At 63.2% G+C, this 53,236-nt stretch carries 62 protein-coding genes, 2 tRNA genes and 1 pseudogene (1 of these 65 cut by a window edge); 28 read left to right on the top strand and 37 right to left on the bottom strand.

Features of this window, described 5'->3' with window-relative positions; genetic code table 11:
* The 4 genes from BX591_RS07120 to BX591_RS07105 all read right to left on the bottom strand — a co-directional run.
* On the bottom strand, positions 1-260 hold the 5' end (the start) of the coding sequence (locus tag BX591_RS07120; protein WP_111929976.1) for a sulfate/molybdate ABC transporter ATP-binding protein. The gene continues 799 nt to the left of window position 1, outside the view; 260 of the gene's 1,059 nt are visible here — the first part of the coding sequence; its start codon is at positions 258-260; its stop codon lies off the left edge, out of view.
* Positions 260-1,291, bottom strand: coding sequence for a sulfate ABC transporter permease subunit CysW (cysW, locus tag BX591_RS07115; protein ID WP_176343025.1), 1,032 nt, complete (start codon positions 1,289-1,291; stop codon positions 260-262). The genes BX591_RS07120 and cysW overlap by 1 nt, the downstream gene beginning before the upstream one ends.
* Positions 1,288-2,202: a sulfate ABC transporter permease subunit CysT gene (cysT, locus tag BX591_RS07110; RefSeq protein ID WP_111929975.1), complete on the bottom strand. Its 915-nt coding sequence runs from the start codon at positions 2,200-2,202 to the stop codon at positions 1,288-1,290. The genes cysW and cysT overlap by 4 nt, the downstream gene beginning before the upstream one ends.
* A gap of 154 nt (positions 2,203-2,356) precedes the next feature.
* Complete coding sequence (locus tag BX591_RS07105) at positions 2,357-3,397, bottom strand: sulfate ABC transporter substrate-binding protein (RefSeq protein ID WP_111929974.1); 1,041 nt, start codon at positions 3,395-3,397, stop codon at positions 2,357-2,359.
* A 313-nt stretch (positions 3,398-3,710) separates the two neighbouring features.
* Here BX591_RS07105 and lexA point away from each other — a divergent pair, with 313 nt between their 5' ends.
* The 3 genes from lexA (at position 3,711) to BX591_RS07090 (ending at position 5,633) form a co-directional block, all read left to right on the top strand.
* Positions 3,711-4,361 carry a transcriptional repressor LexA gene (lexA, locus tag BX591_RS07100; protein WP_105508381.1) on the top strand — a complete coding sequence of 217 codons (651 nt, stop codon included), beginning with the start codon at positions 3,711-3,713 and terminating at the stop codon, positions 4,359-4,361.
* A 114-nt stretch (positions 4,362-4,475) separates the two neighbouring features.
* Positions 4,476-4,835 carry a hypothetical protein gene (locus BX591_RS07095; RefSeq protein ID WP_111929973.1) on the top strand — a complete coding sequence of 120 codons (360 nt, stop codon included), beginning with the start codon at positions 4,476-4,478 and terminating at the stop codon, positions 4,833-4,835.
* A 126-nt stretch (positions 4,836-4,961) separates the two neighbouring features.
* Entirely contained in the window at positions 4,962-5,633 is a 672-nt protein-coding gene (locus BX591_RS07090) for a DUF2939 domain-containing protein (RefSeq protein ID WP_111929972.1), read from the top strand.
* Between the two features lie 136 nt (positions 5,634-5,769).
* Here the strand turns inward: BX591_RS07090 and BX591_RS07085 are convergent, their stop codons facing one another.
* The gene (locus tag BX591_RS07085; protein WP_105508384.1) at positions 5,770-6,234 is read right to left on the bottom strand and encodes a universal stress protein; all 465 of its coding nucleotides are present in this window, start codon (positions 6,232-6,234) and stop codon (positions 5,770-5,772) included.
* Between the two features lie 281 nt (positions 6,235-6,515).
* Between BX591_RS07085 and nodI the strand changes: the two genes are divergently transcribed.
* Positions 6,516-7,430, top strand: a complete 915-nt coding sequence (gene nodI / locus BX591_RS07080) for a nodulation factor ABC transporter ATP-binding protein NodI (protein ID WP_111929971.1) — start codon at positions 6,516-6,518, stop codon at positions 7,428-7,430.
* A 147-nt stretch (positions 7,431-7,577) separates the two neighbouring features.
* Positions 7,578-8,417: an ABC transporter permease gene (locus tag BX591_RS07075; protein ID WP_111929970.1), complete on the top strand. Its 840-nt coding sequence runs from the start codon at positions 7,578-7,580 to the stop codon at positions 8,415-8,417.
* Between the two features lie 31 nt (positions 8,418-8,448).
* On the opposite strand, the gene BX591_RS07070 is transcribed toward BX591_RS07075, so the two are convergent.
* Together BX591_RS07070 and BX591_RS07065 are read right to left on the bottom strand one after the other, a co-directional pair.
* Entirely contained in the window at positions 8,449-8,871 is a 423-nt protein-coding gene (locus tag BX591_RS07070) for a hypothetical protein (protein ID WP_105508387.1), read from the bottom strand.
* Between the two features lie 252 nt (positions 8,872-9,123).
* Positions 9,124-10,113 carry a LysR family transcriptional regulator gene (locus tag BX591_RS07065; protein WP_111929969.1) on the bottom strand — a complete coding sequence of 330 codons (990 nt, stop codon included), beginning with the start codon at positions 10,111-10,113 and terminating at the stop codon, positions 9,124-9,126.
* A gap of 139 nt (positions 10,114-10,252) precedes the next feature.
* On the opposite strand from BX591_RS07065, the gene BX591_RS07060 reads away from it, so the two are divergent.
* A complete protein-coding gene (locus BX591_RS07060) occupies positions 10,253-11,650 on the top strand; it encodes a M20 family metallopeptidase (protein WP_111929968.1) in 1,398 nt (465 codons plus the stop codon).
* A 102-nt stretch (positions 11,651-11,752) separates the two neighbouring features.
* Positions 11,753-13,036, top strand: coding sequence for an MFS transporter (locus BX591_RS07055; RefSeq protein WP_111929967.1), 1,284 nt, complete (start codon positions 11,753-11,755; stop codon positions 13,034-13,036).
* A gap of 38 nt (positions 13,037-13,074) precedes the next feature.
* Here the strand turns inward: BX591_RS07055 and BX591_RS07050 are convergent, their stop codons facing one another.
* Positions 13,075-14,127, bottom strand: coding sequence for an NADP(H)-dependent aldo-keto reductase (locus tag BX591_RS07050; protein WP_111929966.1), 1,053 nt, complete (start codon positions 14,125-14,127; stop codon positions 13,075-13,077).
* A 169-nt stretch (positions 14,128-14,296) separates the two neighbouring features.
* On the opposite strand from BX591_RS07050, the gene BX591_RS07045 reads away from it, so the two are divergent.
* Both BX591_RS07045 and BX591_RS07040 read left to right on the top strand, forming a co-directional pair.
* Entirely contained in the window at positions 14,297-14,509 is a 213-nt protein-coding gene (locus BX591_RS07045; RefSeq protein ID WP_111929965.1) for a DUF3820 family protein, read from the top strand.
* Between the two features lie 271 nt (positions 14,510-14,780).
* Positions 14,781-15,023, top strand: a complete 243-nt coding sequence (locus BX591_RS07040; RefSeq protein WP_035550623.1) for a hypothetical protein — start codon at positions 14,781-14,783, stop codon at positions 15,021-15,023.
* A gap of 123 nt (positions 15,024-15,146) precedes the next feature.
* On the opposite strand, the gene cysC is transcribed toward BX591_RS07040, so the two are convergent.
* Together cysC and BX591_RS07030 are read right to left on the bottom strand one after the other, a co-directional pair.
* Positions 15,147-15,683, bottom strand: coding sequence for an adenylyl-sulfate kinase (gene cysC, locus BX591_RS07035; RefSeq protein ID WP_111929964.1), 537 nt, complete (start codon positions 15,681-15,683; stop codon positions 15,147-15,149).
* A complete protein-coding gene (locus tag BX591_RS07030) occupies positions 15,680-17,278 on the bottom strand; it encodes a tetratricopeptide repeat-containing sulfotransferase family protein (protein ID WP_111930256.1) in 1,599 nt (532 codons plus the stop codon). Before BX591_RS07030 ends, cysC begins: the two co-directional genes overlap by 4 nt.
* A gap of 369 nt (positions 17,279-17,647) precedes the next feature.
* Between BX591_RS07030 and BX591_RS07025 the strand changes: the two genes are divergently transcribed.
* The 5 genes from BX591_RS07025 to BX591_RS07005 all read left to right on the top strand — a co-directional run bounded on the left by BX591_RS07025 (position 17,648) and on the right by BX591_RS07005 (position 20,089).
* Positions 17,648-17,998: a hypothetical protein gene (locus BX591_RS07025; protein ID WP_111930254.1), complete on the top strand. Its 351-nt coding sequence runs from the start codon at positions 17,648-17,650 to the stop codon at positions 17,996-17,998.
* Between the two features lie 147 nt (positions 17,999-18,145).
* On the top strand, positions 18,146-19,147 hold the full coding sequence (dusA, locus tag BX591_RS07020; RefSeq protein WP_111930252.1) for a tRNA dihydrouridine(20/20a) synthase DusA: 1,002 nt from the start codon (positions 18,146-18,148) through the stop codon (positions 19,145-19,147).
* 89 nt (positions 19,148-19,236) lie between these two features.
* Positions 19,237-19,312: transfer RNA gene (locus tag BX591_RS07015), tRNA-His, on the top strand.
* A gap of 110 nt (positions 19,313-19,422) precedes the next feature.
* Positions 19,423-19,659, top strand: coding sequence for a hypothetical protein (locus BX591_RS07010; RefSeq protein WP_111929963.1), 237 nt, complete (start codon positions 19,423-19,425; stop codon positions 19,657-19,659).
* Positions 19,660-19,795: 136 nt separating this feature from the next.
* A complete protein-coding gene (locus tag BX591_RS07005) occupies positions 19,796-20,089 on the top strand; it encodes a hypothetical protein (RefSeq protein ID WP_111929962.1) in 294 nt (97 codons plus the stop codon).
* A 272-nt stretch (positions 20,090-20,361) separates the two neighbouring features.
* Here the strand turns inward: BX591_RS07005 and BX591_RS36025 are convergent, their stop codons facing one another.
* The 3 genes from BX591_RS36025 to BX591_RS06995 form a co-directional block, all read right to left on the bottom strand.
* A complete protein-coding gene (locus BX591_RS36025) occupies positions 20,362-20,967 on the bottom strand; it encodes a hypothetical protein (RefSeq protein WP_146749738.1) in 606 nt (201 codons plus the stop codon).
* A gap of 181 nt (positions 20,968-21,148) precedes the next feature.
* A complete protein-coding gene (locus tag BX591_RS07000) occupies positions 21,149-21,568 on the bottom strand; it encodes a type II toxin-antitoxin system HicB family antitoxin (protein ID WP_111929961.1) in 420 nt (139 codons plus the stop codon).
* A 74-nt stretch (positions 21,569-21,642) separates the two neighbouring features.
* Positions 21,643-21,828, bottom strand: a complete 186-nt coding sequence (locus BX591_RS06995) for a type II toxin-antitoxin system HicA family toxin (RefSeq protein WP_111929960.1) — start codon at positions 21,826-21,828, stop codon at positions 21,643-21,645.
* Positions 21,829-22,265: 437 nt separating this feature from the next.
* Between BX591_RS06995 and BX591_RS06990 the strand changes: the two genes are divergently transcribed.
* Positions 22,266-22,532 carry a hypothetical protein gene (locus tag BX591_RS06990; RefSeq protein WP_111929959.1) on the top strand — a complete coding sequence of 89 codons (267 nt, stop codon included), beginning with the start codon at positions 22,266-22,268 and terminating at the stop codon, positions 22,530-22,532.
* Positions 22,533-22,681: 149 nt separating this feature from the next.
* On the opposite strand, the gene BX591_RS06985 is transcribed toward BX591_RS06990, so the two are convergent.
* A complete protein-coding gene (locus BX591_RS06985) occupies positions 22,682-22,924 on the bottom strand; it encodes a hypothetical protein (protein ID WP_111929958.1) in 243 nt (80 codons plus the stop codon).
* A 127-nt stretch (positions 22,925-23,051) separates the two neighbouring features.
* Positions 23,052-23,249 (bottom strand): hypothetical protein, encoded by a 198-nt coding sequence (locus tag BX591_RS06980; RefSeq protein ID WP_111929957.1) that lies wholly within the window; start codon positions 23,247-23,249, stop codon positions 23,052-23,054.
* Positions 23,250-23,419: 170 nt separating this feature from the next.
* Between BX591_RS06980 and BX591_RS06975 the strand changes: the two genes are divergently transcribed.
* Entirely contained in the window at positions 23,420-23,839 is a 420-nt protein-coding gene (locus BX591_RS06975) for a hypothetical protein (RefSeq protein ID WP_244146864.1), read from the top strand.
* Positions 23,840-23,865: 26 nt separating this feature from the next.
* Here BX591_RS06975 and BX591_RS06970 read toward each other — a convergent pair whose 3' ends face one another.
* Genes BX591_RS06970 through ssuD form a run of 4 tightly spaced genes read right to left on the bottom strand, consistent with a single transcriptional unit; the run spans position 23,866 to position 27,300 of the window.
* Positions 23,866-24,081 (bottom strand): TOBE domain-containing protein, encoded by a 216-nt coding sequence (locus BX591_RS06970; RefSeq protein WP_111929956.1) that lies wholly within the window; start codon positions 24,079-24,081, stop codon positions 23,866-23,868.
* 58 nt (positions 24,082-24,139) lie between these two features.
* Positions 24,140-25,246 carry an ATP-binding cassette domain-containing protein gene (locus BX591_RS06965; protein ID WP_111930248.1) on the bottom strand — a complete coding sequence of 369 codons (1,107 nt, stop codon included), beginning with the start codon at positions 25,244-25,246 and terminating at the stop codon, positions 24,140-24,142.
* Positions 25,246-26,079 (bottom strand): aliphatic sulfonate ABC transporter permease SsuC, encoded by an 834-nt coding sequence (gene ssuC / locus BX591_RS06960; protein ID WP_111929955.1) that lies wholly within the window; start codon positions 26,077-26,079, stop codon positions 25,246-25,248. The genes BX591_RS06965 and ssuC overlap by 1 nt, the downstream gene beginning before the upstream one ends.
* Positions 26,080-26,139: 60 nt before the next feature.
* Entirely contained in the window at positions 26,140-27,300 is a 1,161-nt protein-coding gene (ssuD, locus tag BX591_RS06955; RefSeq protein ID WP_111929954.1) for an FMNH2-dependent alkanesulfonate monooxygenase, read from the bottom strand.
* A gap of 512 nt (positions 27,301-27,812) precedes the next feature.
* On the opposite strand from ssuD, the gene BX591_RS06950 reads away from it, so the two are divergent.
* A complete protein-coding gene (locus tag BX591_RS06950) occupies positions 27,813-28,238 on the top strand; it encodes a hypothetical protein (RefSeq protein ID WP_111929953.1) in 426 nt (141 codons plus the stop codon).
* Positions 28,239-28,274: 36 nt separating this feature from the next.
* On the opposite strand, the gene BX591_RS06945 is transcribed toward BX591_RS06950, so the two are convergent.
* A complete protein-coding gene (locus tag BX591_RS06945; protein ID WP_111929952.1) occupies positions 28,275-29,405 on the bottom strand; it encodes an enoyl-CoA hydratase/isomerase family protein in 1,131 nt (376 codons plus the stop codon).
* 46 nt (positions 29,406-29,451) lie between these two features.
* On the bottom strand, positions 29,452-30,237 hold the full coding sequence (locus BX591_RS06940) for a TetR/AcrR family transcriptional regulator (RefSeq protein WP_111929951.1): 786 nt from the start codon (positions 30,235-30,237) through the stop codon (positions 29,452-29,454).
* Between the two features lie 135 nt (positions 30,238-30,372).
* Here BX591_RS06940 and BX591_RS06935 point away from each other — a divergent pair, with 135 nt between their 5' ends.
* Positions 30,373-31,374: an NAD-dependent epimerase/dehydratase family protein gene (locus BX591_RS06935; protein ID WP_111929950.1), complete on the top strand. Its 1,002-nt coding sequence runs from the start codon at positions 30,373-30,375 to the stop codon at positions 31,372-31,374.
* A gap of 44 nt (positions 31,375-31,418) precedes the next feature.
* Here BX591_RS06935 and BX591_RS06930 read toward each other — a convergent pair whose 3' ends face one another.
* Positions 31,419-31,703 carry a DUF1488 family protein gene (locus BX591_RS06930; protein WP_111929949.1) on the bottom strand — a complete coding sequence of 95 codons (285 nt, stop codon included), beginning with the start codon at positions 31,701-31,703 and terminating at the stop codon, positions 31,419-31,421.
* Positions 31,704-31,840: 137 nt separating this feature from the next.
* Positions 31,841-32,113, bottom strand: coding sequence for a hypothetical protein (locus tag BX591_RS06925; protein WP_111929948.1), 273 nt, complete (start codon positions 32,111-32,113; stop codon positions 31,841-31,843).
* 265 nt (positions 32,114-32,378) lie between these two features.
* Here BX591_RS06925 and BX591_RS06920 point away from each other — a divergent pair, with 265 nt between their 5' ends.
* The gene (locus tag BX591_RS06920) at positions 32,379-32,570 is read left to right on the top strand and encodes a hypothetical protein (RefSeq protein ID WP_111929947.1); all 192 of its coding nucleotides are present in this window, start codon (positions 32,379-32,381) and stop codon (positions 32,568-32,570) included.
* Between the two features lie 90 nt (positions 32,571-32,660).
* On the top strand, positions 32,661-33,041 hold the full coding sequence (locus BX591_RS06915) for a hypothetical protein (protein WP_111929946.1): 381 nt from the start codon (positions 32,661-32,663) through the stop codon (positions 33,039-33,041).
* Positions 33,042-33,084: 43 nt separating this feature from the next.
* Here the strand turns inward: BX591_RS06915 and BX591_RS06910 are convergent, their stop codons facing one another.
* Both BX591_RS06910 and BX591_RS06905 read right to left on the bottom strand, forming a co-directional pair.
* Positions 33,085-33,417 carry a DMT family transporter gene (locus BX591_RS06910; RefSeq protein WP_420849354.1) on the bottom strand — a complete coding sequence of 111 codons (333 nt, stop codon included), beginning with the start codon at positions 33,415-33,417 and terminating at the stop codon, positions 33,085-33,087.
* A gap of 10 nt (positions 33,418-33,427) precedes the next feature.
* Positions 33,428-33,925 (bottom strand): heme-degrading domain-containing protein, encoded by a 498-nt coding sequence (locus BX591_RS06905; protein ID WP_111929944.1) that lies wholly within the window; start codon positions 33,923-33,925, stop codon positions 33,428-33,430.
* A 240-nt stretch (positions 33,926-34,165) separates the two neighbouring features.
* Here BX591_RS06905 and BX591_RS06900 point away from each other — a divergent pair.
* Positions 34,166-34,242: transfer RNA gene (locus BX591_RS06900), tRNA-Met, on the top strand.
* Positions 34,243-34,435: 193 nt separating this feature from the next.
* Here BX591_RS06900 and BX591_RS06895 read toward each other — a convergent pair.
* Positions 34,436-35,470, bottom strand: a complete 1,035-nt coding sequence (locus tag BX591_RS06895) for an iron-containing redox enzyme family protein (protein WP_244146862.1) — start codon at positions 35,468-35,470, stop codon at positions 34,436-34,438.
* A 224-nt stretch (positions 35,471-35,694) separates the two neighbouring features.
* On the opposite strand from BX591_RS06895, the gene BX591_RS06890 reads away from it, so the two are divergent.
* From BX591_RS06890 to BX591_RS06865, 6 genes are all read left to right on the top strand, one after another.
* On the top strand, positions 35,695-36,240 hold the full coding sequence (locus BX591_RS06890) for an NUDIX hydrolase (protein WP_035550671.1): 546 nt from the start codon (positions 35,695-35,697) through the stop codon (positions 36,238-36,240).
* Positions 36,241-36,249: 9 nt separating this feature from the next.
* A complete protein-coding gene (gene aat / locus BX591_RS06885; RefSeq protein WP_111929942.1) occupies positions 36,250-37,002 on the top strand; it encodes a leucyl/phenylalanyl-tRNA--protein transferase in 753 nt (250 codons plus the stop codon).
* A 325-nt stretch (positions 37,003-37,327) separates the two neighbouring features.
* Entirely contained in the window at positions 37,328-38,149 is an 822-nt protein-coding gene (locus tag BX591_RS06880; RefSeq protein WP_111929941.1) for an arginyltransferase, read from the top strand.
* Positions 38,150-38,360: 211 nt separating this feature from the next.
* Positions 38,361-39,338 carry a quinone-dependent dihydroorotate dehydrogenase gene (locus tag BX591_RS06875; RefSeq protein WP_244146882.1) on the top strand — a complete coding sequence of 326 codons (978 nt, stop codon included), beginning with the start codon at positions 38,361-38,363 and terminating at the stop codon, positions 39,336-39,338.
* Positions 39,339-39,511: 173 nt separating this feature from the next.
* The gene (locus BX591_RS06870; RefSeq protein ID WP_111929940.1) at positions 39,512-40,306 is read left to right on the top strand and encodes a cystine ABC transporter substrate-binding protein; all 795 of its coding nucleotides are present in this window, start codon (positions 39,512-39,514) and stop codon (positions 40,304-40,306) included.
* A gap of 169 nt (positions 40,307-40,475) precedes the next feature.
* Positions 40,476-41,135, top strand: coding sequence for an amino acid ABC transporter permease (locus tag BX591_RS06865; RefSeq protein ID WP_111930246.1), 660 nt, complete (start codon positions 40,476-40,478; stop codon positions 41,133-41,135).
* Positions 41,136-41,215: 80 nt separating this feature from the next.
* Here the strand turns inward: BX591_RS06865 and lepB are convergent, their stop codons facing one another.
* From lepB to BX591_RS06835, 6 genes are all read right to left on the bottom strand, one after another.
* Entirely contained in the window at positions 41,216-41,917 is a 702-nt protein-coding gene (gene lepB / locus BX591_RS06860) for a signal peptidase I (protein ID WP_111929939.1), read from the bottom strand.
* A gap of 237 nt (positions 41,918-42,154) precedes the next feature.
* On the bottom strand, positions 42,155-43,171 hold the full coding sequence (locus BX591_RS06855; protein ID WP_111930244.1) for a Gfo/Idh/MocA family protein: 1,017 nt from the start codon (positions 43,169-43,171) through the stop codon (positions 42,155-42,157).
* Positions 43,172-43,316: 145 nt separating this feature from the next.
* Positions 43,317-44,039, bottom strand: coding sequence for a FadR/GntR family transcriptional regulator (locus BX591_RS06850; RefSeq protein ID WP_111929938.1), 723 nt, complete (start codon positions 44,037-44,039; stop codon positions 43,317-43,319).
* Positions 44,040-44,438: 399 nt separating this feature from the next.
* Complete coding sequence (locus BX591_RS06845) at positions 44,439-45,272, bottom strand: class I SAM-dependent methyltransferase (protein ID WP_111929937.1); 834 nt, start codon at positions 45,270-45,272, stop codon at positions 44,439-44,441.
* A gap of 45 nt (positions 45,273-45,317) precedes the next feature.
* A complete protein-coding gene (locus BX591_RS06840) occupies positions 45,318-47,294 on the bottom strand; it encodes a serine aminopeptidase domain-containing protein (protein WP_111929936.1) in 1,977 nt (658 codons plus the stop codon).
* A gap of 163 nt (positions 47,295-47,457) precedes the next feature.
* The gene (locus BX591_RS06835) at positions 47,458-48,435 is read right to left on the bottom strand and encodes a glycosyltransferase family 2 protein (protein WP_111929935.1); all 978 of its coding nucleotides are present in this window, start codon (positions 48,433-48,435) and stop codon (positions 47,458-47,460) included.
* 267 nt (positions 48,436-48,702) lie between these two features.
* On the opposite strand from BX591_RS06835, the gene BX591_RS06830 reads away from it, so the two are divergent.
* The gene (locus BX591_RS06830; protein ID WP_111929934.1) at positions 48,703-50,160 is read left to right on the top strand and encodes an oligosaccharide flippase family protein; all 1,458 of its coding nucleotides are present in this window, start codon (positions 48,703-48,705) and stop codon (positions 50,158-50,160) included.
* Positions 50,161-50,203: 43 nt separating this feature from the next.
* Here the strand turns inward: BX591_RS06830 and BX591_RS06825 are convergent, their stop codons facing one another.
* From BX591_RS06825 to BX591_RS06805, 5 genes and pseudogenes are all read right to left on the bottom strand, one after another.
* Entirely contained in the window at positions 50,204-50,920 is a 717-nt protein-coding gene (locus tag BX591_RS06825) for an immunity 52 family protein (RefSeq protein ID WP_420849353.1), read from the bottom strand.
* An 8-nt stretch (positions 50,921-50,928) separates the two neighbouring features.
* On the bottom strand, positions 50,929-51,312 hold the full coding sequence (locus BX591_RS06820) for a restriction endonuclease fold toxin 5 domain-containing protein (protein WP_338068881.1): 384 nt from the start codon (positions 51,310-51,312) through the stop codon (positions 50,929-50,931).
* A gap of 251 nt (positions 51,313-51,563) precedes the next feature.
* The gene (locus tag BX591_RS06815) at positions 51,564-52,289 is read right to left on the bottom strand and encodes an immunity 52 family protein (protein WP_111929932.1); all 726 of its coding nucleotides are present in this window, start codon (positions 52,287-52,289) and stop codon (positions 51,564-51,566) included.
* 6 nt (positions 52,290-52,295) lie between these two features.
* A complete protein-coding gene (locus BX591_RS06810) occupies positions 52,296-52,898 on the bottom strand; it encodes a restriction endonuclease fold toxin 5 domain-containing protein (protein WP_111929931.1) in 603 nt (200 codons plus the stop codon).
* A 54-nt stretch (positions 52,899-52,952) separates the two neighbouring features.
* Positions 52,953-53,141, bottom strand: a pseudogene (locus BX591_RS06805) (LysR family transcriptional regulator); the annotation flags it as partial.
* Positions 53,142-53,236: the final 95 nt, after the last annotated feature.

Below are 53,236 nucleotides of genomic sequence, written 5' to 3'. Positions count from 1 at the left end.
CGGAACAACGCGTAATGCTGGAACACGAAACCCACTTCACGTTCGCGCGCGCCGACCGTCGCGACGTCCTGGCCTTGCAGCTCGACCTGGCCGCCGTCCGCGTATTCGAGGCCGGCGATCACACGCAACAAGGTGGTCTTGCCACAACCCGACGGCCCGAGCAGCGCAACCAGTTCACCCGGCGGAAAGTCGAGCGAAACGTTGTCGAGCGCGACGAAATCGCCGAAGCGCTTCTGCAGGTTACGAACAGTGATACCCATTACAGCTCTCCTTGCTTGAGCGGGTGTTGCGGCGAAACAGGCGTTGCCTTGAACGAGGGCGATGACGCTGACGACGCTGACGCAGCGGCCAGCGCGACGGGACCGGCATGCGCGGGCACGTCGCGCGCGGCCGACAATTCCGCCGACATATGGCGCTCGGCAAGCAGCTTCAGCCCCAGCGTGACGAGTGCGAGCAAGGCCAGCACCGACGCCACCGCGAACGCCGCCGAGAAGTTGTATTCGTTATAGAGAATTTCGACGTGCAACGGCATCGTGTCGGTCTGGCCGCGAATGTGGCCCGACACCACCGAGACCGCGCCGAACTCGCCCATCGCCCGCGCGTTGCACAGAATCACGCCATACAGCAGGCCCCATTTGACGTTCGGCAGCGTGACGCGGCGGAAGATCTGCCAGCCCGACGCGCCGAGCACGTGCGCGGCTTCTTCTTCATCGTTGCCTTGCGCCTGCATCAGTGGAATCAGCTCACGCGCGACGAACGGGAAGGTGACGAAGATCGTCGCCAGCACGATGCCCGGCACGGCGAAAATGATCTGCACGTTGTGGTCGATCAGCCACGGGCCGAACCAGCCCTGCGCGCCGAACATCAGCACATAGATCAGGCCCGAGATCACCGGCGAGACCGAGAACGGCAAATCGATCAGCGTGGTCAGCAGCGCCTTGCCGCGGAATTCGAACCTGGCGATACACCACGACGCCGCGAGGCCGAACACGAGATTCAGCGGCACGGCGATCGCGGCGGTGATCACCGTCAGCTTGATCGCCGACAACGCGTCCGGATCAGCGAGCGACTCCAGATAGAAACCGAGGCCCTTGCTCAACGCCTGATAGAACACGGCGACCAGCGGCACGACCAGAAACAGCGTGAGAAACAGCAGCGCGACGGCGGTCAGGAGCCAGCGCACCACGGGCGCCTCGGTGACCGGATCGGGGCGGCGCGACACGTTCAGGGGCGCGCGCGGCGCCACGGCGACGGCCGCGCCGTTCACGTCATTCACGGACTGGCGGCTCATTGCGCACCTCCGCCGATCGCCGCGACACTGACCGAAGCCGCAGTTGGAGTCGCAGCCGGCGCCGGACCCGCGCCACCGCGACCCGTGCGGCGTTGCAGGTACCACTGCAAGGTATTGATCAGCAGCAGCATCAGGAACGACACGACCAGCATCACCACCGCGATCGCGGTCGCGCCGGCGTAGTCATACTGTTCGAGCTTGGTGATGATCAGCAGCGAGGTGATTTCCGACTTCATCGGCACGTTGCCGGCGATGAAAATCACCGAGCCGTATTCGCCGAGCGCACGCGCGAACGCCAGCGCGAAACCGGTCAGCAAAGCGGGAAACACGGCGGGCAGCACGACCCGGCGAAACGTCAGCCAGCGCGACGCGCCGAGGCACGCGGCGGCCTCTTCCTGTTCGCGCTCGAACTCTTCGAGCACTGGTTGCACCGTGCGCACCACGAACGGCAAACCGATGAAGGTCAGCGCGACCAGCACGCCGGCCGGCGTGAACGCGATCTTCAGGCCGAGCGGTTCGAGATACTGGCCGATCCAGCCGTTGCCTGCATACACAGCGGCAAGCGAAATGCCGGCCACCGACGTCGGCAGTGCGAACGGCAGATCGACCACGGCGTCGACGATGCGTTTGAACGGGAACGTGTAACGCACCAGCACCCACGCGACCAGAAAGCCGAACACCGCGTTGATCAATGCGCCGCCGAGCGCCGAGAAGAACGTCAGGCGATACGACGCGAGCACGCGCGGCGAGCTCACCGCGCGCACGAACTGAGGCCAGTCCAGCGTCGCGGTCTTGAGAAACGTCGCCGCAAGCGGAATCAGCACCACGAGGCTCAGATAGGCCACGGTGATGCCGAGGGTCAGGCCAAAACCGGGCAACGCGCTCGGTTTTCGGAAGGTCAACGTCGTCATGCTGGTTACTCGTTCAGGTTGATGCCGATGTTGCGAGGACCGATTTCCGGCCGCCGGACCTCGGGCGGCCAAAAGCGCGCTCATTGGGCGCGCTCGGGGTAATGCATTGCCGTTGGCCGGTCGGTTGCGTGGGCAACGACCGGACCAGCCGGCCTTACTGCGGTGCGTAGATCGAATCGAACACGCCGCCGTCGGCAAAGTGCGTTTTCTGCGCGTTGGTCCAGCCGCCGAACGAATCGTCCACCGTGTACAGCTTCAGCTTCGGAAACTTGGCGGTCAGCTCGGCCGGCACCTTGTTCGAACGCGGACGATAGAAATTACGCGCGGCGATCTCCTGACCTTCTTCGCTATACAGGAAGTTCAAATACGCTTCGGCGACCTTGCGCGTGCCGTGCCGGTCGACGACCTTGTCCACCACGGCGACCGGCGGCTCGGCCAGAATGCTGACCGACGGCACGACGATTTCAAACTTCTCCGGACCGAATTCCTTCAGCGACAGGAACGCTTCGTTTTCCCACGCGATCAGCACGTCGCCGATACCGCGTTGCACGAAGCTGGTGGTCGCGCCGCGCGCGCCCGAATCCAGCACGCCGGCATTCTTATAGAGCTTGCCGACGAACTCCTTGGCCTTCTGATCGTTGCCGCCCGGCTGATGTTCGGCATACGCCCACGCCGCGAGGTAGTTCCAGCGCGCGCCGCCGGAGGTCTTCGGATTCGGCGTCACGATCGACACGCCCGGCTTGATCAGATCGTCCCAATCCTTGATGTGCTTCGGGTTGCCCTTGCGCACCAGGAACACGATCGTCGACGTGTACGGCGACGCGTTGTCCGGCAAGCGTTTCTGCCAGCCCTTGTCGAGCAGCCCCTTGTTCGCCAGCGCGTCGATGTCGTAGGCCAGCGCCAGCGTCACCACGTCCGCCTGCAGACCGTCGAGCACCGAGCGCGCCTGCGCGCCGGAGCCGCCGTGCGACTGTTTGAAGGTGATCGTCTCGCCGGTCTTGGCCTTCCATTCCTTGCCGAACGCCTGATTGACGTCCTGATACAACTCGCGCGTCGGATCGTAGGAGACGTTCAGCAGCGTCGTGTCGGCGGCGTGCGCCTGCGCCATCACGCCGAGCGCCCCGGCCGCGCCCAATGCGAGCGCCGCGATGATTTTTCTGGTCTTGCCTGCCAGCCCCGTACCTTGGTGGTGCATGTCAACTTTCTCCGCGTTGTGGTCCGCTAAAACAGCGTGTGGTGTCGTTCTACGTCGCGGTCACGTGCACATGAGCGCCAACTCGGAGGCCAGTCTATCGAAGAGCTTTCATCATTAAAAATAATGTTTCTTCATTCTTTAATACTCAAAAGTGGTAATGACAGCTGGACAAGGCGTTGCGGCACGAAAGCGGATGTTGGAGCGCCCTTTTGCGGTGCTGTAGCGGCGGTCGTCGCGACGAACTTAAAGTAAAGCTTGAATTATGCCGAATACTGTATAAAAATACAGGCACCTGTTCATACATACAGTGGCCATGACCAAACTCACCGCACGACAGCAGCAGGTTTTCGATCTGATCCGACGCGCTATCGAACGCACCGGTTTTCCACCCACCCGCGCGGAAATCGCCGCCGAGCTGGGCTTCAGTTCGGCGAACTCCGCGGAAGAGCATTTGCGCGCGCTCGCTCGCAAGGGTGTGATCGAACTCGCGGCCGGCGCGTCGCGCGGCATTCGCCTGCTGAGCGGACCGGAAGACTCGCCGTACCAGTTCACGCTGCCGCACGCGAGCATCATGCAACTGTCCTTGCCGCTGATCGGCAGGGTGGCTGCGGGTAGTCCGATCCTCGCGCAGGAACATATCGCGCAGCACTATGCCTGCGACCCGGCGCTGTTCTCGAGCAAGCCCGACTACCTGCTGAAGGTGCGCGGACTGTCCATGCGCGACGCGGGCATCTTCGACGGCGACCTGCTCGCCGTGCAGAAGAAGAGCGAGGCCAAAGACGGCCAGATCATCATCGCGCGGCTGGGCGACGACGTGACGGTCAAGCGCCTGAAGCGCCGGCCGAACGGCATCGAACTGATTGCCGAGAATCCCGATTACGAAAACATCTTCGTTGAAACCGGCAGTGCGGAATTCGCGCTGGAAGGGATCGCCGTCGGGCTGATTCGCCCGGGCGAGTTTTAAGCGGCTGGTCATTGGTGGGGCGTCGGTTCGTTCGCCTGTTCACACGAGACCGCCCCAACGCCGCATCAATGTCGTACTCACGCTGCATTAATTTTGCATCGCCTGGAGAGACTCATGGAACGCCTTGCCCGCTTGCTGCCTTTTCGCCAGTTCGGTCGTCTGCGTCATCTGCGCAAGCTGGTGCCCTGCTCGTTGATCGAGGCGTCGACCGCGAGCACGCCCTCGCTGTTCGATTCGCTCGGCGACCCGCAGGCGGCGCTTGTGTCGTCGCTACCGTCTTCGTTGCCGGCGTTCGCGCGCGTGTCGTTGAATTCGGGCTTGAATACGGCGGAGCCGGCGCGTCGCGCGCCGGTGCGCGTCTATCACGGGCCGTCGCGGCTCATCATGGTCGGCACGGTCGACGCCGTCTGCCGCATGATCGACCGTTGCATCGCCGAAGAAGCGAATGTGCAAGGCGCAGTGTTCGAGGGCTGAGCGGTTTTTTGAGCGATCGCTTCGGTTCTGAACGGGTCGCCCTGCCGCATCGCCGGCAATCGTCAGGGATCGTTTTGGCGTGGCCGCGGTCAACGTTAAATCCCACCTGATAGAGAGTCTCACTCAATGGCTGTTTCGTCCCGCACGAAACGCAGCGCCACCCGGCCGCTGATCGTCACGCTAGTTGTGATCGTGGTGATTGCCGCGTCAGCTTTCGCGTACGCATCGCCGTATCTCGCGCTGAACAACCTCAAACGCGCAGCGGATGCGCGCGACGCGCAAACCGTCAATCAATACGTCGATTTCCCCGCGTTGCGCGAGAGCCTGAAACAGCAGGTGACCGGCTTGCTGACGCGGCGGCTCGACGCGCACAGCAACGGCAATCCGCTTGCCGCCATCGGCGCGATGATCGGCGTGGCGCTGATTGGTCCACTCGTGGATGCTTATGCGACGCCGGACGGCGTGGCCGCGCTGCTGAACGGCATGCCGCCGCGCGGCAACCCTGGCGAGCGGCCACCGGCGCCGCCCGCGGCGCATGATCCGGCTGCGGCTTCGGCTGATGCACCAACGCCCGCCCCCGCACCGCTCGCGGCACCCACCCAGCCCGACGCGGCAGCCAACACCGCGAACCCCGCCGCCACGCCCGCGCAACCGCCGCAAACCACGGCGGGTTATCGTGGCCTGAACGAATTCGTCGTCACGTACCAGCATGGCGCGGGCGACGCGCGTTACTCGGCGATCTTCGCGCGTGAAGGTTTGTTCACGTGGAAGCTGGCCGCGGTCGACCTGAATCCGTGACGCCCGGGTGACGTTGCGCAGTGCTCTATGGCAAAGGGCCGGCGCGGTTCGATTACCGCGCCGCCGCGACAAGCCCGAACACGTGTTTGGGAAAACCTGCAGGCCCGCCTGGGCAACCCGCCCTCCGCTTAGCCCATCAAGCCGCCGCCTGCTGCTGCTCCTGCGCGGAAGAGCACGCCACCAGAATGCTGCACGAAATGCGGTCGAGCAACGGCGTATTGCCGGCGCCCATCCACCATCGCGACAAACCGGTGCGGCAACGGTGGCCGACCACGACGAGATCGACATGCAACTCGTTAGCGAGATTGGCGATCTCGTCGATCGGATGACCGAACGCGAAATGCCCTTGCGCACTGACACCGCGCTCGGTGAGCCAGTCCACACCTTCCTGCAGAATGTCGCGGGCGGATTTTTCGAAACTGCCGCACGCCACGTCGGTGAGAAGACCCGCGCTTTGCGCAATGCTCGAGCGCATATCCACAACGGATAGCAAATGCGTTTCCGCCTTCAGATCCAACGCGAGATCGGCGCCGCAACGGAGCGCTTTTCGACCTTCGCGCGAGCCGTCGTAGCACAGCAGGATTTTTTGGTAGCTCGCCATGATTTTCTCCCTGCACGCGGAAAGCGCGCTTTGAATCAATCATGGTGCGCCGCAATTCAGCTTGCAAGGGATGGAAAACGCTAACTACGCCCTGAACCTGTGCGCACGGCGACGGCACGGCGCCAGGTCCCTATGCCGCAGTGCAAGAAAGCCCTTCTGGACGCCCGGGTGCCAGGCATTGGCGGCCAATCGATGCCCTAGAATAGGCAGCCTTCCCGCTCATTACGGTCATAGCGCTCATCCGCCTCAGTCGCGCCCTTTCCCGGAGTCTCGTTCGATCCATGTCTGAAGCCGCCATTGAATTCCATCAGGTCAAAAAGCGCTACGGCGACAAGACGGTCGTCGACGGCTTGTCGTTTCATGTGAACGCCGGCGAGTGCTTCGGCCTGCTCGGGCCGAACGGCGCGGGCAAGACCACGACGTTGCGCATGCTGCTCGGCATCGCCGCGCCGGATGCCGGCGCGATCCGTCTGTGCGGCGAGCCGATTCCGGGCCGCGCGCGCGTGGCGCGAGCGCGGGTCGGCGTGGTGCCGCAATTCGACAATCTCGATCCCGATTTCACCGTCCGCGAAAACCTGCTGGTGTTCGGCCGCTACTTCGGTTTGAGCGCCGCGCAATGCCGCGCGATGGTGCCGTCGCTGCTCGAATTCGCGCGGCTCGAAAACAAGGCCGACGCCCGCGTGAGCGAACTGTCGGGCGGCATGAAGCGGCGCCTCACGCTGGCGCGCGCGCTGGTTAATGATCCCGACGTGCTGATCATGGACGAACCCACCACCGGCCTCGATCCGCAGGCCCGGCATCTGATCTGGGAGCGGCTGCGCTCGCTGCTCGCGCGCGGCAAGACCATTCTGCTGACCACGCACTTCATGGAAGAAGCCGAACGGCTCTGCCACCGGCTCTGCGTGATCGAAGAAGGCCGCAAGATCGCCGAAGGTGCGCCGAGCGAGTTGATCGCATCGGAGATCGGCTGCGATGTGATCGAGATTTTCGGCCCCGATCCGGTGGCGTTGCGCGACGAGCTCGCGCCGCTGGTCGAGCGTACGGAGATCAGTGGCGAAACGCTGTTCTGCTACGTGAACGACGCGCAACCGGTGCATGCCCGCCTCAAACAGCGCGCCGATCTGCGCTATCTGCACCGGCCGGCGAATCTGGAAGACGTGTTTCTGCGACTCACCGGTCGCGAAATGCAGGACTGATCGTTGCGGGCCAATGCATCGGGTATTCATACCTGTGGCAAGCATCGCGCGTATCACGGGCAGGACGCCGGCTACCGAGCGCCGCCCGTGATCGCCATAACAACGCTCGAAGGCACACCCTTCGGACAAAACAGCACGAGACACGCCATGGACGCACGCACCTACGACACCCCGGACCAGGCCCCCAGCGACAAACCCTCGACGCAGGCGCCCTTCGCCGCGTTTCCGACCAACGCGGTGAACTGGGTCGCGGTATGGCGGCGCAATTTTCTGGTGTGGAAGAAGCTCGCGATCGCGTCGATGTTCGGCAACCTGGCCGATCCGATGATCTATCTGTTCGGTCTCGGCTTCGGGCTCGGGATCATGGTCGGGCATGTCGACGGCGTGTCGTATATCGCGTTCCTCGCGGCCGGCACGGTGGCCTCGAGCGTGATGATGTCGGCGAGTTTCGAGTCGATGTATTCGGGCTTCTCGCGCATGCACGTGCAGCGCACGTGGGAAGCCATCATGCATACGCCGCTGACGCTAGGCGACATCGTGCTGGGTGAAGTGATGTGGGCGGGCAGTAAATCGATGCTGTCGGGTGTGGCGATCATGCTGGTGGCCGGCTCGCTGGGCTATGCGACGTTCCCGTCGATGCTGCTCGCCTTGCCCGTCATCGTACTCACCGGCCTCGCGTTCGCGAGCGTCGCGATGATCGTGACGGCGCTCGCGCCGTCGTACGACTTCTTCATGTTTTATCAGACGCTCGTGTTGACGCCGATGATGCTGCTCTCCGGCGTGTTCTTTCCGACTTCGCAATTGCCGGTCGCGGCGCGCGCGGTCACGGGTGTGTTGCCGCTCGCGCACGCCGTCGATCTGATCCGCCCGGCGATGCTCGGCCGGCCGGTCGAGCATGCCGCTCTGCACCTGGCGGTGCTGGCCGTGTACGCGGTGGGCGGGTTTATCGTTGCGGCGGTGCTGTTCCGCCGCAGGATGATGAAATAGGCTCGGGCCTTTGAATGCGGCGGATTTGCACTCAGTCTTCGTCGTCCGTCCAAGGAATATCCACGTCGGAGATAAACGCGACCGTCGCGAACGGTCCGCCATCCTGACGGCCGATTTTGCCGTCGGCACGCTGCCATTCGACACGGAACACCGTGGCCGGATCGTCCGCGATCAGACGCACCGTGCGCACTTCGTCCGGATCGGATTCCTCGACCGGACCGTCGAGCGAAATCTGCAGTTCCTGGGGCCACAGGCCATCGGCCGGATCGTAGATCTTGTCGCCGTCGGGAATGAGCGTGAAAGCCTCCACGCCGATCGTTGCCGAGGCTTCCACGATCATCTTGCCCAGCGCGCGCAGCAGTGCCGTCGCCCGTGCCGAATTTGCCTGACGGATCGCCAGGTCCCCGCGCGTCAGCGCCTGCTCAAGTTTTGGGTTGGTTTTTTGTTGCGCCATTCGATGTCCTGAGTCCTATCGCTCTGTTGTGGGCAGCGCGCCGTTGCGATTTGCGCGCCGCTCGCCATTTTTCGGGCTGAATCCTACCACTGGCGCCCCTAAAAGGGACGTCCTCGGGCATGCATTGCTTCGTCGCACACCGCGCACCGCAATTCGACAGCCCGCCCCGTCCACCACAGTTTAGGTCGCGATTCGCGTTCCGGCAGGGACATTTGGCTTTCAATTGACCATGGGCGCGTCCACTGCACGCGCCTATCGGCTCGCGCCCGGCTTCGAACCCCGGCGGCCACGCGGGCTGCGTTTGCGCGCCGCCTTGGGCATGCCGCCGTCCGCCGCTTCAGCCCCGCCGATTGCCGCGATCAGATAATCGCGAAATGCCCGCACCGCCGACGGCAGTTCGCGCCCCGCCATGGTCTGCACCTGGATGCTGCGCTGACGCAATTGCGGATGGGTCAGCGGCATCACCACGAAGCCGTCGCCGGCATAACGGTCGCGCACCGACAGCAGGCCCGTGAACATGATCGCGCCGCTCTTCTGCGCGTAGCGGTACATGGCGCCGCTGTTGTTGCAGGTGAGCTCGGGTTCGAGCAGGATGCCTTCGAGCGCGCAGGTAATGTCGATCAACTGGCGAATCGTCGTGCCGGGCACAGGCAGCACCAGCGGATAAACCCGCAGATCGGCGAGCGACACCCTGGCACGCGCGGCCAGCGGGTGATCCGCGCGTAGCAGCGCCAGCACCGGCGCACGCTCGGTATGTTCGACCTTGACGCCCTTCTCCGGCGCGAGGCTGAAGGTCAGCGCGAGATCGGCGTCGCCGTCGCGCACGCGGCGGGTGGCCTCGCCCGGCGACATCACCGACAGCGTGAAGTCGATGCCCGGATACTGGCGGCGAAAAGCGGCCATCGCGCCGGGCAGGAAATCCGCGGCGAACCCTTCCGAACTCACGATCTTGATCATGCTGCCGTGCAGGCTCTCGAGGCCGCCGATCTCTTTCACCACATGTTCCGCTTCGAGCAGGCTGCGCTGCGCGTAGGCGAGCAGCCGCTCGCCGGCTTCGGAGAGCGCCATGCCGCGCGGGCGACGTTCGAACAACGCCACGCCGAGTTCGCTTTCGAGCCGCGCGATCTGCCGGCTGATCGCCGAGATCGCGACGTGCAGGCGTGCGGACGCGTCGCTGATCGAGCCGGTGCGTGCCACTTCGACGAAATAGCGCAGTGCGATGCCGTGCAGGGACAGTGTCATGGGGCGCCTCTCAAGCTTTGCCTTTTCGGCAACGCAAGCTTCGAAATACGATCATTGTGACAAAAAAAACGGCCTCCTAGAATCGGTTCGATGCTGCACCTTGCCCCGCATCCGCATTCCGCCCCGCATTGGAGACACCATGAGCCGCAACGAGGCCATCGAACACGCCACCCAGCATTTCGAATCCGGCGCCTTTCTCGAGAATCTCACCCGCCGGGTGGGTTATCGCACCGAGAGTCAGGAAAGCGATCGCGCCGCGACGCTGCTGTCGTATCTGACCGGTGAAATCGCGCCCGAAGCCGAAGCGCTTGGTTTCACGTCGCGCATCGTCGATAACCCGGTGACAGGGCTCGGGCCGTTCCTGATCGCGCAACGCCACGAAGCGGCGCACCTGCCCACCGTGCTGATCTACGGCCACGGCGACGTGGTGCGCGGCTACGACAGCCAGTGGCGCGCGCCGCTCACGCCGTGGGCCGTGACGATCGAAGGCGAACGCTGGTATGGGCGCGGCACTGCCGACAACAAAGGCCAGCACAGCATCAACCTCGCCGCGCTGGCGAGCGTGCTGAGCGCGCGCGGCGGCCAGCTCGGCTTCAACGCGAAGCTGTTGATCGAAATGGGCGAGGAAACCGGCTCGCCGGGGCTCGACGCGGTGTGCCGCGAGTACGCGGGCGAACTCGCCGCCGACGTGCTGATCGCCTCCGACGGTCCGCGTCTCGCCGCGCGCCGCCCCACCGTGTTCCTCGGCTCGCGCGGTTCGGTCAACTTCAGGCTGTCGCTGAACCTGCGTGACGGCGCGCATCACTCCGGCAACTGGGGCGGGCTGCTGCGCAATCCGGCCACGGTGCTGGCCAACGCGCTGACAAGTCTCGTCGATGCGCGCGGCGTGATCGCCGTCGACGGTTTGCGCCCGCCGCCGATTTCGGACGCCGTGCGCCGTGCGCTCGCGGACATCACCGTCGGCGGCGGCCCCGGCGACCCGGAGGTCGACGACAACTGGGGCGAGCCAGGCCTGAGCGCGCCGGAACGCGTGTTCGGCTGGAACAGCTTCGAAGTGCTGGCCCTCAAGGCGGGCAATCCGGAGAACCCGGTCAACGCGATTCCGGCCTCGGCCTTCGCCCATTGCCAGTTGCGTTTCGTGGTCGGCACCGATTGGCACAACCTCGAGCGATATCTGCGCGAGCATCTGGATACGCACGGTTTTTCGCTGGTCCAGATCGACGTCGAGCGTGGCGCGCCGGCCACGCGCCTGGATCCGGACGACCCGTGGGTCAAATGGGCAGTCGGGTCGCTCGAACAGACCACCGGCAAGAAAACCGCCGTGCTGCCGAACCTGGGCGGCACGCTGCCGAACGAAGTCTTCGCCGACACGCTGGGTCTGCCGACCATCTGGGTGCCGCACTCGTACCCGGCCTGCTCCCAGCACGCACCGAACGAGCATCTGCTCGGGCCCGTGGTACGCGAAGGTCTGCAGATCATGGCGGGCCTGTTCTGGGATCTCGGCGAGAACTCGCCGCATCTGAAAACCACGGCCTGAGGCACACCCGCACGAAAAAATCCGCGATGCCCGGGCGGCCACCAGGTCCGCCCCGGGCCCGCGACACTCGCTCCGCCGTATCCGTCACGAGACACGCTCACGATGATCACGTCCACCTTGCAAGCCAGCGCCGCGCGGCCGTCCGCCGCCAAAGCCCATCGCATCATTCTCGCGGCGTCGATCGGTAACGCGCTCGAATGGTTCGACCTCGTCGTCTACGGCTTCTTCGCGGTGACGATCGCGAAGCTGTTTTTTCCGGCGCGCACCGAAGCCATTTCGCTGATGCTCACGCTCGGCACTTTCGGCATTTCGTATCTGATCCGCCCGCTCGGCGGACTCGTGCTCGGGTCGCTCGCGGATCGCGCCGGACGCAAGGCGTCGCTGTTGCTGTCGATCGCGTTGATGATGGTCGGCACGTTGACGATCGCCGTGATGCCGCCGTATGCGGCGATCGGTTTGTGGGCGCCGGCAGGCATCATGCTGTCGCGCCTCGTGCAGGGATTTTCGGCGGGCGGGGAGTTCGGCGCCTCGACCGCGTTTCTGGTCGAACATGCGCCTGAGCGGCGCGGCTTCATGGGGAGCTGGCAGTTCGCGAGTCAAGGTCTCGCCACGCTGCTTGCGTCGGGTTTCGGCGCGCTGCTGACGAGCCAGCTCACCACGGCGCAACTCGAATCATGGGGCTGGCGCGTGCCGTTTCTGTTCGGCCTCGCGATCGGTCCGGTCGGTTTCTATATTCGCCGCTACGTGGACGAAGGCGCGGAGTTCGCCGCCGAACCGAAAGCCCGTACGCCGCTGCGCGATCTGTTCGGCACGCAGAAGCTGCGCATGCTGCTGGCGGTCGGCTCGCTGATCATTTCAACGGCGGCGAACTACATGATCCTGTACATGCCGACCTATGCGATCAAGCAATTGCATCTCCCCGCCTCGACCGGATTTGCCGCGACGCTCGCCACCGGTATCGTGCTGACGGTGCTGACGCCGTTCGCCGGTCATCTGTCCGATTCGCTCGGGCGCATCCGGATCATGGCGTGCGCCGGCGTGTTGATGCTGCTGACGGTTTATCCCGCGTTCATGTACATGAACGCGCATCCGTCGTTCGGGACGATGCTGCTTGCGCTGATCTGGATCGGCATCCTGAAGGCGACGTATTTTGGCGCGTTGCCCGCATTGATGTCGGAGATCTTTCCGACGCAGACACGCGCGACCGGTCTCTCGGTCAGCTACAACATCGGCGTCACGGTGTTCGGCGGCTTTGCGCCGTTCGTGATCACGTGGCTGATCGACGCGAGCGGCAATAAACTTGCGCCGGGGTTCTATCTGATGTTCTGCGCGGTGGCGAGTTTGCTGGCGCTTTACGCGGTGCGGGCGAAGCTGAAGATCCGCTGACCTGCGAACTTCGCCCGTACCGTCGACACATCAACGCATCAAGGCGCCGGATTCGGCTGCAACTCGTGCAGCGCGTCGATTTCCGCGAGGACTTCCGGCGACAGTTTCACTTCGATGCTGGCGATGTTTTCCTTCAACTGATCGAGCGAGGTCGCGCCGATCAGATTGCTGGTCACGAACGGCCGGCTATTCACGAACGCCAGTGCGAATTGCGCGGGCGACAGGCCGTGACGCTTCGCCAGCGCCACGTAACGGGTGGTCGCCTGCACCGCTTGCGGCTTGCTGTAGCGCTGGAAGCGTTCGAACAGCGAGATGCGCGCGCCGGCCGGGCGCGCGCCGCCCTCGTACTTGCCCGACAACCAGCCGAACGCGAGCGGCGAATAGGCCAGCAAGCCGACGTTGTCGCGATGCGCGTATTCCGACAGTCCCGCCTCATAGGTGCGATTGAGCAGACTATACGGATTCTGGATACTGACGATGCGCGGCAAGCCGAGCTTTTCCGCCGCACGCAGAAACTGCGCGACGCCCCACGGCGTTTCATTCGACACACCGATGTGACGGACCTTGCCGGCCTTCACGAATTCGGCGAGCACCGCCAGCGTTTCTTCGATCGGCACGGTGTACTCGTCGTCGACCCACGGATACGCGGGGCGGCCGAACGTCATCGTGCTGCGGTCCGGCCAGTGCAGTTGATACAGATCGACGTAGTCCGTTTGCAGACGCTTCAGGCTGTCGTTCAAAGCTTGGGTAAGGTTCGGCCGGTCGAACTGGTTGCCCGCGCCGCGAATATGGCGAGGGTTATGCGGTTGCCGCGCCGGGCCGGCGATCTTGGTGGCCAGCACGATCTTCTCGCGCGCGCTGCGATGCCGCGCGAGCCACGTGCCGATGTAGCGCTCCGTGGCGCCTTGCGTTTCAGCGCGCGGCGGCACCGGATACATTTCGGCGGTGTCGATCAGGTTAATGCCGTGATCGAGCGCGTAATCGATCTGCGCGTGCGCTTGCTGTTCGGTGTTCTGCTCGCCCCATGTCATGGTGCCGAGACCGATCAGGCTGACCTGCACATCGGAGTCGCCGAGTCTGCGGTATTCCATCGAACTGTCCTGTTGAGTGTGTGAACGGAACCGGCGACGTTACCATGCCGGCGAATCCCCTGCAGCGAGGCTAAAATGCGGGGCTGGCGAATGTCGAACGTCGCATGTCGAACGTCGGCCGCCCTCACCCGCTCCTGCGCTCACCGCATTTCTCGCCGACCTTCTCACGATGAATCCCGAACTCCTCGAACTGCTGGTCACGCGCGTGATGCCCTACGGGAAATATAAAGGACGCGTGATTGCGGACCTGCCGGGTCACTATCTAAACTGGTTCGCCAGTCAAGGCTTTCCACCCGGCGAAATCGGCCGGCTGATCGCCTTGATGCAAGAGATCGATCACAACGGTTTGAAGCCGTTACTCGAGCCTTTACGTAAGCGCTGACATCCTTATCATGCGTCGCAAAACGCATGCGTGAGACGTGAGGGAGCCGTGCGCTGAAAGCGGGTTGAAGTACAGCAAAGCCGGATGAAAGTCGTTGCGCAGGCAACGTGCAAGCAATGTAGGCTTGTACAAATTCATACAGACTTTTTCTTGCACCGCGCGCTCGCGTGGACTTAAATCGGCATGTGCCCTCGCGCGTCCTGAATGGTTTGCAGCGTGGGTTGAACCATGGTTTGCACACTCCCTCGCACGTGTCATTGTCTGCCTCTTCATGTCTGAATTCAGTCTCTCCGCACTGCTGGAATTTATCGGCCACGATCTCTCGCCGGTGCGTGCGGTCCTCGCGTTTTTTCTGATCGGCTATCTGGTGGTCGGACTGCCCGTGCATTTCCGTCAAGGCGCCGCGTCGCGCGATATCTGGGGCACCGCCGCCGGCGTGACCATGGCCGCAATCTACGCGGCTTTTATCATCGGCGTGTACCCTGCCTTGCATCATCCGGGCCTGCTGCATTGAACGCGGACGTGCGCGAGCCTCGGCCGTGGCGCGCGCCAGGTCAATGAGTTCGCGCGGGTTTGAGGGTTTCGCGCCGCGCGAGCTGCGAGATACTGTGGTTGCGCGGCGTCGGCAGAATACGCGTTAAGCCGGCAACCGGCCCTGCGCGATATGTGCAAGCAACCGGTCTACCGCCTGGTCGACCGGCAAGCGATCGGATTCGATCACCACGTCGGCGGCGAGCGGCGCTTCGAAAGGATCGGAAATACCGGTGAAATGCGGGATTTCACCGCGTCGCGCGCGGGCGTAAAGTCCCTTCGCGTCGCGCGCCTCGCACACCGCCAGGGGCGCGTTCACGAAGACTTCGACAAACCCTTCGCCGACAATCTCACGCGCCGCGCGCCGATGCCGATGCTCGGGCGAAATCACCGCGGCAATCGCGATGAAACCCTGCTGCATGAAAAGCGCCGCGACGTGCGCGACGCGGCGCAGGTTTTCGGTGCGGTCCTCGTGCGTGAAGCCGAGGTCGGCATTCAAGCCACGCCGCAGCACGTCGCCGTCGAGCACGATCGACGCCTGCCCCTTGTCGTCGAGGCGTTGATGCAATGCGTTGGCCAGGGTCGATTTGCCCGCGCCGGACAGGCCCGTCATCCAGATCACCGCACCACGCGACGCGCTCATGCCGGATGCTCCGGATGTTCTGGACGGCCTGCCTCTACCGTGCCCGACCCGACCGATGCGACGTTCGCGTCGGCCGCCGCCAACTCCGGACCCAGCCCATCGAACAGCGGCTGCAGCAGGGCCGAACGCGGCTGCCAGCGTTGCAGCGAAGTTTTGTAGATCGGACGACGCACCTGGGTCGCGCTGGCCGTGCTCACCTGACGCGTGGTCTGATGAAACGACAGGCAGCGCTCGTCCCATTCGAGCCCGCAATGCGCGAGGATGCCGCGCACATGACCTTCCAGATCGCCGACCAGTTCTTCGTATTTGACTTCGATCATCACGCCCTCGGGTAGCACGCTCTGCCAATGCTTCATCAACGCATCGTAGGCGCGGTAGTAACGGCCCAGTTCGCCGAGATCGTAACCGAACGGCACGTCATGAAAGATGCGCGAAAAAATCGACAGGCAGGTCTGCAGCGGCGAACGACTGCTATGAATGAAGCGCGCGTTCGGCAGCGCCAGATGAATCAGCCCGACGTTGATGAAGTTGAACGGGTATTTGTCGACGAAATGCGCGTAGCGCTCGCCGTCCGGCATCGTACTCTGGATTTCCGGCACTGCGTCATGGATGCGCCGCAGATAGTCCGCGCCGAGCGCGCGCAACGGCGCGGCATCGGCGTGCGGCAACCCTTCGATATCGATCCGCAACGGATCGCCCATGCCGCGATGGATGCCGCTCACCAGCGCCTCGCCGAATTCCGTGCGCTCGCCGGCGCCGAACACCTTCGGATGGCTCGCCAGAATCTGTTCGATCAGCGTGGAACCCGAGCGCGGCATGCCGACGATAAAAATCGGCGCCGCCGACACATCGCCCAAGCCCCCTTTGGCCGCCAACACCTCCGCACCGAGCAACTGCGGCAGGTGCGAGAACAGGCTCAACGCCTCGGCTTCGACATAACGCACGCCGGGACGGCGCAGCGCGTTGGCCATCAGAAACTGGTCGAACGATTCGTCGTTGCGGCCCATATCGGACAGCGCCTGACCATACGCAAAATGAATCTCCGACTGATTCTCCCGCGTCATCGAATCGGCATGGTTCGCCAGATGCTCCATCGCCGCGAACACCGGATCGTCGACGGCGAGACGCTTGGACTGCACGAAGTTGCGGTAATAGAGCGGCGCCGTCGGCGCGGCTTCGATCGCGTGACGATAGGCTTCGTGCGCTTCGTCGAAGCGGCCGAGCGCGTGCAGACAGTTGCCCAGATTGTTGTGCGAACCGTCGGCCTTCGGATTGAGGCGCACGGCTTCGCGATAGGCTTCCAGCGCGGGCTCGAGCCGGTGCATCTGCTCGAAGCACCAGCCGAGGCCGTGATACGTGTCCGCGTTCAGCGGGTCGAGCGCGATCGCCGCGCGGTACGCCTGCACGGCGTCGGGAAAGCGGTTCAGAACGGCAAGCGTCGCGGCGCGGCGCTCATGGACGACGACGTTGGCGGGGTCGATTGCGCGCGCGGTGTCGAAGCGCTGCAGGGCGGCTTCGAGGTCGCCGCGCGCGGCGCAGGCTTCGCCTTCGGCGCACCAGTCGGATGCGGTAGCCGGTTGTGGATCGTGCTTCATTAACGGCTGTTTCTTTCGCAGGCTGCGCATTAAGCGGTCCTGGCAGTGGGCGGATGCGTCCTTGTCGTTCAGCGCGGCGCGGTTGCAAACCACGCGCTGAACTCGAGGGATATTGTCTGACGCGAAATTAACAGGCGCGCCATACAGTTGCGTTTCGAAATTTTAACTAACTGTTACAACACGAAGTCACGGTGACACTTCGGAAGGACTCTGCAATGCGTGGCGGCTAAGGCGTTGCATCTGGGTCGGCGGTTCGTCGAGGCGGGCCGCGAAAGATCGGCCGTAATCTGCGGACACAAATGGCGCTGAACTCCTGCGTGCGCGATTTTTCTGATTCTTATGCCAGGGGCAAATCGCCGGGAGAAAATCGTGAGCAGGCTCATTGTGTCGATGGCGCTGTTGGCGGCAGCCGCGAGTCTCACCGCTTGTGCGGTGGCGCCGCCCTATGACTACGGGTATGGGTACGCGCAACCGTATTACCCCGACTATGGTTACGGGTACGGACCGCCGTATGGGCCGGTCTATGGTTCGGTCGGATTCTGGGGCGGCTGGGGCGGTTGCTGTTACTACCGGGGCGGTGGCGGCTATTGGCGCGGCCGCGGCGGGTGGCACGGTGGTGGCTGGCATGGCGGCGGTGGCTATCACGGCGGCGGGTATGGTGGATCCCACGGTGGTGGCAGCTCATGGAGCAGCGGTAGCTCGGGGGGACGTGGGCGTTGAGGCGGGGACGCTATTGCTCGGAGTCGTTCGGCGTTGTTGCGGGTTTTTCAGACTTATTTGGCGACGCAGACAAAGTCGTCCGTCGAGACCGGCGATTTCACGCATTGCGGTAAAATCGGCGTTTTGAATCAAGCCGTTGGCCGCCTCATGTCTTCACCTCAAACTCCCAGTCCGCGCCGCGTGTCCGTCGCCCCGATGATGGACTGGACCGATCGCCACTGCCGCTCGCTGCATCGCGTGATCTCGCGCCATACTTGGCTTTACACCGAAATGGTCACCACCGGCGCGCTGCTGCACGGCGACGTGCCGCGCCATCTCGCGTTTACGCCGGAAGAAGCGCCGGTCGCGCTGCAACTCGGCGGCAGCGAACCGGCCGACCTCGCGCGCTCGGCCAAACTGGGCGAGCAGTGGGGTTATGACGAGATCAATCTGAATTGCGGCTGCCCGTCCGAGCGCGTGCAGCGCGGCGCATTCGGTGCGTGTCTGATGAACGAGCCGCAACTCGTCGCCGATTGCGTGAAGGCCATGCGCGATACCGTCTCGGTGCCGGTAACGGTCAAGCATCGGATCGGCGTGGACGCCGTGGAGGAATACAGTTTCGTGCGCGACTTCGTCGGCACGATCGCCGAGGCGGGTTGCACTGTTTTCGTCGTGCACGCGCGCAACGCAATTCTCAAGGGCTTGAGTCCGAAAGAAAACCGCGAGATTCCGCCGCTCAAATACGACTACGCCTATCAGTTGAAACGTGATTTTCCGCAACTGGAGATCATCATTAACGGCGGTATCAAAACGCTCGACGAAGTGGAAACGCATCTTCAATATGTCGACGGTGTGATGCTCGGGCGCGAGGCGTATCACAATCCGTATCTGCTGGCCGAGGTCGACGCACGCTTCTATGGCTCGACGCAAACGCCGCTCACGCGCGAGCAGGTCGAAGCGAAACTGATCGAGTATTGCGCGGCTGAAATGGCGCGCGGCACCTACCTCGGCGCGATCACGCGCCATGCGCTCGGTCTCTATCGTGGCGAAGCCGGCGCGCGTGGATGGCGTCGCGTGTTGTCGGATAGCAAGCGTCTCGCCGCGCGCGATCTGAGCATCTTCGACGAGGCAAGACAGCATCTGCGTGAGCCAGTCGAAATTTTTGAATAAAGGACTAGGCAAACGCAAATCTTGTTCGTATAATCTCGTTTCTTCATCGACGAGCCAGAGTTTTTAGGCAAGTCAAGCAGATGTCAGTGGTGGCTGTAGCTCAGTTGGTAGAGTCCAGGATTGTGATTCCTGTTGTCGTGGGTTCGAGCCCCATCAGCCACCCCAAAAGAATCAAGCGCTTAGCCCAGTCATTGCGACTGGGCTTTTTGCTTTCTGGCGTCCGTGTAACCACGGTGTAACCGGATTTAGTCAAAGCGTCTTCGACGAGGGGCTGTATGGCGTACATTCAATGCACCAAGTGCGGTGCTCTTGCGGCTTCGGTCTACAAAAAGGCAGACTTGGCGCAGGCCTTTCGCCCAGACGCCGCGCTCGGGGTAATTGCTCCTGCCGTGTTGGCGGGCATCATCCGCGCAGTCACGGAATTGCTTCGAGAGTGCATGGCATGGTGGCGTGACCGCCAGCAGCCTTATGCGGTCTGCACCGCGTGCGGGCATTTGTGGAAAATCGGCTGACACACGCGGAACGTCGGAAAGCCCCGCCGTCCTATATGACTCTTCTCTAACGTCGGAGAGGTCGCCTACGCTATCGACTCAAGCCGTCCGTCATCCGTTACCATCCGCGTAAAATCAAACGGCACGGGGCAATGTCATGAGCGAAACGCAGTCGAAGTTGTGGTTTTCTGGGGTTGCGTTCATTCCATACGCAATCTTGGCGTATGGGTTCAATTGGCTGACCAAAGGCAGCGACCACGGTTTGGATACAGCCCTCATCGTGGTTCTTGGCGGCCGACTGGTGTACGGTCTGATAGACAACGTAACCGCCGCCACCGCATGGCGCTTGCATGACCGCAAACGCGCGGTCGATGCTTTCTTGAAGCTAATCAATGCCACCGCGAGAAAGCCCCACAGACAGCCTCAGATACTACTTGAGCTATATCGATAGCGACAATGAGAGCAATGCGGTTATCCGTAGCGCCGCGCGTCAAATATCGACAACTATCGAACAGTCGCAGCATGAAGGTCTGATGGGCGGGAGCCGGGTTGAGAAGGCGGCTCAGCTGGCTTACGCGCGCTACCAGGACGGATTACCGGCATTTCGATTGCCAGATTGGATTAAGACCGAATGAGCACCTGGACTGGCCCCGCGGCCTCCAGTTCGCTGAGCGCGGCTCGCGCGCGTACGCGCGCGTAGTGGCGTTTGTCATCGCCCTTTTTTCAGGCCGGAAATAATCCCACTCGCTGTTTTTCGCCTGTTGAAACAGACAGCGCGCCGCCTATTTTCGGTCTGTCATCAGGCAGCGCGTCGATGTTTGCATCGGTCATGTGGTGCGAGGCGTTGTGCCAAATTGCATGTACGGCATCTGAGTAGGAGGCAGCGCAAACTTCACTGCCGGATTCCCAAAAGCGAAATGCCCCACCGGGTCGCCGCCCATCATTTGCTGATGATTTCCCCTCGCTGCGAGCAGGCCGGCGCCAAGGAGTCCGGCGCCCCAGCGCCCAGGGCGCAGGGTTGAAGCCGCCCATTGTTGCGCCTCCAATCGGGGCGTCGCCGTTTACTGCACCCGAGAGGCCGCCGAGCGCGCCGCTTGACGTGCCGGTCATGCCGCCACCCGGGAGCAAGCCGCCAAAAAGCCAAGTCGGTGCGCTACCAAGCGCATCCCCGAGATTGCCACTCATCGCATCGCAGCCCCGAGCCATCCGGTGTAACCGCCGTGTCAGCCCCGTATCGCAGTAGGCGGCGGGGCCGTTGAAGATTCCGGTAAATCCGCCAGCGCCCGCACCAGTTGGATCGCTTCCAAAGCCGAAGAAATGCCATTTCACCGACCTCCGTTAAAAGTCTATTGCGTCGTCCGACAGCTTGGACTCATGCGCCACCCGTCCGTCACCGTTCGCTGAGTCGAAGTCAGCTCGTTATCAAATCACGACCGCAGTCCCTCCGCTCTTCGCGAGAACAATAAAAAACCCGCCAAAGCGGGTTTCATTGAGGATGCGGCAAACCGGCTCAGACGAGCCTCACTTCGAGGCGCCTGCCAAGCACGGCGAACGCGGATTCGACCATCTCGATCTTCGACGAATGCCTGAGATTGAGCAGGCGATCGACCTGCACCTGATTCACTTTCAGCCGGCGCGCCAACTCCGCCTTGCGCACATTCTGCTGCAGCATTTCATTTGCCAGCAGAACTTTCGATGTGACCAGCGCCGGCAGGGTTACGACGTGCTGGCCGCGCTTCGCCCTGGACGGCAACGGAATGGGTTGCTTTTCCGAAAAGTAGATCTCCAGTGCCGCTTCCAGCGCGTCGAGAGCCTGCGCGATTGCATCCTCTTCGTTCTCTCCAACACTGAGCGCTTCAGGCACGTCCGCAAACGTGACGAGAAGCGTGCCATTTGAATCCGGCGTCAGCTCGATGGGATACGACAACATACGATTCTCCAGTGGTACCGCTTCAAGAAAATACAAAGGCCGCGGACGATCGGACCGGTCTGAGGTGCCCCGGCTCATTGGATACCCAACTGCTTCTTGATCGCTTCGACAAGGTAGGTACCCATTTCCTTGGCTCCGTGATCGGGAAAAATGGTCGTCTTACCGTTCAGCGTGACCCGATAGTGACTTGAACCGCTTCTGTGCCGCTCGAAGGTCGCACCTTGTTTCCTCAGCCACTTCCTAAACTCGCTGTACTTCATGCTCCCTCTCTCGGTGAGTCAGAGAGAGGTTAGTACAACACATATGTTGTATCAAAAAAACTAGAGATGCAACATTCAAGTTGGATTACATAGCTCACAACAAACAGTTCTCGCCGAGCAATGGAGATCGAGCCGAAGTCTCCGCACAAACCGAACTTGCCACCCGCGCTTTCCGGCATAGCCGCCGATAACCCGCTCCGCGACTGGGTCTTTCCTCCCCCAAAACCGCCCACCCATCGGGGTCGGACCATCGCTCGCCCTTCTCCCGCTTGCCTCCGGCCGATTATTTCAGAATCGAGAACAGTAATTTCAAATTATCGGTACAAATTCTCGATAGTAGGGGTATACACTGGCTTCCATCGACGTTGCAGACAAACCCCACCGGCCCCTGCGACGCCATCCTGAACTGAAGTCGAAACATTTAACGGAGTCACACCATGAACACCAAGCTTATCGCCGCTGTGCTGGTTGCTGTTTCTGCCTCGATCGCCGCTCCCGCTTTTGCTAGCGGCTACGGCCCGGCACCGTCGTATCGCCCGTCGGTCGGCGCACCGGCTTCGCAACAAGGCCAGAATGCTCAAACCGTCGCTGCAGAACGCACTCAAGCGGAATCGAACGCTTACGGCGGTGTGAAGAGCGTGTCGACGCAATCGGGTACGCGTGAAGCGACCTCGGGCCCGCAATCGGTTTTCTTCGGCCACTAAGCAGTCGTTGTTGAATCTGCTGCCGCCACGGGCAGCGGATAAAACTGGGCGCCGCGCATGATGTATTCATGCCGGCGCCCAGTTTGCGTTTACAGCGATAAATGTTGGTCCGACGCCGTGTCGTGGATCTCGCCCCAGCACTGCCGACGCTACGCGGCGAACCCCGCATCGATAGTCGCGCGCCCGGCCCGCAAGGCTGCCTCCGCTGCCGCATGTTCGGTCGGCCAGAGACTGTCGATTCGCACCAGCCGCCAGTCGATCACCACGGCCCCGCCCCGCAGCACCCGGAAATGCGCCTTGACGCCGGTCAGCACCTGCTCGACCGCGACCTCGATGTCGTAGTCCAGATAGCGCTCCTGATAATCGCCCATGTCGAGGCCTTTCGGTTCCATGGTCGCCTCCGTGGTAGCTCGTGGTAACTCGTAGCGTGAGCCGGCGGCGCAACCGGCCGCACTAACCCAGCGAGCGCCGGCTCGCACAGCGCACGGCCCTTCGCTCCAACCCGCCCTACCCTGACGATCAATCGCAATCGCCCGACAGATACTGCCGGCCGCTGCAGGTGATCTCGACTTCGCCGCCGCCCGCTTCGGTAACCAGACCGCTCGCCAGCAATTCGGCCGCGACGGATTGCGCAAAGGCCGGCGCGGTCTGACCGACGCCGACATCGTTCAGGCGCCGCAAAGCTTCGATCGCTTCGGGACTCAATGACTTGGACATCGCCGTCTCCCGTCGGGATGATCAATTCATCCTAGCAACTTTCGGCGCGGTGTGCAGATGTGGGCGCGGCATAGCGATTGCGTGTACAGGGTGTCGCCAAGGTGCCGCACGCGGCATGTCGAACGCGCGTGATCCTGTTAGACAAGGCCGGTTGCGCAAAGGAGAAGGAGATGAAGCGAAGCAGATTGGCGGCGTTGAAAACGTTGCGTGCAACGTTGAACGCAGCAGCGGTCACAGCATTGAAAGCGAGCATCGTGCTCACGTTGTCCGCTGCGGGCAGCATGCTTACGTTCGCGCAAACGCCTTCGCACGTGCAGACCGCACAAACCGCAAGAACGGCACAAATCACACAAACTTCAACCGGACAAAGCGGGCAAACCGCACAAACCGCGCCTCAGCTCGCCCAGACCAACCCGCCTCCTCAGCAGGACGGCAGGGACGGCAACGCCCCCATGGCCAGGCCACCGGCGGCGGCCTCAGGCGCTGGCGGTTCGAGCAATCCGGACAACATGCCGGTCAAGCGTCCGCCCAAACCCACCGACGAGCGCATGATGCGGCAGCCGCCCGCCAGCGGCGCAAACGCGAAATGAGGCGTGCAGCATCGGCCTCATCAGCCTCACAGACACGCGATCGACACCTCCGTCGACTTCACCAGCGCGACCACTTCCGAGCCGACCTTCAGATCGAGTTCGTCGACCGAGCGCGTGGTGATGACCGAGGTGACGATACCGAACGGCGTATCCACGTCGACTTCCGACACCACCGGACCACGGATGATTTCCTTGACCTTGCCTTTGAACTGATTACGTACGTTGATTGCGGAAATGCTCATATCGGGTAACTCCAAAGTCCAGAAAAGCGATTGAAAAAAACAGGTCAGGCAAGGAAACTCAGACGGCCCAGCGGACCTCGGTCGGCCGCATGAGACGGCCCTCGTCACGAGCGTCACGCGCTTCATACGCGCGATACGCCAGCGCATCGTCGTTCGGCGCGGTCTTCAGCACGCGTTGCAACACATGTTCTTCGAGCGCCGCGAAACCGGCCGACGCGCGCGCCCGCGGACGCGCGAGCGGCACCGGCTGATCGAGTGCGATCCGCCCTTCCTCGATCAGCAGAATGCGGTCGCCGAGCGCGACGGCTTCATGCACGTCGTGCGTGACCAGCAACGCCGTAAAGCGATGCTCGCGCCACAACCGCTCGATCAGCGCGTGCATTTCGATCCGCGTCAGCGCGTCCAGCGCGCCGAGCGGTTCATCGAGCAGCAGCAATTGCGGACGATGCACGAGCGCCCGCGCCAGCGCGACCCGCTGACGCTGCCCGCCGGAAAGCTGCGCGGGCCAGTCGTTGGCGCGTTCGAGCAGGCCGACTTCGGCGAGCACGGCGCGCGCATCGTCGCGCGCGCTGCGGCCCAGGCCGAGCATCACGTTCTGCAGCACGCTCTTCCACGGCAACAGGCGCGCGTCCTGGAACATGATGCGGGTGTCGAGCGGACCGCCGTCTTCGGCGCGCTTGTCGAGCACGCCCGCGCTGGTTTTTTCGAGGCCGGCAACCAGCCGCAGCAACGTCGATTTACCGCAACCGCTGCGGCCGACGATCGCCACGAAACTGCCGCGCTCGATCGACAGATCGAAATCGGTCAGCACCTTGCGCTCGCCGTACTGCTTGCCGACGCCGCGCAACTGCACCGAGTAATCCGCCGACGCCGCGGCGGAACCGGCGCCTGAACCCGCGCCGCCCCTCTCACCCGAGCGCGCAACCGCCCCCGCAGCAAAATCACGCACTTCGGCAAGCCCACGCGCATCGTCACGCGCCGCCGCGTCAACCGCATGCACAGCACTCACAGCCCCGCCCCGAGCGACCTCATGCGACACATCGTCAAACTCAAATCCCGCCGCCTCGCCAGCGTCACGATCGACGACACGCGTTTGCGCCAGTTCAGCCTCGAGATCGCTGCCCGCGATCCCGCCAAACGACGTCGAGAAAGTCGTCGCGTTCATCATTTCGCTCCTCGTTGATAAGCCGGATGCCAGCGCAAGGACACGCGCTCGAGGCTCTTCGCCAGCACATCGGCGAGCTTGCCGAGCCCCGCGTACAGCAGAATGCCGACCACCACCACATCGGTTTGCAGAAACTCGCGCGCATTCATCGTCATATAGCCGATGCCGGACTGCGCGGAGATCGTCTCGGCGACGATCAGCGTGACCCACATCAGCCCGAACGCGAAGCGCACGCCGACCAGAATCGACGGCAAGGCGCCCGGCAACACCACATGCCGGTACAACGCGAAACCCTTCACGCCGTAGCTACGCGCCATTTCGATCAGGTTCGCGTCGACCGAGCGGATGCCGTGAAACGTGTTCACGTAGATCGGGAAGAACACGCCGAGCGCGACCAGAAAGACCTTGGCTTCTTCCTCGATGCCGAACCACAGGATCACGAGCGGAATCATCGCCAGCGCGGGGATGTTGCGGACCATCTGCACGGTCGAATCGAGCGCGATTTCGGCGGGTTTGAACAGGCCGGTCGCGAGCCCCAGCACGAGACCGATCCCGCCGCCGATCGCAAAGCCCGACACCGCCCGCCACGTGCTGACCTTGACGTCCGCCCACATTTCACCGGACTGGATCAGCGACCACGCGGCCTTCACGACCGCGAGCGGTTCGGGCAGCACGCGCGTCGACAGCACGCCGCTACGCGCGGCCAGTTCCCACGCCAGCAGAATCGCGAGCGGTGCGAGCCACGGCGCCAGTTGCGCGCCGATCCGGCGCCACGCAGCCGCGCGCGCGCCCGCGTTTTCGTTTCGATCCGCATTCACGGTAGCTTGAGCCATCATGACTTTCCTGATTGCCGCATCAACGGGTGCGACGGATGCAAGTGGAGCGCACCGCGCTCAACTCGAACTCGCCGCCTTCGGCAAATAGTTATTGCCGACGATCTCGCCGAACGGACCCGACAGCGGCCCGTTCGAGGTCTTGTTCTGGCGGTTCGGCAACAGCGGAAACACCAGTTCGGCGAAGCGATACGATTCCTCGAGATGCGGATAACCGGACAGAATGAAGGTATCGACGCCGAGCGCGGCGTACTCCTTCATCAGCGCCGCCACCTGCTCCGGATTGCCGACCAGCGCCGTGCCCGCGCCGCCGCGCACGAGGCCCACGCCCGCCCACAGGTTCGGGTAGACCTCCAGCTCCGCGCGGCCGCCGCGTTTGCCGCCGTGCAATGCGGCCATGCGGCGTTGTCCTTCGGAATCCATCTTCGAGAACGACGCCTGAGCACGTGCGATGGTTTCGTCGTCGAGCTTGCTGATCAGTTTGTCGGCCGCGGCCCACGCTTCTTCTTCGGTTTCGCGCACGATCACGTGCAGACGAATCCCGAACCTGATCGTGCGGCCGTGCGCCGCGGCGCGCGCGCGAATATCGGTGATCTTCTTCGCCACGGCTTCGGGCGGCTCGCCCCACGTCAAGTAGGTGTCGATGTGCTCGCCCGCCATGTCGTGCGCGGCTGGCGACGAACCGCCGAACCACAGCGGCGGATGCGGATTCTGCACCGGCGGATATAACGCCTTGCCGCCCTTCGAACTCAGATGTTTGCCGTCGAAATCGATCGCGTCGTTGGTATGCGACGCAGTGAGCAGCTTGCGCCAGATATGCAGGAATTCGTCGGTGATCTCGTAGCGCGTGTCGTGGTCGACGAACACGCCGTCACCTTCCAGTTCGGCCGCGTCGCCGCCGGTCACGACGTTGATCAGGAGGCGTCCGTTCGACAAACGGTCGAAGGTTGCCGCCATGCGCGCCGCCAGTCCCGGCGACGAAATGCCCGGCCGGATCGCCACCAGAAACTTCAGACGTTTGGTCGCGGCGATCAGGCTCGACGCGACCACCCATGCGTCTTCGCATGAACGGCCGGTCGGCAGCAGGACGCCTTCGTAGCCGAGCGTGTCGGCAGCCACGGCGATCTGCTGGAAATAGTCGTAATCGGCCGCGCGTGCGCCTTGGGACGTACCGAGATAGCGGCTGTCGCCGTGAGTCGGAATGAACCAGAACACATTCATGTGCTGCTCCTGCTTGTTCGAAAACTGGATTGAATGAAGACGTTGCGGAACCTGCCCACGCACACGCCGGCCGCGCGCATCCAACGGACAGCCTGTCGGCGGCCCGGCGAAGCAACGCAAAAGAGGATGAAGAAAAAAGCGGCGGTAACCGCGCCGGCTAGCGACGACAGCGTCGGCGCGCGCACGCCGGGCGGCGGATGAAGATCGGCATCAGGCAGGACATCGCGACAGCTTCCCTCGACCAGACGTGCGCGTGCTGCGCTCGATTAAATGGGCGACGGCGGCAAACACCGTCTGCATGGAGAAACAGTCTAGGGATCGGGCCGAGGCTTTTGAACGATTTTTTTTAACTTAGGTTTTCCACTTTCGTGATTAGCCCGACGTTAAAGCATACGGATGTTGCGCGCCGTGCACGCAGAAAAGCGAAGCTCCCTAGATATAATGGCGCACGTTTCCAATAACCCGGTGCAGGTCGCGCGAGCCGCGCCGCCTGAGCTCTCGCGGTGCACTGCATGCAAAAACTCATCCTGCCGTTCGTTGCCGGTTTTCTGGCTTCCCTGTTCTTTCACGAATCGACGCTGGCGCTGTTGCACGCGGCCGGGCTGATCGACCCAACGGGTTTTTCGACCGCACCGTTTTTACCGCTCGGGCTGCCCGAGTTCATCGCCAACGCTATCTGGAGCGCATTCTGGGCGGTGCTGATGGCGTGGCTGCTGCGCGTCGCGCCGCAACGGCGCGCACCGTGGGTACCGGCATTTGTATTCGGCGGCATCGCGTTGACGGCGGCGAGCGTGTTCGTGGTCGATCCGCTGCGCGGCATCTGGCCGAGCGGCAACATGCTGCCGCGCCTCGCGGTGGGGTTCGCCGCCAATGCCATGTGGGGCTGGGGCGCGCTGGTGTTCATGCGCGCCTTCATGGCAAGCGGGGACGAGGACTGAGCGAGGCTTAGCGAACCTCAGCGAACCCAGGCGCGCCTAGCCGCGCAGATCCCGCAACGGGTGTTCGCTCGCGGGCCACGGGCTTTCGAACATCTTTTCCACTTCGGCCGCGCTCACGTCTTCAATGCGCGCGAAACGCCAGCGCGGCGCATTGTCTTTATCGATGATGCGCGCGCGAATCCCTTCGACCGTATCGCCCCGCGTAAAGCACGAACGCGTCAGATCGAGATCGCAGCGCAACACGTCCGCCATCGAAGCCTCGGCGCGCGTCACCACTTCCAGCGATATCTCCATCGACAACGGCGAGCGTTCGCGCAATACGGCGATCATCTGTTCCGCCCATTCGGCATTGTCGCCGTCGCGCTCCCGTTCGAGCGACGCGAGAATCCGCGCCACGTCGGGCAGCGAGAAATGCCGGTCGATCAACGCCCGCGCATTGGCCAGCGACGAAGCCTCGGGCGCCGGCGCAACCTGATACGCCAGCGCTTCGCGCTCGATACACGCCACGACATCCGCGCCACGCTCGAACAGTTCGCCGCGCAAGGTGTCCACCAGCGCGGGCAACGCGGAGTCGTCGAGATAGACATCGGCGAGACCCGCGTAGAGCGCGTCCGCCGCGCCGATGGTCTCACCGGTTACCGCCAGATAGCGGCCGAGCGCGCCCGGCGTGCGGGCCAGAAACCAGCTCGCGCCCACGTCGGGGAACAGCCCGATGCGGGTTTCGGGCATCGCCATCTTCGTGGAATTCGTGACGACGCGCAGGCCGCCGGTGCGATGCGCGCCCTGCGAAATGCCCATCCCGCCGCCCATCACCACGCCGTTCATCAACGCGATATACGGCTTCGGGTACGTGAAGATGGCGTGATTGAGCCGATATTCCTCGGTGAAGAACACGTCGCGGGCGTCATGCTCGGCGCGTTGCGCGGACTCGTACAGAAAGCGGATATCGCCGCCCGCGCAGAACGCGCGCGGATGCTGGCTGCGCACCACCACCGCGATCACGTCGGGATTGTCGCGCCATTGGTCGAGGGCCGCGTGCATCGCGCGAATCATGCCGGTGGATAGCGCGTTGAGCGCCTTCGGCCGCTCCAGTTCGATGAAGCCGATGCGATTGGCTACGTAAGTCGCGACTTCGTCGCTGACGGCGGGCGAGGCGGAAATGGACATGGCGTGCTACGCGCAACGGCGCAAAATGAAATGGAACTGAACGTTATCACGCGCTCGCGGCTTTCGGTTTGGCGCGCGGTCTGGCGGCGGGTTTGGCGGCGGGCACCGGTGATGCCTTGCCGGCGTTGGACGGTCCGAACCAGACATCGAGTGTCAGGTTCAGCACCGTGTCGAGCGGCGCCGTTGGGAACACCGGGCATGTCAGATTCAGCGCGACGATGCCATGCAAGGTCGCCCAAAAGGCCTCGGCCCACACACTCACATCCGCCGGCGCGGACAGACGCCCCGCTGCCTTCAGCTCGTCGAGCGCACCCAGCATGATGTGCAGCGCGGCGGCGCCGGGGTCGTCGTCAGGGTGCGCGGCGGTAGTCGACGATGCCGACGACGCCGTGGCATCTTCGCCTGCCGCGACGGGCTCCTCGCCCTCCCCCCCCTCCGACACGTGCGCCTTGCGCGCCGCCCCGCCCAATGCCGCGCCGGTGTAGCTCGGATCTTCCATGAAGATCAACCGGTAAGTCTGCGGATGCGCCACGCCGAACGCGATGTAAGCGCGCCCGAGCGCCTTGAGCCGCTCAGCGGGATCCGCGATCCCCGCATGCGGCTCGAAGCTTGCCAGCAATTGCGCATAGCCTTCCTCGCACAACGCCTGCGCGATCTCGTCGCGGCTCGCGAAGTGAAGGTAGAGCGTGGCCGGTGAATATTCGATGGCGTCGGCGATTTTGCGCATGGATAACGCGGCAAAGCCCTCGCGCATCACGATGCGCCGCGCGGCATCGAGGATGCGTTCGCGCAGTGCCTGCTTCTGGCGGTTCTTTCGTTCAGCGATTCCCATGACGGCTATTTTCCGGTTGACAAACTGAAAAGTCAAATTAAACTGAACACTGTTCACTGAACGATGTTCATTAAATTTCACTCCATCAAACACATTCGCTCGAGACGCGCTCGGGCGCGATCTCAAGGAGTCGTCATGGAAGCAAACGGGAAAGTCGGGCTGTTCGGTGCCGCGGGCGCGGCAGGTCAGATCATCGCGACGGCGCTGAGCGCCGCGGGGCGCGATTACCGCGTGGTCGGCCGCTCGCGTGAGCCGCTCGAAGCGGCATTCGGCGACGATCCGCACGCCGAAATCGTCACATGGAATCCGGACGATCCCGTCTCGATCCAGGCGGCCGCCGCCGGCTTGCAGACCGTGATTTATCTGGTCGGCGTGCCCTACGACCGCTTCGCCGAGCATCCGCCGCTGATGGAACGCACGCTCGCGGGCGTGACGGCAGCGGGCGTCGAACGTTTCATTCTGATCGGCACCGTGTATCCGTACGGCCGCGCGCGCAGCAATCCGATTCGCGAGGATCATCCGCGCGAGCCGCACACGTTCAAAGGCCAGATGCGCCTCGCGCAGGAACAACTGGTGCTCGCGGCGCACGGCCGCAACGGTTTGTCGACGCTGGTGCTGCGCCTGCCCGATTTCTACGGCCCAGGGATCGAGCGCAGCCTGGTGAACGGCGTGTTCGAAGGCGCGGCCAACGGCACGCGCGCGCAGATGATCGGCCCGGTGGATGTGCCGCACGAGTTCATCTATCTGCCGGACGCCGGACCGGTGGTCGAAAAACTCACGCGTACGCCCGAGGCGTATGGACGCTGGTGGCATCTGGCCGGCGCAGGCACGATCACGCAACGCGAAATGGCGCGTCAAGCCTATGCGCTGGCCGGCCGGAAACCGAAGCTGATGATTGCCGGCAAGACGATGCTGCGCGCGCTCGGCCTGTTCAATCCGTTGATGCGCGAGCTGGTGGAGATGAACTACCTGATGACCGAACCCGTCGTGATGGACGACACAGCGTTGTCCGGCCTGCTCGGCCCGATTGCTAAAACGTCGTATGAGGAAGGCATCCGGCAGACGTTCGAAGCCGCACGCGAAGCGGCCTCGGCGAAGGCCGCGGCAGGCGGTGCGGGGGCGGCGAAAGCGGCGTGATTCAGGCGGGTGGGTTCAAGTGGCACGGCGAACTGCCGCGCCGCTCACCCCGCCGCGTTGCCCGGCGGGAAGTGTCCGCTCTTGAGCAGCACGGGCGTGCCGTTACTGATCTGCAGATGCTCGCGCGCCACGGCCTCGATGCGCTCGCGGCCGGCGTCGAACGCGCGCAGCCAGCCTTCGAGATTTTCGCTGTATGCGCCGAAGTGGTCTTCGAGCGCCTCGACCGAGATCGCGCACGGCACCGGTTCGCCATCCACCAGTGCGGGAAAAACGACAGTGAGATTGGAATCGCGGTAAGCAGGCGCGTCCGCGGGAAACCGAATTTCCATGGTCGCCTCATCAGAAGTATCCGGCGGGAGCTCGGGGCCGACGCGCAGCCGCCGGTCCCGGAGAACCCCGCTATGGTACTCGCGCGGCCGGACCACGGTCCAGCCTGCGGCGGCCTGCTGTTTTGCGTCGCGCGTCGTCATCCGTGACCTCCCAGCAGACGGTCGACGTAGTCGCGCGCCGCCTGTTCGACGAAGCCGAGCGCTTCCTCCTCGCTGCCGAAACGCTGCTCGCCGCCGAGCTCCAGCAAGGTCTCGATCCGGTGCGGATCGTCCGGACCGAGCTCCGCGAGACTCACCGAACCGATGTAAGTCCCGCCGACGGCATGGGCCGGCGCCGCGTTGGCCGGCACGAGGCGCGCGGCGGCGCTGATGTAATAGCCGCGATAAGGTCCGCTGACCCGTTCAGCCATCTTCGTTCTCCTCGTTGCAGTTGATGTAGCGATTGGCGTCGTCCGACGTTGTCCGGCGTTGTCAGGGATGCCGCATCGAGCGCATGAGTGCGCACGGCAACCCGTGTATCGATCGCCAACCGCCGAGTAAGTAAGGCGCCTCGGCAGCCGATAAGTTCGCCCCTGCTACAGCGGATCGCACTTGTGCCGCGCCGGGCGGTCGAACCGACTCCGAGGCACGATCCGTGCTGACGGGAGACGCCTTTTTGAGTTCAGCGAGCGCAATATGGGAAAATATTTTCTGCGGAACCACGAACTGCCCGAGCCGGAAGCGGCGAACCGGTGGTTTGCTTACGCCGAAAGCCACGGCATCGACATTCCGAAAGCCATCAGCATCTGGGAAGACGCGGCCACTGTCAGCGGCAATGAAAGCCGCCGGCTGGTCCGCGAAGCGGGCATCACGATCGAGACACCCTAGGTCTTGCGCTCGGCCCGCCGGGCTCTTCACCTTCGCTTCGCGCCGACACGGCGCGCCCCGGACATCTATCTGAATGAAAGGAAACTCACGATGCAATTCATGACGCCATCGCGCCGCGCCACCCGCCTTTGCCTGAGCGCCACGCTCGCCATGTTGCGCAAGGCGGGGCTGCCTGTCGCGCTGCCCGCTGCCGTCTTGCTCGGCGCGAGCCTCGCCGGCTGCGCATCGTCGAACACCACGTCGTTGATCAATCTGCCGAACGGCCAGACCGGCTTCGCGGTGAATTGCAGCGGCGCGGACGCCGCGTCGAGTTGGGCCTCGTGCTACGTGCAGGCCGGCAAGGCATGCGGCGCGACCGGCTACGACATCGTGTCGAAAGACAACGACGAAGGCGGCGCGGCGGGCGGCAGCGTGACGAACGTCGTGTCGGCGAACGTCAAGAACCGCTCGATGATCGTGCGCTGCAAGTAAACGCCCAGCGTGCCGCCTGTCGAAACGTCAGTACGCCAGTACGTCAATGCGCCTGCATCTTCGAAAAAATATTCAATACCGCGACGCCGGCAATGATCAGCCCTAGCCCGATGATGGCGGGCAGGTCCGGCACCTGCCGGTACAGGACCAGCGCGACGAGCGTGATCAGCACGATGCCGGCGCCCGACCACACCGCGTAGACGATGCCGACCGGAATACTCTTGAGCGTCAGCGACAGGCAGTAAAACGCGATGCCATATCCGATCACGACAACCGCCGACGGCACGAGCCGCGAGAAACCTTCCGAGGCCCGCATCGCCGAAGTCGCGATCACCTCGGCAACGATTGCGACGCCGAGCAGCGCATAAGGAGGCATCCGCATCGCCTCAGGCCTTGGCAAGCGCGAGCTTGCCGTAGTCATGGCCGAGATGTGCGCACAGCGCTTCCACCACCAGCTCGTGATCGGCGCGCTGCGGCAGACCGGACACGGTGATCGAGCCGATCACGCCGACGCCGCTCACCGTCAACGGAAACGCGCCGCCATGCGACGCATATTCGTGAGCCGGCAACGCGTGCTTGTCGGCGAGCGTGCTCCCGGCTTGCTGCATCTTCAGACCGATCGCGTATGAACTGCGCCGGAAATGCGCGACCGTGTTGCCCTTGCGGCGCGCCCAATCCACGTTGTCCGGCGTCGCGCCGTCGAGCAGGCTGAAGAACAGCGGCTGACCGAAGGTGCGTACGTCGATCGCGGCGGCGATACCGCGTGCTTTCGCGACCTCGTGCAGATAGGCGCCGATCTGCCATGCGCGGTCGGCGTCGAATTGAGGGAACACCAGCGCGTGTTCCTGGGCGGCAATCATCTGCAGATCGTGTGCGATATCCATGGCGTTCGGAGCGAGTAAAAGTGGAGGCAGTGGCGGCGCGCGTCGCTGCATGAGTACGGCGATGCCGCCTACGACGCGCCGCGCGAAGCGAACCTGGATTCTAGCGCAGCGCCTTACGACGGCCTTCCGGCATACGACGCAAGCAATGCATGCGACGACTTGCGAGCGCGCAGTGAAGTCGATTCTTAAACAGCTATTGCAACAGCCTGTCGCGTACGCTATACTCTTTTCTTCGACGGACGCGGGGTGGAGCAGTCTGGCAGCTCGTCGGGCTCATAACCCGAAGGTCGTAGGTTCAAATCCTACCCCCGCAACCATCAAGCATTTAAAGGCCTGATTTCTCACGAAATCAGGCCTTTTCGCTTTTCCGGGCAGACTCAGCTATCTGCCTTGTTCCGATGGTTCACCGCACCCATTCACTCCGCCGCCGGCCGACTCGCGTTCACGCATGCACACGAGTCGGTCGATCCACCGGCCAGCTAATCGAATTCAGATGCAGCAGCTCGAGAACTACGCGGTGAGCTGCTCATAAAGCGCGTCGTAGTAGTCACGGCAACTCGCCAGCCGCAACGCCGCGCCCAGCAAAATATCCGCCCCCACCGCCGGCGTTTCATTCACGATCGGCACGATCACATTGGCCAGCCAGCCTTCGCCGTGAATCACGTCGATGGTCACGTGCTCATCGTAGTAATCGAGTTCGTTCAGATTCCCCAGGCCGACGCGCCGGCACCCACGCGCCAGCTTTTCGTATTGCGACGGATCCAGCAGTTCCGTCATCGCCATGATGCCCAGCAGCTTGAAGTAGTGACGGCGGTTCAGACAGCTCAGCATGAAGAGATTGTGGCCGGCCAGTCCTTGCCAGCCGAGTGCGCCGGCATGATTGTCGTGCGCGCGGCCGACGCCGACAGTCTCCAGCAGATGCTGGAACAGACTCACATGACTGCGCGCTGCTTCGCCGCGTCCGGATTCGTCCCAGAAATTTTGCGCGAGTTCTTTGCGCACACCTTCTCTCGAGCCGACCATCGAAAACAGCAGCAGGTCGAAGAAGCGGATATTCAGCGCACTGTCGCTTTTGAAAAACGCGATCACCTGTTCCCGCGACGCATCCTTCTCCAGAAAATCGAACAACGGATGCGCGGCCACCGGATGGCGCGCCCACAGTTCCTTCAACGAACGCACCATCGCGGCGCTATCGGACGCGCCGGTTTCGATGTCGAGCCGCCCCACTTCACTATCGATCCACGCACGCTCGATACGACCACGAACCCGCGTCAACGTCGGGTTGAATTGATTCGCCGTACGCGGCGACGTGCCGTCCATCACATGCAGGTCGTAAAGTGAAAAGAGCGCGCGATGCACTTCCTTCAGCGCGACCGGATCGCGCCCGGCGAACGCGCGACTCAGCGCGATCTTCAGGTGATCGAGAAAGCGCGCCTCCCAAGCGGGCTCCTGCTCGACCCACTCTTCGAGCTCCGCGCAATCGCACAGCGCGGACACCGCGAGATCGAGCGGCATCGACAGGACGGATGCGAGAAGTGGCGGCATGTCACTCATAACGTCCATATGCCGATCCGCCTGATTGTTTGCTGGTGCCTCGTTCATGCTTAACCCCTTCTAGTTTTTGTGGTGCCGATCAAAGCGCTCAATACTATAGAAAGCGTTCCGTATCGAAAATGAGATCGCGCACCGGGTTTTTGTGCGCAATCTGAGGCGTCGGTGAAAGCCCGGCCCAGTGATAAACTCCCATCACCCTTTCTCGTCCCCTTCCTATGAAATTCTGTTCTGTCTGCGGCCACGGCGTCAGCCTGAGCATTCCGCCGGGCGACAACCGCGAGCGCTTCGTCTGCGGCAGTTGCGGCACGGTGCACTATCAGAATCCGCGCAACGTGGTCGGCACCGTCCCGGTCTGGGACGACAAGGTGCTGCTGTGCCGCCGCGCGATCGAGCCGCGCTACGGCTACTGGACGCTGCCCGCGGGCTTCATGGAAATGGGCGAGACCACCGCCGAGGCCGCCTCGCGCGAAACGCTGGAAGAAGCCGGCGCGCGCGTCGAGGTGCAGAGCCTGTTCTCGCTGCTGAACGTGCCGCACGTGCACCAGGTGCATCTGTTCTACATGGCGCGGCTGCTCGATCTCGACATTGCCGCCGGCGAGGAAAGCCTCGAAGTCAAGCTCTTCGAGGAACACGAGATTCCGTGGGACGAGATCGCCTTCCCCACGGTCGGCCAGACCCTGCGCTTCTTTTTCGCCGACCGTGCCGCCGGCAGTTTCGGTCTGCACACGGGCGACATCTTCCGCTCGCTGCGCGAAGGCTGAGCGGCGCCCATGGTGCCCTGGCTCGGACCTGACGATCCCTTTCCCTCTGTCGAGCGAGCCCTCGGCGCCGCCAGCGGTGCGCCGGGGCTGCTTGCCGCCAGCGCCGACCTGCTGCCGTCGCGGCTGATCGACGCTTACCGGCGCGGCATTTTCCCGTGGTATTCGGACGGCCAGCCGGTGCTGTGGTGGAGTCCCGACCCGCGCATGATCCTGCGGCCCGCCGAATTCAAACTGTCGCCTTCGTTGCGCAAGACGCTCAAGCGCGTGCTGCGCGACGACGCGTGGGAAATCCGCGTCGACCATGATTTCGCCGGGGTGATGCGCGCGTGCGCGCAGGCGCCGCGGCGCGGCCAGCGCGGCACGTGGATTACGGCGGACGTGGTCGAAGCGTATTCGTCGCTGCATCGTGTCGGCGATGCGCACAGCATCGAAAGCTGGTTCGAGGGCAAGCGGGTGGGCGGTTTGTACGGCGTGTCGTTCGGCCGGATGTTCTTCGGCGAATCGATGTTCGCGGAGGTCACGGATGCTTCTAAGATCGCGCTGTCCGCGCTTGTCGGCCATTTGCGAAGCCACCACATCGAGTTGATCGATTGCCAGCAGAACACCTCGCATCTGGCCTCGCTCGGCGGTCGCGAGATCGCGCGCAAGGCGTTTATCGCGCATGTCCGCGCAACCGTCGGCGCACCGCCGATTCCATGGCGCTTCGACAAAGCGGTGCTCGCGACGCTGCTCGCGACGCAACCCGTCGCGCCCAATTGCTGATGGCGCGCCGAAACAGGCGCTGCCATCCGCAATATACTTAACGTCACAACTCGGCCGCCCGGTTCGATGGTTCAATGGTCGAGCTTTAACCCGGCTGTCCCACGAAAATTTTCGTGTTACCGTTTAAGCAGGCTTTCCGGCGGACCCGCTGCCGACCGGCCACGCTAAACGATTGATTGACAAAGCAACACCCGCACTAGCGCCGAGAGACAGCCAGTCGGGAAAAATCAGGCCGAATCCGGATCCGTCGCCTACCGGGCCATGGGTCATGAGCCGCAAGGCACGCCGGGTTTGCATTACCAGAGACGCTTCGAGAGCTGCCAACGTGACTCATCCCAACGAGCTGCCTCTTTCACCGCTTTCCGCGCTGCAATTTTATGCAACGGCGCCGTATCCCTGCAGCTATCTGGATGGCCGCATCGCGCGCTCGCAGGTCGCCACGCCCAGCCACCTGATCAATTCCGACGTCTACACCGATCTCGTCAAGGCCGGCTTCCGGCGTTCGGGCGTGTTCACCTACCGTCCGTATTGCGACGGCTGCCGCGCCTGCGTGCCGGTGCGCGTGCCGGTCGACCAGTTCGAGCCGAACCGCACGCAACGCCGGGTCTGGAAAAAGCATGGCCAGTTGGTCGCGACCGTCGCGCCGCTGCACTACGACGAAGAACACTACGCGCTTTATATGCGCTATCAATCCGCACGGCACGCGGGCGGCGGCATGGACCGCGACAGCCGCGACCAGTACGAACAGTTCCTGCTGCAAAGCCGGATCAACTCGCGCCTCGTGGAATTCCGCGAACCATGGCCGGATCAGCCGGACGTGCCCGGCATCCTGCGCATGATCAGCATGATCGACATCCTCGGCGACGGGCTCTCGTCGGTGTATACGTTTTTCGAGCCGGGCCTCGCGCACACCAGTTTCGGCACCTACAACATCTACTGGCAGATCGAACAGGCGCGCAGCCTGAAGTTGCCGTATGTGTACCTCGGCTACTGGATCCGCGAAAGCCCGAAGATGGCCTACAAGGCGAATTTCCGGCCGCTCGAAGGCTTGATCGACGGCGCGTGGCACGTGCTCGACCCGGAAAGCATCGACCTGCCGCCGGTCGATCTGGCGATCCACGGCCGGCGCGGACCGCTGCGGCCCTGAGCCGGCCTGCGGGTTTCGTCGTGAGCGACGCCGCCGACCGCGAGCGGCGTCGAGAATGACGCCCAAACCGCGCCCCACCCTTCGCCGCGCTTTCAATCGGTCTCATTAAAGCCTCAAAGCCGTTAAAATGGCGGGTTCCCATTTTCCGGCCGCCCGGCTTCGTCCCGTGTTCAGTTCCCTCTACCCGCTTGTACGCGCCCAACTCTTTCGCATGGACGCGGAAGACGCTCACCACCTGACCTTGCGCATGCTCGGCGCCGCCGGCCGCACCGGCCTAGCGGGCGCGCTCGCGCCGCGCGTGCCGGATGCTCCGCGCACCGTGATGGGACTGACGTTCCGCAACCCGGTCGGGCTCGCCGCGGGGCTCGATAAAGACGGCGCGTGCATCGACGGTCTGGCGGCGCTCGGCTTCGGTTTCATCGAAGTGGGCACGGTCACGCCGCGCGCGCAGCCGGGCAATCCGCGGCCGCGCATGTTCCGTCTGCCGCAGGCGAACGCGGTGATCAACCGGATGGGCTTCAATAACGCGGGCGTCGACCAGTTCGTGAAGAACGTGCAGGCCGCGCGCTATCGCGGCACGCTCGGGCTGAACATCGGCAAGAACGCCGACACCCCGATCGAACGCGCCGCCGAAGACTACCTGTACTGCCTCGAACGCGTGTACCCGTTCGCCAGCTACGTGACCGTGAACATCTCGTCGCCGAACACGAAGAACCTGCGCCAGTTGCAAGGCGCGGGCGAACTCGACGCCCTGCTCGCGGCGCTCAAGGACAAGCAGCAGCGTCTCGCGGACCTGCACGGCAAACTGGTGCCGCTCGCGCTGAAGATCGCGCCGGACCTCGACGACGAACAGATCAAGTCGATCGCCGACACACTGCTGCGCCACCGCTTCGAAGGCGTGATCGCCACCAACACCACGCTGTCGCGTACCGCGGTGGCCGGCATGCAATACGGCGACGAAGCCGGCGGCCTGTCGGGCAAGCCGGTGTTCGACGCGTCGAACGAGGTGATCCGCAAGCTGCGCGCCGAAGTGGGCGAGACGGTGCCGATCATCGGCGTCGGCGGGATTTTCTCGGGTGAGGACGCGCGCGCCAAGCTGGCGGCCGGGGCCTCGCTCGTGCAGCTCTACACCGGCTTCATTTACCGTGGCCCGGCGCTGGTGGCCGAATGCGCACAAGCGCTGCGTTAAGCCGCAATGACGACGGCGAGGCGGTAACGCCAGCCGCAAGGCCGGTCATACCGCCGCCGCTATCCATGCAATCCGCATGGGAATATAGACATAAACAAACAGTATTTAGGGTTCGATAGTCTGCTTTGTTATGCTTTCGTCTGTTAAAACGTCAGACGAACAAAAGGTACAGGATGAAATTGGGCTTGCTGAAAAAGCTTCTGGTCGCCGGTCTGATCGGCGCGTCGTTCACCGCCGTCGCCGCGCACGCGGACGATCTGCTCGACCAGGTCAAACAGCGCGGCACGCTGCGCATCGGTCTGGAAGGCACGTTCCCGCCGTTCAACTCGAAAACGCCGTCGGGCGAACTGGTCGGCTACGACGTCGACGTTGCCAAAGCGGTTGCGGCCAAGCTCGGCGTGAAGCCGGAATTCGTCACGACGGAATGGAGCGGGATCATCGCCGGTCTGCAGGCGGGCAAGTTCGACGTGATCGCCAACCAGGTCGGCATAACGGATGCACGCAAGCAGGTGCTCGATTTCTCGCCGGCTTACACGTACTCGGCCGCGCAGTTGATCCAGCGTAAGGACGACACGCGCCAGTTCAAGTCGCTCGACGACCTGAAGGGCGAGAAGCTCGGCGTCGCACTGGGCACGAACTACATGGACATGGCCAAGGCCGTGCCGGGCATCGACGTGAAGACGTATCCGGGCGCGCCCGAATATCTGCGCGATCTGGCCGCCGGCCGTCTGGACGCGGCGCTCAACGACCGCCTGATGCTCGCGTATCTGATGAAGAACTCGCAGTTGCCGCTGCGCAGCGGCGCGAACGTCGGCGCGGGCAACCCGTCGGGCATTCCGTTCAGGAAGGGCAACCCGAAGTTCGCCAAGGCGATCGACGACGCGATGAATCAGCTCGAAGCGGACGGCACGTTCACGAAGATCTCCGACAAATGGTTCGGTATCGACGTCAGCAAGCCGATCAAATAAGCGGCGCTGCATGAAACGAAGGGCGGCATCGTGATCGATGCCGCCCTTCGCTTTTTGCACCACGCCTGAAAATTCGCCGACGTTTATGATGTGCGCTTCGCGCGTCGACGCCAACGGTGATCCAACGGCAATCCGACGCCAACCTCACGCCAACCCGACGCTCCCGCTCATGTCCACCACTTCCCTGCTCGTCCAATCGCTTCCCGTGCTGGCACAGGGCGCCGTCCTGACGGTCAAATTCGCGGTTCTGTCGATGTTCTTCGGCCTGCTGGCCGGCGCCGTGCTCGCGTTGATGGGCGTGAGCCACAGCCGCGTGCTGAAGTGGCTTGCGCGCATCTACGTGAGCGTGATGCGCGGCACGCCGCTGCTGGTGCAGATTTTCGTGATTTACTACGGCTTGCCGAGCTTCGGCATTTCGCTCGATCCCACGCCGGCCGGCGTGATCGCGCTGTCGGCGAATGTCGCGGCGTATCTGTCGGAGAGCATGCGTGGCGCGATATTAGGCATTCACAACGGCCAGTGGCTGGCCGCCTACAGCCTCGGTCTGTCACGGCGCCAGACGCTGCGCTACGTGATCGCGCCGCAGGCGCTGCGTATTGCCGTGCCGAGCCTGTCGAACAGTTTGATCAGCCTGATCAAGGACACCTCGCTGGTGTCGGTGATTACCGTCACCGAACTGCTGCGCAGCGCGCAGGAAATCATCGCGTCGACCTATCAGCCGCTGCCGTTGTATCTGGCCGCGGCTGCGGTCTACTGGGTACTGTGTCAACTGCTCGAAGGGGTGCAGCGCTGGTATGAACGGCGCCTCGCGCTGCCGTCACGCAACTGAGCATGCGCTCGAGCGTCCCGGTGCGTCCTGCCACGAGTCCCGCCGTGCGTCCGGAAAATCGCCGGGCTCGTGTCTGGCATCTAGCGGCTCGCGAGCGGCGCAGCGTGCGGATCCAGCGCCGCACCGAAGCGCTCGAAACGCGGCGCGTAGTAGTGGTCCGGGTCGAGCGAAAACGCCACGTGGCGCGTTCGGCCCATCAGTTCCTTGCGCGGAAAGAAACCGAAGTAACGCGAGTCGGCGCTGTCGTCGCGATTGTCGCCGAGCATCAGATACTCGCCCGGCGGCACCGTGACCGGTCCAAACGAATTGCGCGGGCTGGGCGCGTCGGGCGCGAGCCGCATTGTGTGCGTGACGCCGTCGAAGCGCTCGGTCAGATAATCGCCCGGCGTCACGGCATCGCCCGGCAGCGGCTTCAGTTTCAGCGTCTGGTAATCGGCGCGCACGCCGTTCACGTACAGCACGTTGTCGCGCATCGCCACACGGTCGCCCGGCACGCCGATCAAACGCTTCACGATCAACTCATGCGCGGCCGACGAATCGATCGTGACGATATCGCCGCGCTGCGGATCGTGCAGATGCGCGATCGTGATATGCGTGAGCGGCACGCGCAGATCGTAGGCCATCTTGTCGACGAAGATCCGGTCGCCTTCGCGGATCGTCGGCAGCATCGAGCCGCTCGGCACGACATTCCAGTCGGCCACGGCGCTGCGAAACAGCACCATCAAGAACAGAAACGCGACGAGGCTCTTGTTGTCGCGCCACAATTTTCCAGGCATGCGCATGGCAGGCGGCTCCGGTGGAAGGTGTTCGAAAGCTGCGGGCCGATGGCGCTATTGAACGCGCTGCATGGCCCGTGCAAATCGTACCACCGCCTCGGGAAGCCACGCGGCGATGCCAACGACGCGCGGCGCCGCATGAAGCGACCGTGCGTTTCGCCGGGACGCGTCTTCACTAAACGGCTTGATCGCCGCCAAACCGCGCGTGCGCACCACGCGACACCACACCACGCGGCACAACTCTCACTCACCCGCGAACTTCAGCCCCAGCGCCGCGCGCGCCGCGTCGGCCATCGCGATCATTTGCAGCGACGTGCTGTGCGGCATCAGCGGGCTCTCTACCTGTCCCGCGCGAATCAACTCGCAGAAATGCGCGGTCTCGTAGTTCAGGCCGCCGCCTTCGAACGGCTCGTCGAGTTCGACCACGCGCCCATCCGCGTAACGGATCGTGGCACGCGACGGATTCCACCATGGCTCGTGAATCGTCACATGGCCGCCTTTGGCCATCAACAGCGCGTCACCCTTGCCGTGCAGGTCGAGTCCGCAGAACAACTGCGCGATGCCGCGCTCATGCTGGCTGTTCAGGCTCGCGAACAGATCGACGCCGGTGGCGCCGAGCCGCCCGAGCGTCTGCACCTCGCGCGGCGCGCCCAACCAGTCGACCGCAAGAAATATCTCGTAGATGCCGATATCGAGCAGCGCGCCGCCGGCATGCTCGAACGATAGCGACGGATGATCGTCCGGCACGCCCGGCACCGAACAGCCGGCGCGCACGAGTCCGATGTCGCCGACCGGCTCAGCGGTTAGATGCGCGCGCAACCTTCTGTAGAGCGGATAGAACGGCGGCTTCATCGCTTCCATGAAGAGCCGTTGCGCGGCACGCGCGGCGTCGAGCACACGCTCGAGCTGCGGCCGGTTGATGGTGGCGGGTTTCTCGCACAACACGTGCAGACCGGCTTGCAATGCGGCGATCGCGTAGTCGGCATGGCTGTCCTGAACGGTAGCGATATAGAGCGCGTCGATGCCGCTCGCGAGCAGCGCGTCGAAATTCGCGCAGACCTCGCCGCCGAATTCTTCGGCAAAGGCCTGAGCGGGTTCCGCCCGGCGCGACCACAGCGCGCTGAGTTGCGCGTGCGGTACGAACGCAAGCCCCTGCGCAAAGCGCCGGGCAATCCGGCCGGTGCCGACGATTCCCCAGCGGATCACGCGATCCGTAGCGTGTTGCGATGCGTTTGCCGCCGATGTTGACGTGGTGGTCATCGTTTCTTCGAGTCCATGCAGTTCCGAACAGGCGCTATTGTCGCGCATGCCGCTCGCTCACGCGTGAACATGAGCTTGCGTCGTTCGTGCTGCAAGGTCGTCGAAGACAGTCCGCCTGCCGCCGTCGCGGCAGCAGCGGGCGCGCTTATTCGCGCGAGACGGGCGGCTCCCCGGAAAACTCGCCGCCGATTTCTTCCGCGGTGAAATCGATCATCGCGAGCGAAGCGATTTCCGCTTCCTTCGGATCGCGCCGTTCGATCGCGTCGACCACTCGCCGATGCGAATTCACCGCCGTCTCCCACAGCCCTTCCCGCGTGGAGACGATCGGATTGACGGTCGACAGCGCGCCGCGAACGATCGCCGCCATCTGCTTGAAAAACTGATTGCCGCTCGCCACCACGATGCGGGTGTGGAACAGCTCGTCGGCTTCCTGATAACCGGGCTCGCCCGGCCGGATCGCGCGGAACGCCTCGAACGCCTCGCGGATCGCCGCGATATCGGCGGCACTACCCCGCGACGCCGCCTGCGCCGACGCGCGCGGTTCGATCAGGATGCGGAACTCGATTACGTCGCGCAAAAACAGCGGATCGGGCTTCGCGCGAAAACGCCACTGCACGACGTCCTCGTCGATCATGCGCCAATCGCTCATCGGCCGGATGCGCGTGCCGATCTTCGGCCGCACGTCCAGCATGTCGCGCGCGAGCAGCATCGACAGCGCCTCGCGCATGACGGTGCGGCTGACGTCGAACTCCTTCGACAGCACATCCTGCGGTGGCAGGATGGCGCCGTACTTCTCTTCGACGATGCCGGTGACCAGTCCGTCCATGACTTTGCTCACCAGCGATCGATCTTTGTTTGCCTGTTCCATGACACTCTCCCCGAAGCGGTGTTTGCCCCCGCCGTAGCCTGTTGATCGAACGGCCCTCGTGTGTCGTTTTATTGATGCATCCTGGTTGTTTTACGATACGTTGCAAGCTTCAAAACAGTTGCGCCAGTTGGGAAACGTCCTGACAGGGTTATCCCTCTGAAGAATTGTTTCGTCCGTGTAACGCCGCATATTTTGATGGGCCATAAGCTTGCGTCCCAAGCGTGCCTGCGTTGCAAAATTTGCATCGTGCGAAGACGCACGTAGCACGGCGAATTGTCTGACCGACACGGCGCGGTGGCGCGTCGCTGGCGGAAAGAAACGGAACGGCGTCCGAAGCGACACGTTCGCCGCTGGTGGATCGCACGGCCCGCGCCCTCGCGCCATCGCAATGGCACCCTCTCAATCGAAGCGGCACGCGGCCAGCGGTTTGTGCGCGACGAAGTGAAACCACCACGCGCCGCTCTCTTCGACGTCGTCGGGAATTCGGTTGCCTTCGCAACTACCGAACACCGCGTCGCTTTGCAGGCCGACCTGCGCGAGTTGGCGACGCTGCTCGCCGAGCGTCGTGTAGACGATCACAATGCCGAAGTTGTGGGCGGCCGCGGTTTTCACCGCGTAAGCGCCGTAGTCGTGATTCAGCTTCACGTGGCGCAGGTAGTTCAGCGTGCCGAGCTGGAACCGCCGCACGGAAATCAGCGTGCGCCAGCCAAGCTTGAGCGGGTTATACGAAAAGTGCGGCAACAATTGCCAGATGTTCTCCTGATAGCCGGGGCCGCCGCGGTTGTGCGACGAGAACAGCACATAGCCGCCCGGCCGCACGACCCGATACATCTCTTCGAGAATGCGCACGCGATCCTCGTAGTCCACGCAATCGATCCCATTCCAGCTGAACTCGGCCAGACCGTAGTGGCCTGACGGCAACGCCGACATATCGCGCGCATCCATGTGCCGCAAGTCGCGCGTCGGGTAGCGCGACCTGGCCAGCTCGAGCAGGCTCTCGGTGTAATCGATGCCGGTGTAGTCGTTCGAGATCGCGGTCATCAACGGAATGGTGCGGCCCGTGCCGATACCGATATCGAGCAGCGGCGCGCCGCTGCAACGCGGCGCAAGCCAGCCGAAGGCGGCCTCCTGGCCGGGGTCCGAGAAAGTCTTCTCCTGGTTGAAGACGCGCGCGGCGTCGGCCGAATTCCACGCAACGCGATTGATGCGGTCCAGTTCGGTTTGACGATGCATGGCGCTCCTCCCCTGAAGCTCACGTGCGCGGGCCGTCCCGTGCATTCATGAGGCTTCGCCGAATAGACGAACCGCGCGCGCCCGCTTTACAAGCCATTGCGCGGCTCTCGACTGCCGCCAGCGGGAGCGCGTCGCACGCGCGTCGTGAGCTGGTTCGGTGTCGGTCCGCGCGATACCGCTAAAGCTGTCGCGATAGAAATTCTCGAAGTACGACATCACGTTCTCCTGCGCGCTCGACGACAGGATCGCGTGATCGGTGCGCTCGCAAAACGCCGCGCGAACGTGTTGGAAACGCCGCAGCCGCGAACCGTACGCGCCGAAATGACACTCCAGTTCCTCGACGCCCTCGTCGAGCACACCGTAGACCAACCGTGTCTCGGCGCCTTTGGCATCGACTGCGGCGATCAGGCGGTGCGCTTCGCGCGCGCCCACTTCGATGCCGCTCACGCGTTCGAGCCGGTCCGCCAGCGTCGCCGCGACGCGGGCCGTGAAACGCGCCGCCAGCTCGCGCGCCACCGGCCAGCCGCCCGACTGCCCCTTCAGCACGCGCAGCCATTTGCGCGGCTGGCACATGGAGCGCAAATAGCTGCGCGTCGAGCCGAAAGTTGCGGGCGCAACCGCCGGTTTGCCCTGCTCGTCGCAGAGGTTGCGCCAGGTGAACTTTTGCAGGTTGACCAGCACCGCGCCGGTCACGGCCGGCTCGCGCGCGGCGGCGTGCAGGCCAATGAACGCGCCCGCGCAGATGCCAAGCAGCACCGCGCCGCGATGGCCTTGCGCGCTCAGCCAGCGAGCCGCGCACGCGGCGTCGTCGACGCCTTCCGGCGCGTACAACGCGTCGAGGTTCAGGCCGTCGACGGACGGCAGGCTGTCGCCCAGCCCGCGCAGGTCGACCCGCAGCGAACTGATGCCCTGTTGGGCGAGACGCCGCGCGAAACGCACGCCGAGCCGGGCGTTGCCGATCCGCGATACGGCGCCTGTGTTCAGTAGCAGCGCGGCCGGCGCGATGGCGCTCGCATGCGCTTCGCAGCGCGCGGCCGGTGCGCAGTAGATGCCGAACAACCTGCCGCCGTCGAGCCATACCGGCGTCTCGACCACGTTCGGCGCGACGGGATGGCCGGCGAGGTGGTCCGTTGCGTGAGTGGAGAGATGCGCGGGGAAATGCGCGGGGACCTGAGCAGCGACAGGAACAGCGTGAGCGGCAACGTGGCCGGCAGCGCCGCCGACGTCCCCGCGCACACTCGCCGTTGCGTCGCCGTCGCGATCCGTCAACCAGTTTTCAATCGATGCGAACGCTGCTCGCGGCAACTCGCTGTCGAGCGATTCCAGCATGAATTTGCCGTATTCGTCGAACGGCTGCCGTTCGACGTCGAGACCTTGCTCGCGATAGTGCGCGACCAGCGCATCGACGCGTGCCGGGTCCAGCGAATCGAGCACGAGAACGCGCGCGGCGGGCTGCTGCGCGTCGCGTCGCAAGTCGACGGCGCGCAGATGCTCCAGCGTGTCCTGATAGAGACGGAAACCGTAAGCCTCGACGAAGGCGTCGGTATCGGGTTCATGAACGCAATCCATCGACGCCGGGATCGATAGCCACTGCCGGTAATGCGCGCGTAACTCACGCTGATAATTCTTGCCCGATAGCACCGGCGCGAGCAGCACGAGGCCGTCCACGCCGCCGAGTTCCTGCGCCGCGAGCGCGGCCAGCGTGCCGCCCAGACGCAAGCCGCACAAACTGACGCGCGCGACGCCGGTGGACTCGCGCAGCCACGCGACCGCTTCCTTGATGCTGTCGATCCACGCGCGCCAGCGGCCGGGTTCGCTCGCGTCGCCGGCCGAGTCGCCGGTGCCGGGATAGTCGAAGCGCAACACCGGCATGCCGCGTTCGGCGAGCCGCTCGGCCAGTCTGCGCAAGCCGCGATACGTGCAGAGCGCGTCGTAGCCGAACGGAGAACACAACACCACGCCATGCGGCCCATTCGCCGGATGGAACCAACCGAACTGACCATCGAAGACTACTGGCCTCACGCTTCGCTCCTCACTGTGCTTACCTTTCAAGCATTACAACAAACCTCATACCTATCCTCTGTACGCCTTGCCACATAGCCCCTGTTACTTCGAGGCACGGACGGCACGGATAGCGTTGTTGTCGTGCGAAAGACCAGCTTCAATGAAACGATGCAAAAAAGACTCAGCCGCCGTGCGGCGTACGCAGCGCGAAAGTGGAACGGGCCGCGAGCAGCACGTGATAGAAAAACCGCGCGCGCAAGCGATCGCGCATCGGGTAATGCTTCGATAGCAGCACGCGCCACGCGTTGGCCGGCTCGCCGGCCCGCGCATACGCGGACGCCGCACGCGGCGCGACCCGGCGCAAGGCGTCGTCGCGAGCGGCTTGCGCCGCAGCCGGCACATGGCTCGCGCGCAATTGGGCGAACGCGTGCATGGCGGGCAACGCATGGGTCGAAATGGACTGCGCCGTTTCGCGCGATACCGACACGAACTCGTCCACGAAACAGATCGCCGCGGCGTCGACGCTCAGGCGCAGGCCGAAATCGAAATCGCACGCCTCGCCTACCTCCGCCACCGTGCGATAGCCGATCCGCCGCGCCGTCGAGGTATCCACGAGGTAGCCGTTGTTCGGGAACATCTGGTCGATGCCGGCCAACGCGGGAATGGGCAGCCGGCCGGCGCGCTCCGGTACGCGCCGGTAGTCGACGTTCAGCCGTTCGGTGGCTTGCGGGCGCGGTGTGCCGTCGTCGGCGATCACACGCTGTTTGCCGAACGCCGCGGTCAATGCCGGGTAGCGCTGCCAGCAGGCATCCAGACAGGCCAATGCGCCCGGCTCGAGCAGATCGTCGTCGTGCAGCAGCACGAGGCGGGCGCCCTGCGCGCGCGCGAACAGCCGGTTGACGTTGCCCGCCTGACCGAGCCGTGGTGTGTTGCGTTCGTAGCGGATGGGCCGGGCGCTGCGCGTACGGCAGCGTTCCACGAGGCGTTGCGCGCTGTCGTCGGACGAATCGTCGCCGATGACGATTTCGAATTCGCCGTAGGTTTGCGCGAGACAACTGTCGATGGCCTGTTCGAGCAATGCGGACCGGTTGCAGGTGGGTACGCAAATCGAGATCAACCGTGCGTTTAATCCACTCCTGCCATTCTCGCCCTGCTTCATGGTCAAACCCCGTTAAATAGCGGCATGAGATGCCAATGCCGAACGTGTCACAGCGGCGCCACCTTCGGTTCATTAATCATTTAACCCTGGCGGATCGCCACTATCTGTACGGCCACCCACACAGGCACGGGGAGCGCCAGGGCACTATTCGAGGCTGCGACGGGCCGACGCCGACGTGCCACGCAGGCCCCAGGGTGCGGCCGCGAACCGACGGCGTCCGGGACGAACCCCATCATTGAAGGACTTCAGCCGCCGGACAAGGGCACCATGGAAAGAAGTATCGTCAGGAACATCTTCATCAACTTCGCGGGAGCGATCGCACCGACCTTCGTTTCCCTGGTGACCGTGCCGGCGTACATCCATCTGATGGGCGTGGAGCGCTACGGGGTCATCAATCTGGTGTGGGCGCTGATCGGCTACTTCAGCGTGCTCGATCTCGGCACGAGTCTCGCGACGGAAAATCAGATCTCCAAGGCGCGCGCCGCCAACGACGATTCGATCGAGCGGATTTTCTGGAGCGCGTGGTTCATGAACCTGGGCACCGGCATTGTCGGCGGCCTGCTGATCTATCTCGGCACGTTTATCTACATTACGCATGGCGTGAAGATCGAACCCGAGTTTCAACACGAAGTGATGGCGAGCCTGCCGTGGATCGCGGTGGCCGTGCCGATCGCGAACGTCTCCTGGGTGTTTGCCGGTGCGATCAACGGCGTGGAGCGCTTCGCCAGTTTCAACATCAACCAGACAATCGGCACCGCGCTGTTTCAACTGCTGCCGCTGGCGGCGATTTTCTGTTTTTCGCCCTCGCTGGCCGTCGTGATACCGGCGGCCGTGCTGGCGCGTCTGATTGCCGGCGTAATGCTCGGCGCGGCCGCGTTTCGCGCCATCGGCATTCGACGGGTGCGGATGCCGCAATGGCGCGTGATGGCGGAACTGTTTCGTTATGGCCGCTGGATGCTGCTGTTTTCCGGCGCCAACATGATTGCGGCGACGCTCGACCGGGTGCTGGTAGGCGCGTTGCTCGGCGCGCGCTTCGTGACTTACTATGCGACGCCGCAGAACCTGATTACGCGGTTGAATCTACTGCCGGTTGCGATGGTGCGCACGTTGTTTCCGCGACTCTCGGCGGTGTCGCGCGCGGACGCGGATGCGCTCGCGCATCGCGCTCTCGCGTTTCTGAACGGCGCTTTCACGCCATGCGTGATCGTCGCGCTGTTTGCGTTGAAGCCGTTTTTGATGCTGTGGCTTGGGCCGACCGTGGCGGCTGCGGCGCCGGTCGCCAGTGTGCTTGTGCTCGGTGTGTGGTTAAGCGGCCAATCCGGGATTCTCGGGATTCTGATTCAGGCGCAGACCAGTCCGGCGGCAATCGCTGGTGTGAGCTGGATCGAACTACCGGTGTTCGCCGGCGCGCTGTGGTGCGGGATTCACTGGTTCGGGATCATGGGCGCGGCGGCGGTAGTCGTGCTGAAAAGTTTTTTCGACTATGCCGTGTTGCTGGTGTTCTCGCGGCTGCATGTGTGGTCGATCGTGCGCAATATGCTGGTTCATCTGATGTTTCTGCTCGTTGCCCTGGCGCTGACCGAGACGATTAGCGCGCTGCCGGTGAGTATTCTGGCGGCGGTGGCGCTCGCGGCGGCGAATCTGGGGCTGTCGCTGCATGGGTCGAGTGAATTGCGTGGGGTGGTTTATAAGGTTTGGGCGCGGGTGACGTTGTCGATGGGTTAATGCGGTTTTTTCTATGGGCGGGCTGGTCGAGTGTCCGTCCGGTTCAGAGGTCCGCGTAGCGAGGCAGTAGACCCTGATCGACGAGGCGGATCTCGATGCGGTTGGCGATTTCGATGTGCTCGGGGTTGTCTGTCGAGAAAACGGTGTCGGTTACGCTTACGATGATCGTGCCGGTCTGGTTCGTACCATGGTTCGGGACAGGAATTAGCGCGCGAGCTTCGGGCACCTGTTGCGCGCTGATGATCTTCGGCAGATAGAGCATCCAGCCGACGCCGGGTTTGTCGTCGAAGACGCGTTTTTCAAAATAGCCCGTCGGAGACACTGCTACGTAAGCCGGATTAAATTTCTGCACGGTACGCGTGACGATACTGGCGACATTCGTAAGCTCGGCCAGCGCATACTCGCCAAGCATCTCGACAACGAACAAATTCAACGCGCCCGGGCGTCCCACGTGACACACCATACTGATCCCGGATGCCGCCGCGTCGCTCCCGTCCCAGATCGATACATAAGTCCGATTGGGTGAGTTCCGGAATTCTTCTTTTAGAACAGCGAGAGCGGCCGGGGATGCCCCACCTTCGTCGAACGCCGAGTACAGCTTGGCTTCGGTCTGTGAGTCTCTTTTCATACGCCATCTGTTCTTCTGAAGCTCGCCATGCTTCTGCGCTATCGAATCAATGATCGAGCCGAGCCGGTTCAATATCTCCACGAAGTCATGCGGTGAAAGCGTCGGGGCCCGAAACTGCGCATTGATTTTCAGGTGGTTACTCATGGCGCGACGACCGACGGAACTCCATACTGAGTCAATACTTCAAGCATTTTTTGTCGCGTTTTAGGCCCCTGGAAGTACCACATCAGGCGGGCTGGCGGGTTTTCTGCCACGACTTCGCTCTGCGCCATGATCATTGCCGTCATATCGTCGAATCCCTTGAAAGACCTCATTGCCCACGGCTGGTCGACGAACTGGTCGTAATTGCCTTTAGCTTCCTGCAACAGGCATTCGACAGGCTTGAAACCGTCGAAATCAATTTTCGACCAGTGCCACTCCTCGCTCCAACCTTCCGCGACGTTATACGGCCGCCCCATACGCGGGGTGCCGCATTCATGTAGTGCAATCGCCTGAGTGCAAGCCCTGTTTGTTCCGGCGGACATTTCTTGCAGCTCTCGCCAGTACGCGGGAGCGTTCGAACTTCAGGCGTGGTCTTGCTGTCTTCTTTCGACTTGTCACCCGACGCACTACCTGTCGCCGCCGTTGCCGCGCCACCCAATAGCGCTCTGCCAGCGCTCAGCAAAACCGGCCCCAACTCCGCGACCGCTGCCTCTAACAACGGTGCGAATAATGTCCCCATACGTCGATCCTCTCTGTCTTCCGGTTGGTAATTTAAGCTGGGCGGCTATCGGTTTCAAAGGTCCACGTAGCGTGGCAGTAGATCCTGATCCACCAGACGGATCTCGATGCGGTTGGCGATTTCGATGTGCTCGGGGTTGTCTGTCGAGAAAACGGTGTCGGTTACGCTTACGATGATCGTGCCGGTCTGGTTCTTGCCATGGTTCGGGACAGGAATTAGCGCGCGAGCTTCCGGCACCTGTTGCACGCTGATGATCTTCGGCAGATAGAGCATCCAGCCGACGCCGGGTTTGTCGTCGAAGACCTGCTTTTCGAAGTAGCCGACCGGTGAGGCTTCGACAACCATCGGCTGGAAGGTCGCAACGATTGCGCTGACTACGTGTGCGAGAACGTCTGCTGTGGCAAAACAGGCGGGCACGCCCACTCTTAATGCAAAGTTGTCCGCTAGTACCTTTGCATCGGACACGCGACACGACATAGACGCACCCTCGTTCGATCCCATTCTGGTATTCCAGATAGCGGCATGGGACACGTTCGACGCTCCCCTTCTGAATTCCTCAGCGAGGACGGCGATCGCCGCCGATGAGGCCGCCCCATCGGCGGTGAATGTGGGGTACTGTGTCGCTTCGTCGAGGGTATTCCCCTTCAGATACCAGTTCGCACGAGCCATTAGCGGACTCTTCGTCGCAAGCGTATCGACGATTGTGGACTCGCGGGCCAGCATCGCCGGGAAGTCTTTGGACGATAAGGACATGTCCCGGAACATCGCGTTGATTTCCATATCCGCTTAGGGTTGATAGATGGAATGGATGCCGAGGCGTGCGAGAAGCCGGGTCATTTTGCGTTGCGTGAGAGGCGTCTGAAAGTACCACGTCAGACGCGCAGGGGGATTCAGACGCACTTCGGTTCCTTGCGCCATTGCCTGATCTTCCATAGATTCGAATCCTCTAAAAAAGTCCACCGCGCCAGGTATAGAGCCGTCGATGAACTGGTCATAGTTGCCCTTGGTTTCCTGAAGAAGACAGTCGCCGGTCTGGAATCCATCAAAATCGATTTTGAGCCAATGCCACTCGTCACTCCAACGGCATGCTTCTGTGTCGAATGCAAAGCCGGTGACGCGTGCCTGGTAACGGTATGCGTTCCAATTCACTCCGTGTCTGCGATTAATTCTCGATCCTGCGTCTGGCGGACATTTCTTGCAGCTCTCGCCAGTACGCGGGAGCGTTCGAACTGCAGGCGTGGTCTTGCTGTCTTCTTTCGACTTGTCACCCGACGCACTACCTGTCGCCGCCGTTGCCGCGCCACCCAACAAAGCTCTGCCCGCGCTCAGCAAAACCGGCCCCAGCTCCGCGACCGCTGCCTCTAACAATGGCACGAATAATGTCCCCATACGTCGATCCTCTTCGTCTATTCGTTAGAGACACAAGCTGATTGGTTGTCGGCGTCAAAGATCGGCATAACGAGGCAGCAGATCCTGATCAACGAGGCGAATCTCGATGCGATTAGCGATTTCGATATGCTCGGGGTTGTCTATCGAGAAAACGGTGCCGGTTACGCTCACAATGATCGTCCCGGTTTGCTGTTTGCCCGCCGCATGTACAGGAATCAGTGCACGCGCTTCAGGAACCTGCTGTGAACCGCCCCGGGAATCGTGGAGGCTGGTTGGTTTAAGTTAATGCGGGTTCGGCGACCGGTGTTTCAAGTTGCCGATAGTAGTTTGCCTCAGCT

It is taken from the genome of Paraburkholderia bryophila, from assembly GCF_003269035.1.
GTDB classification, from domain to species: Bacteria; Pseudomonadota; Gammaproteobacteria; order Burkholderiales; family Burkholderiaceae; genus Paraburkholderia; species Paraburkholderia bryophila.
Note: the sequence above shows the minus strand (reverse complement) of the source record. Positions and strands in the feature narration are given on the sequence as shown.

What these genes read in the sequence shown, in the direction of transcription:
- BX591_RS06850 (WP_111929938.1), bottom strand. Translation starts at nt 44,039, where the DNA reads ATGGAACAGGCAAACAAAGATCGATCGCTGGTGAGCAAAGTCATGGAC.
- BX591_RS07000 (WP_111929961.1), bottom strand. Translation starts at nt 21,568, where the DNA reads ATGTTGTCGTATCCCATCGAGCTGACGCCGGATTCAAATGGCACGCTT.
- BX591_RS07055 (WP_111929967.1), top strand. Translation starts at nt 11,753, where the DNA reads ATGATCACGTCCACCTTGCAAGCCAGCGCCGCGCGGCCGTCCGCCGCC.
- BX591_RS07070 (WP_105508387.1), bottom strand. Translation starts at nt 8,871, where the DNA reads ATGGCGCAACAAAAAACCAACCCAAAACTTGAGCAGGCGCTGACGCGC.
- BX591_RS06950 (WP_111929953.1), top strand. Translation starts at nt 27,813, where the DNA reads ATGCAAAAACTCATCCTGCCGTTCGTTGCCGGTTTTCTGGCTTCCCTG.
- BX591_RS06970 (WP_111929956.1), bottom strand. Translation starts at nt 24,081, where the DNA reads ATGAGCATTTCCGCAATCAACGTACGTAATCAGTTCAAAGGCAAGGTC.
- ssuC (WP_111929955.1), bottom strand. Translation starts at nt 26,079, where the DNA reads ATGGCTCAAGCTACCGTGAATGCGGATCGAAACGAAAACGCGGGCGCG.
- BX591_RS06815 (WP_111929932.1), bottom strand. Translation starts at nt 52,289, where the DNA reads ATGGAAATCAACGCGATGTTCCGGGACATGTCCTTATCGTCCAAAGAC.
- BX591_RS06965 (WP_111930248.1), bottom strand. Translation starts at nt 25,246, where the DNA reads ATGAACGCGACGACTTTCTCGACGTCGTTTGGCGGGATCGCGGGCAGC.
- BX591_RS07030 (WP_111930256.1), bottom strand. Translation starts at nt 17,278, where the DNA reads ATGAAGCACGATCCACAACCGGCTACCGCATCCGACTGGTGCGCCGAA.
- BX591_RS07085 (WP_105508384.1), bottom strand. Translation starts at nt 6,234, where the DNA reads ATGGCGAGCTACCAAAAAATCCTGCTGTGCTACGACGGCTCGCGCGAA.
- BX591_RS07075 (WP_111929970.1), top strand. Translation starts at nt 7,578, where the DNA reads ATGGACGCACGCACCTACGACACCCCGGACCAGGCCCCCAGCGACAAA.
- cysC (WP_111929964.1), bottom strand. Translation starts at nt 15,683, where the DNA reads ATGAGCGCGTCGCGTGGTGCGGTGATCTGGATGACGGGCCTGTCCGGC.
- BX591_RS07065 (WP_111929969.1), bottom strand. Translation starts at nt 10,113, where the DNA reads ATGACACTGTCCCTGCACGGCATCGCACTGCGCTATTTCGTCGAAGTG.
- BX591_RS06935 (WP_111929950.1), top strand. Translation starts at nt 30,373, where the DNA reads ATGGAAGCAAACGGGAAAGTCGGGCTGTTCGGTGCCGCGGGCGCGGCA.
- lexA (WP_105508381.1), top strand. Translation starts at nt 3,711, where the DNA reads ATGACCAAACTCACCGCACGACAGCAGCAGGTTTTCGATCTGATCCGA.
- BX591_RS07105 (WP_111929974.1), bottom strand. Translation starts at nt 3,397, where the DNA reads ATGCACCACCAAGGTACGGGGCTGGCAGGCAAGACCAGAAAAATCATC.
- BX591_RS06995 (WP_111929960.1), bottom strand. Translation starts at nt 21,828, where the DNA reads ATGAAGTACAGCGAGTTTAGGAAGTGGCTGAGGAAACAAGGTGCGACC.
- BX591_RS07045 (WP_111929965.1), top strand. Translation starts at nt 14,297, where the DNA reads ATGAATCCCGAACTCCTCGAACTGCTGGTCACGCGCGTGATGCCCTAC.
- BX591_RS06895 (WP_244146862.1), bottom strand. Translation starts at nt 35,470, where the DNA reads ATGCCGCCACTTCTCGCATCCGTCCTGTCGATGCCGCTCGATCTCGCG.
- aat (WP_111929942.1), top strand. Translation starts at nt 36,250, where the DNA reads ATGGTGCCCTGGCTCGGACCTGACGATCCCTTTCCCTCTGTCGAGCGA.
- BX591_RS06820 (WP_338068881.1), bottom strand. Translation starts at nt 51,312, where the DNA reads ATGTCCGCCGGAACAAACAGGGCTTGCACTCAGGCGATTGCACTACAT.
- BX591_RS06975 (WP_244146864.1), top strand. Translation starts at nt 23,420, where the DNA reads ATGAAGCGAAGCAGATTGGCGGCGTTGAAAACGTTGCGTGCAACGTTG.
- BX591_RS06980 (WP_111929957.1), bottom strand. Translation starts at nt 23,249, where the DNA reads ATGTCCAAGTCATTGAGTCCCGAAGCGATCGAAGCTTTGCGGCGCCTG.
- BX591_RS07095 (WP_111929973.1), top strand. Translation starts at nt 4,476, where the DNA reads ATGGAACGCCTTGCCCGCTTGCTGCCTTTTCGCCAGTTCGGTCGTCTG.
- BX591_RS07090 (WP_111929972.1), top strand. Translation starts at nt 4,962, where the DNA reads ATGGCTGTTTCGTCCCGCACGAAACGCAGCGCCACCCGGCCGCTGATC.
- cysT (WP_111929975.1), bottom strand. Translation starts at nt 2,202, where the DNA reads ATGACGACGTTGACCTTCCGAAAACCGAGCGCGTTGCCCGGTTTTGGC.
- BX591_RS06890 (WP_035550671.1), top strand. Translation starts at nt 35,695, where the DNA reads ATGAAATTCTGTTCTGTCTGCGGCCACGGCGTCAGCCTGAGCATTCCG.
- nodI (WP_111929971.1), top strand. Translation starts at nt 6,516, where the DNA reads ATGTCTGAAGCCGCCATTGAATTCCATCAGGTCAAAAAGCGCTACGGC.
- dusA (WP_111930252.1), top strand. Translation starts at nt 18,146, where the DNA reads ATGTCTTCACCTCAAACTCCCAGTCCGCGCCGCGTGTCCGTCGCCCCG.
- BX591_RS06905 (WP_111929944.1), bottom strand. Translation starts at nt 33,925, where the DNA reads ATGGATATCGCACACGATCTGCAGATGATTGCCGCCCAGGAACACGCG.
- BX591_RS06835 (WP_111929935.1), bottom strand. Translation starts at nt 48,435, where the DNA reads ATGAAGCAGGGCGAGAATGGCAGGAGTGGATTAAACGCACGGTTGATC.
- BX591_RS06865 (WP_111930246.1), top strand. Translation starts at nt 40,476, where the DNA reads ATGTCCACCACTTCCCTGCTCGTCCAATCGCTTCCCGTGCTGGCACAG.
- BX591_RS06990 (WP_111929959.1), top strand. Translation starts at nt 22,266, where the DNA reads ATGAACACCAAGCTTATCGCCGCTGTGCTGGTTGCTGTTTCTGCCTCG.
- BX591_RS06940 (WP_111929951.1), bottom strand. Translation starts at nt 30,237, where the DNA reads ATGGGAATCGCTGAACGAAAGAACCGCCAGAAGCAGGCACTGCGCGAA.
- BX591_RS06945 (WP_111929952.1), bottom strand. Translation starts at nt 29,405, where the DNA reads ATGTCCATTTCCGCCTCGCCCGCCGTCAGCGACGAAGTCGCGACTTAC.
- BX591_RS07050 (WP_111929966.1), bottom strand. Translation starts at nt 14,127, where the DNA reads ATGGAATACCGCAGACTCGGCGACTCCGATGTGCAGGTCAGCCTGATC.
- ssuD (WP_111929954.1), bottom strand. Translation starts at nt 27,300, where the DNA reads ATGAATGTGTTCTGGTTCATTCCGACTCACGGCGACAGCCGCTATCTC.
- BX591_RS06830 (WP_111929934.1), top strand. Translation starts at nt 48,703, where the DNA reads ATGGAAAGAAGTATCGTCAGGAACATCTTCATCAACTTCGCGGGAGCG.
- BX591_RS07005 (WP_111929962.1), top strand. Translation starts at nt 19,796, where the DNA reads ATGAGCGAAACGCAGTCGAAGTTGTGGTTTTCTGGGGTTGCGTTCATT.
- BX591_RS07040 (WP_035550623.1), top strand. Translation starts at nt 14,781, where the DNA reads ATGTCTGAATTCAGTCTCTCCGCACTGCTGGAATTTATCGGCCACGAT.
- BX591_RS06915 (WP_111929946.1), top strand. Translation starts at nt 32,661, where the DNA reads ATGCAATTCATGACGCCATCGCGCCGCGCCACCCGCCTTTGCCTGAGC.
- BX591_RS06855 (WP_111930244.1), bottom strand. Translation starts at nt 43,171, where the DNA reads ATGACCACCACGTCAACATCGGCGGCAAACGCATCGCAACACGCTACG.
- BX591_RS06910 (WP_420849354.1), bottom strand. Translation starts at nt 33,417, where the DNA reads ATGCCTCCTTATGCGCTGCTCGGCGTCGCAATCGTTGCCGAGGTGATC.
- BX591_RS06810 (WP_111929931.1), bottom strand. Translation starts at nt 52,898, where the DNA reads ATGGGGACATTATTCGTGCCATTGTTAGAGGCAGCGGTCGCGGAGCTG.
- BX591_RS06845 (WP_111929937.1), bottom strand. Translation starts at nt 45,272, where the DNA reads ATGCATCGTCAAACCGAACTGGACCGCATCAATCGCGTTGCGTGGAAT.
- BX591_RS06985 (WP_111929958.1), bottom strand. Translation starts at nt 22,924, where the DNA reads ATGGAACCGAAAGGCCTCGACATGGGCGATTATCAGGAGCGCTATCTG.
- lepB (WP_111929939.1), bottom strand. Translation starts at nt 41,917, where the DNA reads ATGCGCATGCCTGGAAAATTGTGGCGCGACAACAAGAGCCTCGTCGCG.
- BX591_RS06920 (WP_111929947.1), top strand. Translation starts at nt 32,379, where the DNA reads ATGGGAAAATATTTTCTGCGGAACCACGAACTGCCCGAGCCGGAAGCG.
- BX591_RS06870 (WP_111929940.1), top strand. Translation starts at nt 39,512, where the DNA reads ATGAAATTGGGCTTGCTGAAAAAGCTTCTGGTCGCCGGTCTGATCGGC.
- BX591_RS06925 (WP_111929948.1), bottom strand. Translation starts at nt 32,113, where the DNA reads ATGGCTGAACGGGTCAGCGGACCTTATCGCGGCTATTACATCAGCGCC.
- BX591_RS06875 (WP_244146882.1), top strand. Translation starts at nt 38,361, where the DNA reads ATGGACGCGGAAGACGCTCACCACCTGACCTTGCGCATGCTCGGCGCC.
- BX591_RS07060 (WP_111929968.1), top strand. Translation starts at nt 10,253, where the DNA reads ATGAGCCGCAACGAGGCCATCGAACACGCCACCCAGCATTTCGAATCC.
- BX591_RS06930 (WP_111929949.1), bottom strand. Translation starts at nt 31,703, where the DNA reads ATGGAAATTCGGTTTCCCGCGGACGCGCCTGCTTACCGCGATTCCAAT.
- cysW (WP_176343025.1), bottom strand. Translation starts at nt 1,291, where the DNA reads ATGAGCCGCCAGTCCGTGAATGACGTGAACGGCGCGGCCGTCGCCGTG.
- BX591_RS07010 (WP_111929963.1), top strand. Translation starts at nt 19,423, where the DNA reads ATGGCGTACATTCAATGCACCAAGTGCGGTGCTCTTGCGGCTTCGGTC.